We start from the raw sequence: 55,864 nt of genomic DNA, 5'->3' as shown, positions 1-55,864 counted from the left end.
CAAGGAAGCGGTCGATACCCTGCTGGACGACGCGCGCGTGCAGGCGGTGAGCTTTGTCGGCTCCACCCCCATTGCCGAATACATCTACAGCCGCGCCAGTGCCAACGGCAAGCGTTGCCAGGCCCTGGGTGGCGCCAAGAACCACGCCATTGTGATGCCCGATGCCGATATGGACAACGCCGTCAGCGCGCTGACCGGCGCCGCCTTTGGCTCTTCCGGTGAACGCTGTATGGCACTGTCGGTAGCGGTGGCGGTGGGCGATGCAGCCGCCGATGCCCTAATAGAGAAAATGCAGGCACAGATGCAGAGCCTCAAGGTGGGTGCCTTTCACGACAAGCAGAACGACTTTGGTCCGGTGATCACCCAGGCACACATGGAAAAAGTGGTGGGCTATATCAACAGTGCCGAGAAGCAGGGCGCCGAGATCGTGGTCGATGGCCGCAACCCGTCCGTGCCTGGCTACGAGCAGGGCTTCTTCGTGGGCGGCACCCTGATCGATCGGGTCACTCCCGAGATGCTGTGCTACCGGGAAGAGATCTTTGGTCCTGTGTTGCTGGTGGTGCGTGTGGAAACCATGCAGGAAGCCATGGATTTGATTGATGCCCATGAATACGGCAATGGCACCTGCATCTTTACTCGAGACGGCGAAGCGGCCCGTTACTTCAGCGACAACATTCAGGTAGGCATGGTTGGTATCAACGTACCGCTGCCGGTGCCCGTGGCCTATCACTCCTTTGGTGGCTGGAAGCGCTCACTGTTCGGTGATCTTTATGCCTACGGTCCCGATGCGGTGCGTTTTTACACCCGCCGCAAAACCGTCACCCAGCGCTGGCCCTCGGCCGGTGTGCGTGAAGGCGCCCAGTTCGCCTTTCCAAGCTAATTACTCAGAAGGGCCACTCGGGGTGGCCCTTCCCATCAGGCACGATCAGTGATGGACACGATGACGTTCTGCCGAATACACCAACCGGAGACCTTAAAATGGAATTAAGTGTTACCCGTAACAAACTGAAAAACCTGGCCGGCTCTTGCGCGCTGGTGGCCACCTTAAGCGCCCAGGCACTCAATCCGGCCCAGGCCGAAGAGTTCATCCTTGCCCATGCTTACCCATCCGAACATATCTTTCATCATACCTCGACCATTTTCACCGAAGAGTTAGCCCGCCAGAATTCGAACCTGGAGATTGATTACCATCCCGGTGGTGCCCTGGGAGACTGGACGTCCCTGTTTGAGCAGAGCATGGAAGGGGTCATTCCAATGTCCATGGCGTTTGGCGCTTCCGAGTTCGATGGCCGGCTCGATCTGACCTGGCTTGGCTATGTGGTGGATAACTGGGACGATGCGCGCAAGGTGTATGGACCCAATGGAGAAATGCTGGATGTTTACGATGAAATTCTGGCCGATCTGGACCTGAAGGCCCTGGGTACCATTCCCACTGGGTTTGGCTCTGTGGCCATTCGCAAGGGAAACGGCAAGTCTCCGACGGACTTCCCTTTTGACGCCAAGGGGCTGAAGATTCGAGTGCCTCCCATCCCCATTGCCATTGAACGCTTGAACAACTGGGGATTTTCCGCGGTACCAATGCCCTTTGCCGAGCTCTATACCGGCCTGCAATTGGGCACCGTTGACGGCCGAGCCTTTGGACCGGCGGTTGAGATCTGGCAAATGCGGGACGTGCTGGAGTCTTATGTATTGACCAAGGACTATTTTGAGCACGCGTTCTGGCTGGTAAATAAATCCTGGTTTGAGGAGCTGGAAGAAGTAGAGCAACAGAAATTACTGGCCGCTGCCGACGCCACTCTCAACAAGATCTGGGACGAGGCCCAAAGCATCGACAATCAATTTCTTCAGAAAGTACGAGATTCCGGAATCAATGTTGTCGAGCTCACCCCAGAGGAACTGAGCAAGGCGAAAAAAGTGCTTTATGAAAACGAATGGCCCTTCATGGAGCAACAGGTCGGTTCGCATATTATGACCCGACTGCGTGAGATTTCGGGTCAAAGCTGATTCGAGTACTCGGGGAGCTACCGCAATGGTAGCTCCGTGCCTGTTTATACGAGGTATGTCTCATGAAGATGCGAACTGGACAATATCAAACAAACTCCATTGACGATGAGCCCTGTATTCTGGCGAAGGAAGCAATGGAGCGGGAAGGGCCTCAACATGCAAGGGGGACACCCTCATCACATCATCGTGTTATGGCCGGACTGAAGCGGCTGGAAGCGTTATGTGACTGGTGCTTTCGAGCCATGATGATAGTGGCCGGCCTGTCGCTGGCTGGCTTGATGTTTGTTCAAGTGGTGATGCGCTACGGCCTGGACTCTCCCTTTTCCGGTATTGAAGAAGTAGCGACTCTGCTTGGGGTGTGGATTTACTTTCTCGGCATGGGATATGCGACGCGAGAGCGAGAGCATATTCAGGGTGGAATCGTTTCCCTTCTGGTTTCCGACCCATTCAAAATTCGACTAATCCGCTTTTTCAGCTCCTGTGTATGCGTGATTGCGGCCGGTGTGTTCGGCTACTTTGCCATCAAGTATTCCTTGTTTGTTCTTGGCAAGGGGCGGCTCAGCCTTTACCTCCATTGGCCCAAGGGAATATGGAATGCCAGCATGATTGTCGGTTTTGTAATGATGACCGGTTACTTTCTGATACAGGCTATTACCGAGCTGTGTGACATTATGCACCATAGAAAAACATCCTCTTAATTACCAAAGGGTTCAATAATGGTTACATTTCTTTTGGTCATGCTGATCGTGGTGGCGCTGTTGCTTATTGAAATTCCGGTCGCCTTCGCTTTTGGTATTGGCGCCCTGCTTTTTCCCGCCCTCACCGGTAATAATATTTCCTTTTTGGTGCCGCATGGTTTTAATACCGCCAGTGGGTTTGCCCTGCTGGCGTTGCCGTTGTTTGTGCTGGCCGGCACCCTGATGGCCGTAGGAGGCATTTCCGAGCGGTTGCTGGATTTTGTCAGTGCCATTGTCGGTCGCATCAAGGGTGGTCTGGGGGCCGTGACTGTGGTTACCTGTGCCCTGTTTGGAGCCATCTCCGGCAGCTCTTCCGCAGCCATTGCGGCCATTGGCCAGATCATGATTCCTCGTATGGTGAAAGAAGGGTATCCGGAGGGGCATGCCACAGCCCTGGTGGCCTGTTCATCGGTGCTGGCGCTGCTGATCCCTCCCAGCATTCCGATGATTGTCTTTTCCATTACCGGTGGGCTCTCGGTTGGCGCGGCCTTTTTGTCGACCATCATTCCCGGCATTTTACTGGCGGTCGTCTATTGTGGCCTGAATTTCTGGTTTCTGCGTAACAACGATTCCATCACCGTTGCACCCAGGGTCGGCCTTGCCGAGGCCGGCCGGGAAGTGATGCAATCCGGCTACAGGGCGAGTTTTGCATTGTTAATGCCCTTGCTTATTCTAGGGGTTATTTACAGCGGTATTGCAACACCAACCGAGGCGGCTGCCATTGCCGTTATCTATGCCATTCCGGTCGGTTTTTATATTTACAAGGGACTGACGCTCAATTCGTTGGGCTCGGCTACCGTTCGCGCCGTGGTCACCACAGGCTCAATTCTGGCTGTGCTGTTCTTCCTGTTTATTATGAGCCGGGCAATGATTATGGAGCAGATTCCGAAACAGCTCGCCGACTTTCTGCTGCAAGTGTCCGACAACAAATATGTCATTCTGTTACTTATCAACGTTTTGCTGTTGTTCATAGGTATGATTGTGGATGATATATCGGGTAGCGTGTTGGCCGCGGTTATTTTTCTGCCTGTCATTAATCAGCTGGGCATTCATCCGATCCACTTTGCGGCTATTGTCGGCGTCAACCTGGGGCTGGGTAATGTTTCACCACCTTGTGCGCCCATGCTTTATATGGCGGGAGGGGTAAGCAAGCTTTCGCTGGATAAATATATTACGCCCACATTAAAGTTCCTGGTATTCGGGCATCTTCCCATGGTGTTCCTGGTGACCTTTATACCGGAGCTGTCGTTGTTTCTACCTCAGTGGCTGATGGGAATCGAATAGGAGAGTGTAGGAGCTCCATAAATGAATGCTTTTTATTTTAGTCGATGCTAGATGAAAGGCCTATCCTCTGATGCGCCGCAGGGTGATATCAGGTTTGGCTGCAAGTACGGGGCCCAGCCCGGCAAGATGAGCGCCGGGTCGTGGGCTGCTAAACGATCAGAGGCTTTTTGGCAGCACCTGCTCAATGGCCTTGAGGGCACAGCCTTCATCCACGGCGGCGCTGCCGGCACCGGCCACACCAATGGCGCCGATCACCTGATCACCTACCTTCAGCGGCACGCCGCCACCCAATAGCAGCAGTTCGTCCAAGGTGTTGAGGTTTTCGGCTTCCGGGTTGTTGCGGGCCTTTTCAGACAGTTCCCGTGACGGGGTTTTGGTAGACAGTGAGGTAAACGCCTTGCGCTGGGCCGCCAGGGTGTTGTGCGGGCCTACGTTATCGTCCCGCTGCAGCGCCACCAGGTTACCACCCCGATCCACCACTGCCGCCACGGCGGTGCGGCCTTCGGCATGGCAGGCCGCCAGGGTGGCGTCCTGCAGCTGGTTGGCCAGAGGCAGGCTCACATCGGCCCGTTGGGGAATGGTGCCGGCGGCAAAACCGGGGGCGGCGCACAGCGCCAGGGCCAGCAGAGAAAAGCGAGCGTGTTTCATGGTGGTGATTGTCTCCGTCAAACATGGGTTGAAAGCCAATAAGCACCATTTTGTCCGCTTGCCCCCGTCAAACGGATTGCCGAAGCATTACCATTCTGTAATGGGCAGTCACGCCTGCCAGCTCACCTCACACACACTCACCGGCAGGCCCTGGTCCAGCATGGCCCGAATCCACAGCCGCTGGTGATCCTGCAGCCGGTCGCCGGGGCCTTTCACTTCAATCAGCCGGTAGCTGTTGGTTTGTGCATTCAGCTCAATCAAGTCCGGCATGCCCCTGCGGTGATGGCGCAAGTCCAGCAGCAGGTGGCGAAACACCGCTTCAAGGTGCGCGGCGGGAATAATGGCCAGCGCCAGCTCCATCAGCTCTTCAGACAAAGACGGCCAGTGCACAAAGGCACAACTCACGCCCTGCTTTTGCCGAAAACGCTCAAGAATAAGGCCGCGGTAATCGCCACTGGCGAGCCGAGCAAAGCCGGCATCAATCAGCCCTTGGCGCGCTTCGGCAAAACCCGGCCGGTACAAGTCTGCCGGCCCCGCCTGAAACGGATTGAAAAAGGCGCCGCGCACCGGCGCAAACAGCGCGGGCCAGAACAACAGCGAAAACAGGCCGTTGAACAGCCGGTTTTCCACATGAAACAGCCGAGTGTGCGCATTGGAAAAATGCACCATGACCGCTGCTTCCACTCGGTGCTGTTCAGGGTTTGCCAGCGCCAGCCTGGCCGTGGGCACCCGCAGGGCAGGGGCGGCGGGCACCGTTAATCCGGCCTTTTTGGCGCTGCGCTGCAGAATGCGGCCAAGAATGAGGCGGGCTTCCGGCTGTTCAATATCATCAAGGGCCTGTTGCGCCAGCCCGGCCACTTGAGCCGGATTGTCGCACTTTTCCCGCAGGCGCAGGGCGCGAATGCGCGCCTCTCTATGCCGGCTTTGCTCATGCAGCGCCAGGGCGAGGGCGGACTCTCCCTGGCGCTCCGCTTCCCGCCCCAGCTGAAACAGCAGCTTGTGGCGACGGTATTCAATCCATTCGCAGCGCACCGGCTCGGGCAGCTCGGTGGCAAGACCGGTCACCGGCTCGCTGTCCAGCCGCTGCCGCAGCCGGTAAAGGGCCAGCATGGCATTCACCTCATCCCGGTGTTGAAACGGGCGCGACGCCTCGCTCAGCGGCACCGGCTCAAAGCGCTGCAGGCCAAGCTCGGTAAGCACAAATTCCGACCAGTCCTGCTGCAGGTTGCCAAAAAACACCAGCCGCAGCCGGTCGAACAGCTCGCGGCAAGTCAGTTCAATCACCGTAAAAGACGCATGGGGCCACCAGCCGGCCAGCGGCTGTGGGTTTTCTTCAGTTCCGGTTAACAGCGCACTTTCCAGATCCCGCTTGCGGACGGAAGCGGCAATGGCCTGCTCCGGCAACCGGTGCCGGGCCAGCTGCACACATTCCTCACGCCGGGCCAGAGCGCAAACATCACTTAGCGCCAGCGCTGGCTCCAGCGCCACCAGACCGGCCTTGGCCAGCTCATGCAAAGCAGCGGTAACATTCGGAATTTCGGCATACACCAGCTTGTCGGGCCGAAACAGACAGCCCTTGCGCATTACCAGCCGCACCAGCAAGCCTTGAGCCGGCTCGCTCAGGGCCAGCACTTCGGCAAGCTGATCGCGCTCATCGGCCAGCCATAAATCGCCATAGCGGGCCAGACAGAAGTGCACCACCTGCTGCATATTGCGTAGGTAGTAAAAGGGGTCGCTCAGCGAAGTAGGGGTGATGGGCGCTGTGGTCATGCAAGTATTGTACGGCAAAAGGCGAACGGGATAGCAAGGCCGGAGTGTGCAGTGGCTTCGAATGAAAACGAGCACTTGCCGGCAATTTTGATACAGTAACCCGCAATATGTGTTTACCGGCAGGTTTATGACCCTCGACTATTACCAGCAACAGGCTGATGCCTTTTTTGCCGCCACCGTACAGGTCGACATGACTTCTCTTTATGATCGTTTTTTGCCGTTTGTGCCCAAGGGCGGTCATATTGTGGATGCCGGCTGTGGCTCGGGCCGCGACAGCAAACATTTTGCCGGGCTGGGTTACAGGGTAACGGCCTTTGATGCCAGTCCGGCGCTGGTGCAAAAGGCGCAGGACTACACCGGCCTGCCGGTAGCCTGCCACGACTTTCTCTCGCTCTCCTGCCAGCCCCCCGCCGATGCCATCTGGGCCTGTGCATCCTTGTTGCATGTGCCAGAAAGCGAGCTGGCCGGTGTGCTGGCGCACCTGGCCGCACAGCTGAAAACCGGCGGCGTGCTCTATTGCTCCTTTAAATACGGCCGAGGCGAAGTCGAACGTAATGGCCGGCGCTTTACCGATATGAATGGAGCCGGCCTGGCACAGTTACTGGAAGTCTTGCCCCTGACCCTGGCGGAACGCTGGCAAACGACAGATCTGCGCCCCGGTCGTGAGCAAGAAACCTGGCTCAATGCCCTGCTGGTAAAGGAGGCCGACTGATGCTGGAACTGGTCACCGGCGGCGGCGAGCAGGATCCCGCATTTAACCAGCCATTGCTGACTCCGCTGCTTGAAGCCATCAACCAGACCCGCGAGGGCAGTGTCATCACCATGGCGGTGTCCTTTATTCGTCAGAGCGGACTGAAGCTGCTACAGGATGCGCTGAGTGAGGCCCTGGACAGGGGCGTTCACTTGCGCATACTCACTTCCGATTATCTCGATGTGACCGAGCCGGTGGCGCTGAGGGAGCTGATGCTGCTGGCCGAACGTAAAGCAGATGTGCGTATTTACCAAAGCAGCGGCGAGGCCGGCTTTCACCTCAAGTCTTACCTGTTTATTCAGCAACATGGCGAACACCGGCTGCAGGGCAAGGGCTTTGTGGGCTCCAGCAATTTATCGAAAGCGGCGCTGACCCAGTCGCTGGAATGGAGCTGGCAACTGACGGTGAATGATGTTCACAGCCCTGCGGCCGCCAGCCTGCTGGCGCTGCAGGCGCAGATGGAGCGGCTGTTTAACGACAGCAGAGTCATTCCGCTTTCCAGTGAATGGATAGACGATTACCTCAAGCGTTACCGCCAAAGCCCGCTGACGCGCCTTCGGCTGATAACCGGCGACACCAGCAGCAATGACGAAACCTTGCGGGAAACCCCCATGCCCAACAGCGTGCAGGAAGCGGCGCTGGCGGCATTGCAGGCCAGCCGGGCGAAGGGCTATCGTCGTGGTCTGGTGGTCATGGCCACCGGTCTTGGCAAAACCTGGCTGGCAGCCTTTGATGTGCGCCAGATGAAGGCTGCACGCATTTTGTTTGTGGCCCACCGCGACGAGATTATTCGTCAGGCCCAGTCCACCTTTATTCACATGAACCCGGACGCTCACACCGGCCTGTATACCGGAGAGCAAAAACAGCAGGCCGACTGGCTGTTTGCTTCGGTGCAGACCCTGGGGCGGGATGCCCACCTCAGGCAGTTTGACCGGGAGCACTTCGATTACATCATCGTGGACGAATTTCACCATGCCACGGCGTCGTCTTACCGCCGCCTGCTGGATCACTTTAAGCCGAAGTTTTTGCTGGGGCTGACTGCTACCCCCGACCGCACCGATCAGGCGGACATTCTGGCCCTGTGCGACGACAATCTGGTGTTTGAATGTCACCTGCGGGAAGCCATAGAGCGCCGTCATCTGGTGCCGCTGGTCTATCACGGCATTTACGACGAGCACATCAACTACGAGGAAATCCCCTGGCGTAATGGTCGCTTCGATCCCGAGGCCCTGGAACATGCCTTTGCCAGCCAAAAACGGGCCAGGCACGCGCTGGAACAATGGCAACGGCTGGGACGCAGCCGCACCCTGGCGTTTTGTGTGTCGGTGCGCCATGCGGAATTTATGGCACGGACCTTCCAGGAAGCTGGCATTGACGCCGCCGCCGTTTATGCCGGATCCTCACTGCCCCGCAATCAGGCGCTTAGGGATCTGGCCGCCGGCCGGCTCAGCGTAATCTTCTCGGTGGACCTGTTTAACGAGGGCACGGATCTTCCCTCCATCGATACGCTGCTGATGCTTAGGCCTACGGAGTCGCGCATTGTGTTTTTACAGCAACTGGGCCGTGGCCTGCGCCTGCACCCGGGCAAGCAGGATCTCATGGTGATCGATCTGGTGGGCAACCACAGATCCTGCCTGTTCAAACCCTGGCAACTGCACCAGGCTCTGGGCGGCTCCGGCACGCCGGGTAAAACCGATATCACGCTGCCGCCCGGCTGTTTTATCAATCTGGATCCTCAAGTGATCAAACTTGCCGATCAACTGCGCTACGGCAGCCGGGTAAAAGTGGCGGACGATTATGTGCGACTGCGGGATCAGCTGGGATCCCGGCCCACGGCGGTGCAGGCCTTTCAGGCGGGAATTGAGTTCGACAAATTACGCAGGCAGCACGGTAGCTGGTTTGGGCTGGTACGAGAGCAGGGCGATCTGCCGGAGAACGCCGAGCGCGTGCTGGAAAAGCTGCATGACTTTCTGCTGACCGGTATTGAAACCACCCGGCTTGCCAAGTGCTTCAAGCTGATTTTGTTGCAGGCGCTGTTGGAGCTGGACGGCCTGCGTGAACCGCCCCTGCTCACCGAGCTGGCGGCCCAGTCCCGGCTGGTGCTGGAGCGCCACCCGGACCTGTTTGCGCTGGACTTGCCCAGGCCACAGCAGGCCATGGCAGCGGACTCTGCCCAGTGGCTGAGCTACTGGAGCAGAAACCCGATAAAACACAGCACCAGCGGCAGTGGTGATTCGCAGGCCGACTATTGGTTCGAGATCCAGAACGCGCGCTTTTGTCCGCGTTTTAGCCTGCCACTCAACGAGCTGGATACCCTGCACGACATGATGCAGGAGTTGGTGGATCTGCGGCTGGCGGAATACCGCCGGCGCAAGAGCAAGCCCAAAACAGAGCAGATTACGCCAAGCGCCGATGTGGTGGTGCTGCCGTATTATCCGAACCTCAAGATTGCCTGTGGCCATTTCAGAACCGGCAGCAGTGACCATGCCGAAATGATGCCGGTGCCCGAAACAAAAGTGCGCGTGGATCCGCAGCATCACTTTCTGGCCAGAGCCAGCGGCAACTCCATGAACGGTGGCAAGCATCCGGTCAATGACGGCAATCTGCTGTTGCTGGAGTGGATCACCACGGAGTCGGCGGGCAGCATCAGCAACCAGACGGTGGCCATAGAGCAACAGGATCAAACCGGAGACGATCAATACCTGCTGCGGGTGGTGCGCAAAATCGCCGAGGGTGGGTATTCGCTGCACGCCACCAACCCGGACTATGATGACATCATTGTTACTGACGACATGAAGCCCTTTGCCAGGCTGAAGGCGGTGTTGGATCAGTAGTCTGAGAGCGGGGAGCTTCTGCATTTTTCGGATAATTGATTTTTATTTCAAAAAAAATCAATCGCATACGAATCAAGCTGAGCAAGAGAGTTGAGGGTGGCCAATGACAATTCTTAAAAACAAGGAATCGGTTAGCTCTGCGGATCCACGCCGAGTGGCCGGTGACAGGCAGGAGCTGGATGTCGCTTTTTATCTGCGGCGTGCTTTCAAGGACGATGAGAACATTCTGGTGCTGAATGATTACCGGTTTAGCCATCTTGGCGAAACGGCGCAGATTGACCATCTGATTGTTCACCGCGCCGGGTTCATCATCGTGGAATCCAAAAGCATTTACGGCGAAGTTAAGCTGAACTCGCAAGGGGAGTGGTCCCGCAGTAACAAGGGCCGCTGGAGTGGCATGCCATCTCCCATCATTCAGGCCGAATTGCAAAGGGATTTGCTGAAGGCATTTCTGGGAGCCCATGTGGAGCAGTTTTTGGGCACCTTGCTGGGAGTACAAATGCAGGCGCAGAGAGTGGGATGTACTTTGTACGGTATCCAACAGCTGTATTCTGCACCGGGACACCATGTCGGCGGAGATGAATCGAAAAGTTGTCAAAAGTGAGTCGATTGCCGAGCAGGTGAAAGAAATTGGCGGCTTTTCACGTATTGGCTCAGCTTTCTCAAGCAAAGCCTATTTTTCCATGAAAGAGATGCAGCGAATCGGTGAGTTTTTAGTGAAGGCTATTTCAGCGGGCTCTCCTCAGGTATGTGAACAGCCACCGACCAGTTATGGCAGGCTCAGTGAGCAAGAAGGCCATCAAACCGAAGCCGCCCTGCAAACGGCTTCGCTTCAGGAAGACGCCACCGATGAACAGGCAACCATTGGACTGAGTTGCAAGGCATGCGGTAAAACAGATGCTCTCAATGCCTGCTCGGGTAAATTCGGATATTACGTAAAGTGTGGCTACTGCGGCGGCAATACCTCCATGAGGATCAGTTGCCCTTCCTGCGGAGGCAATCAGACCAGGGCCAGCAAGCGCGGTAATGTATATTGGCTGAGCTGCCAGTGTTCCCTGGTAGAAAAGCTGTTCGAACAGCGTTGACGTAGCCAATATGGCCCGGCGCAGGCTGTGGCCACAAAAGCCAAAGGTCAGCTCCGGCTGACCAAACTGTTGCACCAGAGCCAGTGCGTGGGCTGTGTCAATGTTTAAGCAGCGTCAGTGTCAGTTTCCGTAGTTCGCCGAATCACGAATCGTCGGGTAGCCCTCGATGTAGACCCATTCGGTGTCTTTCGCCGGCACGTGGCACCCGAAGCAGTTGTTAAAGCCTTCGCCTTTCCAGTTTTTTGTCAGACTGACTTCGGGGCTGTCTTGTGTGAACAGTGCCCAGCCCCAGCCTTCTCCCCAGGCTGCATTCTCGGGAAAGCGGTTCTTGCGGTCGCGTACCATCACAAACCAAACACCCGGTTCGCCCGCCCATTGGGCAAAGCCGGTTGCTTTCTGACCTTCACGAATACTACTTATTTCTTTGACCAGAGTGGCACCATCGGGCCACTGCCCGTTTTGTTTAAAGCTTTTCACGGCCGAAGGTTCCGCATATACGTCGTGCACACCGGGCCCGCTGGCCTGATCATCTTCACGCACAAACCAGCTGCCTATGTGAACCCATTCATCCCGAAATGCGGTGGGGCGGCTGATTGTGCCTTTGGCATCAACATAGGGCGAGAACTGATCGCTGGTGGTCTCGGCCGAAACCCAGAATGTGCCGCCGGCGAGCAGGGCGGCAAGCGTGATGGTGGATGTTGTTCTGAATCGCATGGCAATAGCCTCCAGTGGGGGGTGACTAAAGTAAAGCCTATCCAGCCATGGATTGCCTGTTGGTCAGTTTCTGGGGCATAAAGAAAAAGGCGTTAACCCTTTCGAGTTAACGCCTTAAAAATTAGTGCTTTAACTGAATATTATCAGTTCATGCCGTATTTCTTGAGCTTCTTGCGCAGGGTGCCGCGGTTAATGCCCATCATGTTGGCGGCGCGGGTCTGGTTGCCGCGGGTGTACTGCATGATCACGTCCAGCATGGGCGCTTCGACTTCGGAGAGAACCAGCTCATACAGCTCGGTGACTTCCTGGCCGTTAAGCTGAGACAGGTAGTTGCGCAGGGCCTGCTCCACGGAGTTGCGCAGCGGGCGCTGGGTCGGCTGCTCGGAAGTCGGAGATTTGGTGGTGGTTACCAGTGCGTCAGAAGTCGTAGTTTGTTCGAACATATTCAGTCGGCTCTTCTATTGTTCGTTAAGCTATTATTCGCGAAAAACTGCTCCAAAGCGTCGAGCTGCTGCCCGGCCTCTTCGAGAGCATTGAAATTACGGCGAAAGTCACGGCCCGCGTCACTTTCCTGCAGGTACCATCCCACATGCTTTCGGGCAATCCTCACACCCATTACCTCGCCATAAAAGTCATGCAGCGCGGTAACGTGTTCCCGAATCATTGCCTGCTCCTGTTCCATCGGGAGCGGTGCTGGGGTGGTGCCATGCTCAAGATAGTGGCGGATTTCTCTGAAAATCCACGGCCGTCCCTGCGCAGCCCGGCCAATCATAATGGCATCGGCGCCGGTGTAATCCAGCACAAACCGCGCCTTTTGCGGGCTGGTGATGTCTCCGTTGGCAACAACGGGCATCGAGACGGCCTGTTTGATTGCCCTGATGGTGTCGTATTCCGCGTTCCCCTTGTACATGCAGGCACGGGTGCGGCCATGCACGGCCAGGGCTCGAATTCCGCTGTCTTCGGCAATGCGGGCAATGTGCACGCCGTTACGGTTATCCGGATCCCAGCCGGTACGAATTTTCAGGGTCACCGGCACCGACACTGCAGTTACCACGGCGCTGACGATGTCCTGCACCAGCTCCGGGAATTGCAGCAGGGCGGAGCCTGCCATCTTCTTGTTTACTTTCTTTGCCGGACAGCCCATGTTGATGTCGATGATCTGCGCACCCTGATCCACATTGTATCGGGCAGCATCGGCCATCAACGCCGGATCGGCTCCGGCAATCTGCACGGAGCGAATACCGCTTTCCCCTTCATGGTCCATACGCCGGCGCGATTTGTCGGAATCCCGCAGCAGGGGATTGGCCGACATCATTTCCGACACGGCCATGCCCGCACCCATGCGCATGCACAGGGTGCGGAAGGGTCGATCGGTTACGCCCGCCATCGGTGCCACCAGCAGGGGGGCGTCCAGTTTGTAAGGACCAATTTCCATGAGGATAAGGCTGTCTCGGCTCAGGGTCGCGTATCTTACGCATTTTTGGCGGTGCTGAAAAGCTCACAAATTGAGCGGCGCATAATTTTTTATAAGTCAAGATGCCGGTGCATTTTTTATGCAATGGTGGCGCGCTTTCAAGGTTAAAAAAGGCTCCGTAGGGAGCCTTTTGTCAGCGTTTGCTGCCGTTCAGGCGAGCCCATTCTTCCCGGAACTCGGGTTCGGCCATGGCGAACCACTGATCGTAGACCTGATTCAGGCCCTCGGCCTGGGTTTCGAGGATGCCAGACAGCGCCAGCGAGCCGCCCGGACGCACCAGGCCACTGATGATGGGGGAGAGCTCTTTCAGCGGGCCGGCCAGAATGTTGGCCACCACCACGTCGGCCTGCAGGCCTTCGGGCTGGTCTTGTGGCAGATACACGCTCAGGCGGTCGGCCACGCCGTTGCGCTCGGCGTTGTCGCGGCTGGCCTGCAACGCCTGGGGGTCAATGTCGATGCCGATTACCTCTTTGGCGCCCAGCTTGAGTGCCGCCAGTGCCAGAATGCCGGAGCCGCAGCCAAAGTCGATCACGGTTTTGCCGGCCAGATCCTGGCCGTCGAGCCATTCCAGGCACAGGGCGGTGGTGGGGTGGGTGCCGGTGCCAAAGGCCAGTCCCGGATCCAGCATCACGTTCACCGCCTCGGGGTCGGGCACGTCACGCCAGCTGGGGCAAATCCACAGCCGCTTGCCAAAGCGCATGGGGTGAAAACTGTCCATCCACTCGCGCACCCAGTCCTTGTCTTCCAGCTGCTCCACCTTATACACCAGATCCTTGCGGTAGAACTTCTTCAGAAAGTCGATGATGGGCGCCGGGTCGGTTTCGGCGTCGAACAGGCCCACCACTACGGTGTCGTCCCACAGCAGGGTTTCACCGGGCAGGGGCTCAAACACCGGCTTGTCTTCGGCGTCCATGTAGGTCACCGCCTGGGCGCCGCGGCCGGAGAGCATGTTGCTGACCTTGTCGGCGGTCTTTTCGGTGGCGTTGATGCGAATTTGTATCCAGGGCATGGCGTTCTTCGTTATGGGCTAAAACCGCAATTCTAACACAGCTGGCCCCGGTGTCCGCTGGCGCGGACACCGGGAACTGGCTCAGCGGCCAAACAGGGTACGCACTTCGGGTGAGGGCGGCGGCGTGAGCAGAGATCCCACCACATAGGCCAGGCCCGAGAGCGCCAGGCTCGGCACGATGGCGTGCAGCCCCAGGGGCTTGATGCCAAAGTGCAGCAGCAGGCTGTAGCTGATGGCACCGGTGAGCATGGAGGCCAGTGCGCCGGTGCTGTTGCCCCGCCACCAGTACAGGCCCAGCACCAGCGGCCAGAAAAAGATAGCCTGCAGGGCGCCAAAGGCCATCAGGTTGAGCCAGATGATCATCTCCGGCGGACTCAGGGCCGCCCACAGCACTATCAGCCCCAGGGTCAGGGTCACCAGCTTGCTGGCGCGCTTGATCACGGCCGGCGCCGGCTGGGTTTTGCACAGGTGGTTAAGGTAAAGATCCTTTACCAGGGTGGCGGCGGCCTGAATAAGCTGGGAGTCGATGGTCGACATAATGGCGGCCATGGGCCCGGCCAGAAACAGCCCGGCCACCAGCGGCGGCAGCACGGTGAGCATCAGGGTGGGCATCACCTTGTCGGGTACGGTCAGCTCAGGCACCAGCACGCGCCCCAGCGCCCCGGCGAAGTGCATGCCAAACATCAGCACGGCCCCAACCAGGGTGCCGATAATAATGCCCCTGTGCATGGCGGCGCTGTCTTTGTAGGCCAGGCAGCGTACCGCCGAATGGGGCAGGCCTATTACCCCAAAGCACACCAGCACCCAGAACGACAGCATAAAGCTCATGGAGAGAAAGCCGTCGGGGCCCTGAGGCTGCACCAGCCCGGGATCGATGGCTTTCAGCTCGGCAAACATGGTGGCGGCGCCGCCGCCGGCCTGCAGCACGCCGGCCAGCAGCACTACAGTGCCCAGCAGCATCAGCATGCCCTGCACGGCGTCGGTTACCACCACGGCGCGAAAGCCGCCCACCAGGGTATAGAGCAGCACGGCGCCGGCAAACAGCATCAGCCCGCTCTGATACGACAGTCCGGTCACGGTTTCCAGTAGCCGGGCACCGCCGATAAACTGCACCACCATGGTGGCCACAAAGGCGGCCAGCAGGCCCAGGCCCGCCAGCAGCACCACCAGCGGGCTTTGGTAGCGGGCCTGCAGCATGTCGTTAATGGTGAGCGCGTTCACCCGCCGGGCGATATGGGCGAACTGCTTGCCCAGCACCCCCAGGGTCAGCCACACCGTGGGCACCTGGATCATCGCCAGCAGCACCCAGCCCAACCCCATGCGGTAGGCCGCGCCGGGGCCGCCAATAAAAGACGAGGCCGAGGCATAGGTGGCCACCATGGTCATGGCCAGCACAAAGCCGCCCATGGAGCGGCTGCCAAGGAAATAGTCCTGCACAAAGCCGCCTTCGCTGCGGCGACGGCCCAGCCACAGTCCCAGGCCAATCATCACCGCCAGATACACCAGCAGGGGAATCATCAGTCCGGCATTCATGACGAGGCTTCCAGGTTAACCGCCCTGAAACACCAGCGCACCATAAGCGCGCACAGCACAATAAACAGCAGCGGATTGAACAGGCAGCTCAGCAAAAACCACAGTGGCCAGCCGGCCAGGGTCAGCGCCGGCGGCACCAGCCAGGCACAGGCAGCCCAGGCCGCAAGATAAAGCAGGGCCAGCAGCACGCTGAGCAAGGCTTCGCGCCGGGCCACGGAAACAATGGAAGTCATTGGAAGGCTCCTTCAGGAAGGGGCGAAGCATACCAGTGGGGGAATAGAGGAACAAACTCGCCCCCGCTTTTGGCGGTAGGTTGTGATGAGCGCAGCGAATATGCGGGTGTTTTCTGGAGCGCTGGCGGCTCGCCCGCGCTCCACTTGTCATGTGCACTCGCTTCCAGGCAGAGCACGGGAACGAGGAAAACCTAGGGGATCCGGGCGGTAGGTTGTGATGAGCGAAGAGAATCCCAACACGAAGGCACCAGTGTAGCGTTGGAATTCGCCGAGGCTCATTTCAACCTACAAGTACTCTTCGCCGGCGGCGGCAACAAAGGCCATCTCCACCAGGTAGTCGGGGTTGGCCAGCTCGGCCTTTACGCAGGCGCGGCTGGGGGCGGTGCCTTCCGGGAACCACTCGTCCCACACCGCATTAAAGGCGGGCAGGTTGGCAAAGTCGGTGAGGTAGATGGTTACCGACAGCAGCCGGCCCTTGTCGCTGCCTATCTTGGCCAGGGCCTGTTCGGCCTGAACCATCACCTGGCGGGTCTGCTCTTCAATGCCGGCGGACAGATCCCCCTCGGGCACCTCCACAAAATGGGCGATGCCGTTGAACACGGTAATGTCGGACCAGCGTTTGCAGGGATTGATGCGATGAATGTTCATGTTGGTGTTTGTCTCAGTGGGCTGAGGGCGTAGTTTACCGGCTGGCCAGTTTGGGAAAAACCGCTGCGGTCGCGTAATGCTAAGCATATCGCACCCGGAAAGCAGAAGGTTGGCGATGAGCGCAGCGAATTCACAACAAGAAGGCGCCTGTGACATGTTGGAATTCGCCGAGGCTCATTCCAACCTACGGTCCTCTGTTGTCGCTCCTTAAACAAAAACGGCGCTCAAGGCGCCGTTTGATTATTCCGCGTGAGCCTTACAGGCCCAGCTTCTTCTCAAGGTAATGGATGTTGGTTCCGCCATTGCGGAAGTTCTCATCGCTCATGATTTCCTTGTGCAGCGGAATATTGGTCTTGATGCCGTCAATCACCAGCTCGTTGAGGGCGTGCTTCATGCGGGCGATGGCGATATCGCGGTTTTCGCCGTAGCAGATCAGCTTGCCGATCATGGAGTCGTAGTAGGGCGGTACTCGATAGCCGGCGTAAATGTGGGAGTCCCAGCGCACACCCAGGCCACCCGGAGAGTGGAAGCGGGTGATCTCGCCCGGGCTCGGCACAAAGCTGCGCGGGTCTTCGGCGTTGATACGGCACTCGATGGCATGGCCACGCACCACTACCTGATCCTGCGTAATGGACAGCGGCAGGCCGGCGGCCACACGCAGCTGTTCCTTGATCAGATCCACACCGGTGATCATCTCGGTAACCGGGTGCTCCACCTGAATGCGGGTGTTCATCTCAATGAAATAGAACTCGCCGTTTTCATAGAGGAATTCAAAGGTACCGGCGCCGCGGTAGCCGATGTCGACACAGGCCTTGCAGCAGCGCTCGCCGATGAACTTGCGCATCTCGGCGGTAATGCCCGGGGCCGGGGCTTCTTCCACTACCTTCTGGTGACGACGCTGCATGGAGCAGTCACGTTCGGCCAGATGAATGGCGTTGCCCTGGCCGTCGGCCAGCACCTGAATTTCGATGTGGCGCGGGTTTTCCAGGAATTTCTCCATATACACCATGTCGTTGCCAAAGGCGGCACCGGCCTCGGCCTTGGTCATGGAGATGGATTTTTCCAGTTCGGCTTCGGAGCGCACCACACGCATGCCGCGACCACCGCCGCCACCGGCGGCCTTGATGATCACTGGATAACCAATGCGCTTGGCAATGGCGGCGTTGCGCTTGGCGTCGCCGCCGATGGGGCCGTCGGAGCCCGGCACACAGGGGACGCCGGCCTTCTTCATGGCCTCGATGGCAGACACCTTGTCACCCATCAGGCGAATGGTGTCGCCGCGCGGGCCAATAAAGATAAAGCCGGACTTTTCTACCTGGTCGGCGAAGTCGGCGTTTTCCGCCAGAAAGCCGTAGCCGGGGTGAATGGCCACGGCGTCGGTCACTTCGGCGGCGGCGATGATGGACGGCACATTCAGGTACGACTGGGTGGACTGATTGCCACCAATACAGATGGACTCGTCGGCCAGCAGCACGTGCTTCAGGGTGCGGTCGGCGGTGGAATGCACCGCGACCGTCTTGATTCCGAGCTCCTTGCAGGCGCGCAGAATGCGAAGGGCGATTTCACCGCGGTTGGCGATGACTACTTTATCCAGCATGGGAATTCCTTATTCGATGATGAACAGGGGCTCGTCGAATTCAACCGGCTGGGCGTTGTCGACCAGAATGGCCTTCACTACGCCGGCCTTGTCGGCCTCGATCTGGTTCATCATCTTCATGGCTTCAACAATGCACAGGGTGTCGCCCACGTTGACGGTCTGGCCGACTTCAGCGAAGTTCTTGGCGCCGGGGCTGGAGGCACGGTAGAAGGTACCGACCATGGGAGAACGCATCACGTGGCCGCTCAGCTCGGGAGCGGCTTCGGCGGCCGGGGCGGCGGCGGCAGGAGCGGCGGCGGGCGCAGCGGCAGGAGCCGGGGCGGCCTGCACCTGATACTGAGGCATCACCGGGGCCGGGGCGGCGGCGCCGTAGCGGCTGATGCGTACCGACTCTTCGCCTTCGGCGATTTCCAGCTCGGCGATACCGGACTCTTCAACCAGTTCGATCAGTTTCTTGATTTTACGAATATCCATGAGCGTTCTCTTAGTTATGTTGGTGCTGATGTGAGTCAGCGACGAGCCAGATAACGGGCCGCCGCCTCAAGGGCAAATTCGTAACCATCGGCACCCAGGCCGCAGATCACGCCCACTGCCTTATCCGCCAGATAGGAATGATGGCGGAAGGGTTCACGGGCGTGCACATTCGACAAATGCACTTCAATGAAGGGAATGTTGACCCCCAGCAAGGCATCACGAAGGGCCACGCTGGTGTGGGTGAAGGCGGCGGGATTGATGATGATAAAATCCTGCCGGCCATCGGCCTGGTGGATGGCGTCGAGCAGAACGTGCTCCGCGTTGGATTGGACGTGACTGAGTTCGATATCGCGCCCGGCGGCCTGCTCGGTGAGGCGCGCCACGATGTCGTTCAGGCTGTTGTTGCCGTAAATGCCCGGTTCGCGTCGGCCCAGCAGGTTAAGGTTTGGCCCGTTGAGCAGCAGAATACGGTATTTGTCGGCCATTGTGCGGCAATCCTCGTCTATCTTGCGGTTTACACGTCGAGTCACAGGGAGCCTAGCGCTTTTTGCCGGTGTGAGGCAAATAAAATGGCGCATTTCGGCCCGGTGCGCCCAATTATAGTGATTTCATGAAAATTGGCAGCAATTTACTGGTCTAATGACTAATAAATTTTTGAGTGTGCCCGTGGGTGACCGGGGTTGAGGCTCGATGTGTGAGCGAAAATAACGTCAGAAAGTTCCGCAAACTGTTGTTGCTGCGACAAAAAGCGGCATTCACCGAGCCCCGACCATAAAAAAACGCCGCTCAAGGCGGCGTTTTGACATGGGTGAAGGGGCATCAGGCCACTCGGTTGCGTTCCTCGATCAGGCGGTCGACCACACCCGGATCCGCCAGGGTGGAGGTATCGCCCAGGGCATCGGTGTCGCCGGTGGCGATCTTGCGCAGAATGCGGCGCATGATCTTGCCGGAGCGGGTCTTGGGCAGGCCCTCGGCCCAGTGGATGACGTCGGGGGTGGCGATGGGACCAATTTCCTTGCGCACCCAGTCTTTAACTTCCTTGTGCAGCTCGGCAGACGGTACTTCGCCGGCATTGAGCGTGACATAGGCGTAAATGCCCTGGCCCTTGATGTCGTGGGGCACGCCCACCACGGCGGCCTCGGCAATCTTCGGGTGTGCCACCAGCGCCGACTCGATTTCGGCGGTGCCCATGCGGTGACCGGAGACGTTGAGCACGTCGTCCACCCGTCCGGTGATCCAGTAGTAGCCGTCTTCGTCGCGACGGGCGCCGTCACCACTGAAGTAGGTGCCGGGGAAGGTGGAGAAGTAGGTCTGCTCGAAACGGTCGTGATCGCCGAATACGGTGCGCATCTGGCCGGGCCAGGAGTCCAGGATCACCAGGTTGCCGTCGGTGGCGCCTTCCAGCACCTTGCCTTCGCCGTCCACCAGCGCCGGCTGCACGCCAAAGAAGGGGCGGGTGGCCGAGCCGGGCTTGAGATCGGTGACGCCGGGCAGCGGGGTGATCAGAATGCCGCCGGTTTCGGTCTGCCACCAGGTGTCCACGATGGGGCAGCGCTCGTCGCCGATCACGCGGAAATACCATTCCCAGGCTTCCGGGTTGATGGGCTCGCCCACCGAGCCCAGCACGCGCAGACTGGCGCGGCTGGTGCCTTCCACCGCCTCGTCACCCTTGGCCATAAAGGCACGAATGGCGGTGGGGGCGGTATACAGAATATTGACCTGGTGTTTGTCCACCACCTGGGCCATGCGGTTGGTTTTGGGGTAGTTGGGCACGCCCTCAAACAGCAGGGTGGTGGCGCCGTTGGCCAGCGGACCGTAGAGCAGGTAGCTGTGGCCGGTGATCCAGCCCACGTCGGCGGTGCACCAGTACACGTCACCCGGGTGGTAGTCAAAAATGTACTTGAAGGTCATGGCGGCATACACCAGGTAGCCGCCGGTGGTGTGCAGCACGCCCTTGGGGGTGCCGGTGGAGCCGGAGGTATAAAGAATGAACAGCGGATCCTCGGCGTTCATTTCTTCCGGCGGGCAGTCGGCGCTGACCTGGGCGGTGGCTTCGTGCCACCACACATCGCGCTGTTCGTTCCAGGCAATGTCACCGCCGGTGCGGCGATAGACGATCACGCTGTCGATGGAGGTCACTTTGGGGTTGGCCAGGGCCGCGTCCACGTTGGCCTTGAGTGCCACGGTGCGGCCGCCACGCAGGCCTTCGTCGGCGGTGATCACCGCCTTGGCCTGGGAGTCGATAATGCGGCTGGCCAGTGCATCGGGAGAGAAGCCGCCAAACACCACGGAATGCACGGCACCGATGCGGGTACAGGCCAGCATGGCCACCGCCGCTTCCACCACCATGGGCATATAGATGCTGACCACGTCGCCCTTTTTCACGCCCTGTGCCTTGAGCACGTTGGCAAAGCGGCATACCTGCTCGTGCAGCTCGCGGTAGGTGACCTTTTTGTCTTCGTCGGGGCTGTCGCCTTCCCAGATGATGGCAACTTCGTCGGCCCGGGTGGCCAGGTGACGGTCGATACAGTTGGCGGACAGGTTCAGGGTGCCGTCTTCAAACCACTTGATGCTGATGTGGCCCGGATCGTAGGAGGTGTTTTTCACCCTGGTGTAGGGTTTGATCCAGTCAACGATTTTGCCCTGCTCACCCCAGAAGGCTTCGGGGTTGTCGATGGACTGCTGATACATGGCCTGATAGCCGGCATCGTCCAGCAGTGCGGTCTTTGCGATATGGGGCATGACCGGATGAACCTTAACTTCACTCATTATTCCGCTCCTTGGTTGTAACCATTGGTTAACAAGGTGACCCAGATGGTCGTTACGCTCAATTAGACTTTCGGCTAGCCGAAAGAACTGGCGGCCCTGGTAGCACTGCCTTGTGTTGCCCAGTATACGGTCTTGTCGGGCTCATGCCAGTCCTTGCATTCGGAATGCCCCGTCGGGATCAGGACAGTAACAAGGTATCGGCAAACCACAGCACCACGGCGTAGCGCAGCGCCTTGCCGATGAACACCAGCAGGGTGAACAGCGCCAGCGGCACTCGCATAATGCCGGCGATAAAGGTGAGGGCATCACCGCCTACCGGTGCCCAGGACAGCAGCAGCGACCACACGCCAAAGCGCTGAAACCAGCGCTGAGCGCGCTCCAGCTGTTTGTCGTTGACCGGAAACCAGCGCTTGTGGCGGAAGTGCAGCAGGTACTTGCCCAGCCACCAGTTGATCATGGCCCCCAGGGTATTGCCGGTGCTGGCCAGCAGCCACAGCAGCAGGGCGGCATCGGGCTGGCGGGTCAGTACCGCCGCCAGCACCACTTCCGAATAAAAGGGCGCTATGGTGGCGGCGAGCAGGCTGCTGCCAAACACCAGCAAATAGTCAGTCATAAAGTGCCTCGGGCCGGCTGTGTTCGGCCGCCGTGACCAGATCCCGAAACAGCCGTCGCTGGCAGGGCAGGTAGGGAAGGTATTCCGGGTGCCACTGCACCCCCATCAGATAGTGATCCGTGGTGCTTTCAATGGCCTGCACAAAGCCGTCCAGATCCCGGGCCACCACCGCCAGGCCGCCGCCCAGCCTGTCCACCGCCTGGTGATGCAGGCTGTTGATGCGCCAGCGCGGCCGCTGCATGATGCGACTGAGCCGGCCGCCGCCACAGCCAATGGCGGTTTTGCGTGGTAGTGGTGTGCGCCGGTTGGAAGTGTTCTGGCGTAGCGGGCGAATGTCGGCGTGCAGCGAGCCGCCCAGCACCACGTTAATCAACTGGGCACCCCGGCAGATGCCGAGCAGCGGCAGGCTGGTGTCGAGGGCGTGTTCAATCAGTTCTATCTCAAAAGCGTCCCGGTCCGGATCCGCCGGGGCCCGGCCGGTATCGTGGCCGTAGAGGGCGGCGTCGATATCGTCACCGCCGCCGATGATGAGGCCCTGCAGCTGATCTCGTTTGTGCCTATGCATGTTGGCCGGGGTCAGGTGCTGGCCCCGGCCACCGGCCAGACCCAATGCCAGGCGGCTGGCCCACCAGGCCAGGGGCAGGCGGCTGTCGGGGCCGGTCACGCCAATCAACGCAGCCATGGGCGCACCTTGAGGCTCCAGGGATCCATAAAATCCGGGGTCAGCTGATCCAGGTGCTCACCATAGGCCCGGCAGGCGTCCGTCAGTCGTTGCGGATCCGCCGCCAGCCATTCCACCTGCAGCCAGCCGGCCCAGGCGTGGGCCAGGGACCACAGCGGATTGTCGATATCGGAATTGGGCAGCCGGTAGTGCAGGGTGGGACGAGGGTTGATCTTGTCGTCGTGGGCCACCGCCTGCACTCGGGACTCATCGTGCCAGGCCAGCAGGGGCAGCAGATCCATGGCCCGGTTGCGGGTCGGGTTCCAGGCCAGGTAGTCGGCAGTAAAGCGGGTCAGATCGGGGTGGTAGTCCGGCTTCAGCACCAGCCTGACATAGTCCCGGGGAAAGGCGCGAATATAGGGCGAGATCTTGCGGGCGGTAACGATGTCTTCGTGGGCTTCCAGCCAGTCGTGCAGGCACAGGTAGGCGCGAAAGTAGCGCAGCAGGGTGTGAATATCGGTGGCCGGCAGCTCGGGGTTGAGGTGCAGGCCAAAGGCATAGTGCAGGGCGTGGCGAGTGCCCCGGGCGCCCTGCTGGCGCAGTCGTTCAAACAGCCGGCTGAGCCGGTCGAGCCGTGACAGCGGCAGCGGCGGGCACACCAGCTCCAGCGGCGCCAGGTGCTGCGCTAGACTGCCCAGCAGGTCGGTGGCGGTCTGCTCCAGTTCGCCGGGCGGGTGTCGGCGCTGCTCCCGGGCCAGGCGTTTGAGGTAGTCAAAATCGAGTTCGGCGCGAAAGGTGCCAAGCGGGGTGTCGATGTCGAATTCATATTCCGACAGCGCGCGGGTTTCGCCTCGCAGGGCGTCGGTGACCAGGCTGACCAGCCGGGGCAGGGGCAGGCCACTCAGCTCCAGCTCCACGCCCAGCCGGCGCTCGGCGCCGTGTTCGGTATAGAGTTCCGGGGGCAGTGGCAATGGCATGGTGTCTCCCTGTTTCAGCCGTGGCGGGTGAGCCACAAGTATAGAAGGAAGCCGACCCAGCTCAGCCCCAGCAACAGCCAGGGCAGCGGGGAAGAACGCCCGGCAGGGGCGAGATCCGGTTCGGCCTCATTTTCCTCGTTTACTTCTGCACCCTGCTGGCGCTGTTGCTGCCGGCGGGCCTTGTCGGCGGCGCGGGCCCTGGCCTTTTGCTGCTTTTTATATTCCTCTATGCCCTTCTGAATTCCCTGGGCGATAAGCCGGGTCTGCTCCTTGGTCTGACCCGGACGCTGGGTGGCCTTGGCCACCCGCTCGGCCTCGGCCTGGGTTTCGGGTGAGGCCTCAGCCTTTTTGTGCTTGCTGTAACGCATGGGCCTGATTATTCCGCTACGTTGTTGAGGTAGTGCAGATCCATCACAAACACCGACAACAGCAGGCTGGCGGCGGCGGCGTAAAAGCCGCCCGCATCCCGCTTCCGGCACAGCTCCACAAACACCGGCAGCCAGCCGATCAGCTGGCTGTTGGCCAGCTCTCGCTGCTGATCCAGCAGTTGCAACCGTTGCTCCTCGATGGTGCTGTCGGCGGCGGCCAGCGCCAGGGTACCCATCATCTCCAGCTGATTGCACACATGCAGCGGATCGTCGTCGGCCAGCTCGGTGCCGTGCTGCTTGAGCAGCACCGTCATCAGCAGCAGGGCATCCTGGCTGGCCTCGTTCAGGCTGGCGGTGTCGAGCAGCGAGGGCGCCTCGAGCAGCGCCTGATAATGACCGCTCAGGCGCGTGTGCGGCGCCGTGTGTTGCAGCGCCTTTTCCGCTTCGCCGCGAAAGGCCTCGGCGGCCTCGGTGAGCGGGTCCAGGGTGGCCAGGCTGTCGAGGAAACGGTGCATGTCGTAGCCGCCGAATTCACCGAGATCGTCCTCGCTCAGGGGGGTGGCAAAAAGGGCGGTAAACCAGTGATACAGTTCGGCCCGGCGCTGGGAAGTCACTCTGAACGCTTGCATAATCCTCTTCAACGGCTTGTTCGGTCTGGGGATAGCCCCATTCTATCGGGTTTGCCGGTCGGATTCCTACCCGTGCGGAACAGGGAGTGTGTTAATGGGTCTTCAACTTTTTGTGAACTTTTCAACATAAAGGTAAAAAAATAGTGTAAACCCGGCTCGCGGGACTAGGCCGGACTGCCGCTTGGGGGTACACTCTGACTTTCAGTGACAATCCCCCATGAGTCAGGAGAGACGGATGTTAAAGCGTGAGATGAATATCGCCGACTATGATCCCCAGCTGTGGCAGGCCATCAGCAATGAGACCGTGCGTCAGGAAGAGCACATTGAGCTGATCGCTTCCGAGAACTACACCAGCCCGCGCGTGATGCAGGCTCAGGGTTCCCAGCTGACCAACAAGTACGCCGAAGGCTATCCGGCCAAGCGCTTCTACGGCGGCTGTGAATATGTTGACGTGGTGGAAGACCTGGCTATCGATCGTGTCAAGCAGCTGTTCGGCGCCACCTGGGCCAACGTGCAGCCGCACTCCGGCTCCCAGGCCAACTCCGCCGTCTTCCTGGCCCTGGTCAAGCCCGGCGATACCGTCATGGGCATGAACCTGGCCCACGGTGGTCACCTGACTCACGGTTCTCCCGCCAACTTCTCCGGCCGTCTGTACAACATCGTGCCTTACGGCATCAACGAGCAGGGTGTGATCGACTACGAAGAAATGGAGCGTCTGGCCGTTGAGCACAAGCCGAAGATGATCATCGGTGGCTTCTCCGCCTTCTCCGGCATCGTAGACTGGGCCCGCATGCGCGAAATCGCCGACAAGGTAGGCGCCTGGTTTATGGTGGACATGGCGCACGTGGCCGGCCTGATCGCCGCCGGTGTGTACCCCAACCCGCTGCCCCATGCCCACGTGGTGACCTCCACCACCCACAAGACCCTGGCCGGTCCCCGTGGCGGCATCATCCTGTCTGCCGCCAACAACGAAGAGCTGGAGAAGAAGCTGAACTCCGCCGTCTTTCCTGGTGGTCAGGGTGGCCCGCTGATGCACGTGATCGCCGCCAAGGCCGTGGCCTTCAAGGAAGCCCTGGAGCCCGAGTTCAAGGAATACCAGGCTCAGGTGGTGAAAAACGCTCAGGCCATGGCCGACGAGTTCCAGAAGCGTGGCTTTAAAGTGGTTTCCGGTGGCACCCACAACCACCTGTTCCTGCTGGATCTGATCGACAAGGACATCACCGGTAAGGAAGCCGACGCCGCCCTGGGCCGCGCCTTCATCACCGTGAACAAGAACGCCGTGCCTAACGATCCGCGCTCTCCGTTCGTGACCTCCGGTATTCGTATCGGTACTCCGGCGGTTACCCGTCGTGGTTTCAAGGAAGCCGAAGTGCGCCAGCTGGCCGGCTGGATCTGTGATGTGCTGAGCAACATCAACGACGACGCCACCATCGCCAGCGTGAAAGAGCAGGTGCTGGACATCTGCCGTCGCCACCCGGTTTACGCGTAAGGCGCACCGGTAACGGCAGCAGAAACGGGGTCTTCGGACCCCGTTTTTATTTTCTCTTACTTTCATTCCCCAGCCCGCTTCTTTACACTAACAGCCGATTAACAGGCCCCGCGGAGGCACCATGCACTGCCCCTTTTGCAACGCAACCGAAACCAAGGTAATCGACTCCCGTCTGGTGGGCGATGGCCTGCAGGTGCGCCGGCGGCGTGAGTGCAATGCCTGCCGGGAGCGTTTCACCACCTTTGAAACCGCCGAGCTGGTGATGCCGCGCATCATCAAAACCAGCGGCATTCGCGAGCCCTTTAACGAAGACAAGCTGGAAGCCGGCATGCAGCGGGCGCTGGAAAAGCGTCCGGTCAGCACCGAGGCCATCGAGCAGTCCATCAGCCGCATCAAGTCGCGGCTGCGGGCCACCGGCGAGCGGGAAGTCAAATCCGAGCTGGTGGGCAACCTGGTGATGGACGAGCTCAAGCAGCTCGACAAGGTCGCCTATATTCGCTTTGCCTCGGTGTACCGCTGTTTTGAGGATCTGCGTCAGTTTGGCGAAGAGATAGCCCGCCTGGAGCAATAAGTGTTCACAACCCAAGATGCGCGCTGGATGGCCAGGGCGCTTGAGCTGGCCCGCCGTGGCCGTTTTACCACCAGCCCCAACCCGGCGGTGGGTTGCGTGATCGTGAAAGACGGTCAACTGGTGGGCGAGGGCTTTCACCGGCGTGCCGGCGGCCCTCATGCCGAAGTCTTTGCCCTGCGTGCCGCCGGTGAGGCCGCTCAGGGTGCCACCGCCTATGTCACCCTGGAGCCCTGTTCCCATTATGGTCGCACCCCGCCCTGTGCCCAGGGTCTGATTGACGCCGGCGTGTCCAGAGTGGTGGCCGCCATGGTGGATCCCAACCCTCAGGTTGCCGGTCGCGGCCTGGCCATGCTGCAGGACGCGGGCATTCGGGCCGAGGCCGGGCTGATGACCGACGAGGCCGAGGCGGTCAACGTGGGCTTTTTGCACCGCATGCGCACCGGCCGTCCCTTTGTGACCCTGAAGCTGGCCGCCAGCCTGGATGGCCGCACCGCGCTCGCCAACGGCGAAAGCCAGTGGATTACCGGCCCGGCGGCCCGGCGTGATGTGCAGCGCCACCGGGCGCAAAGCTGCGCCATTCTTTCCGGCGCCGATACCGTGCTGATGGACAACGCCGCCCTCAACGTGCGCTGGCAAGAGTTGCCGGCGTCGCTGCGCCAGGACTATGCCGAAGCCGAACTGCGCCAGCCTCTGCGCATTGTGATCGACACCCAAAACCGGCTGCACGCCGGGCTGCGGCTGTTTGCGCAGCCCGGCCCTGTGCTGCTGCTGCGCGGCGAGGTGACCGGCGGTTTTGGCGACCAGGTGGAAGAATGCGTGCTGCCGCTGGCTGATAACGGCAAGCTGGATCTGGCGCTGCTGCTGGAAGAATTGGGCCGGCGTCAGCTGAATCACCTCTGGGTAGAGGCGGGGGCCACTTTGGGTGGCGCCCTGTTCAGCGCCGGCCTGGTGAATGAGCTGATTCTGTATCAGGCGCCCATGCTGATGGGCAACCCGGCCCGGGGCCTGCTGGCGCTGCCGGAATTTACCGCCATGAGTCAGCCGCCAAGGCTGGCCTGGCAGGATTGCCGCCTGGTGGGCGGCGATCTCAAACTGACTGCAAGGGTAACCGACTGATGTTTACCGGTATTGTTGAAGCCACCGGCACCCTGGCCGCCATCGAGCGAAAGGGTGCCTCCTCGGTGATCCGCATTCACTGCCCGGGGCTGGACCTGTCCGATGTCGCCCTGGGCGACTCCATCGCCACCAACGGCGTCTGTCTCACCGTGACCGAACTGGGCAAGGATTACTACTGCGCCGACGTGTCGATTGAAACCCTTAATCGCACCGGCTTTGCCGACTACCAGTCGGGCCAGGCGGTAAACCTGGAAAAGGCGCTGCTGCCCACCACCCGCCTCGGCGGTCACCTGGTGTCCGGCCATGTGGACGGCGTGGGCCGCATCAGCAAAAAGAGCAAGGTGGGCTTTGCCATTGAGCTGTGGGTCGACGCCCCGGCCGAACTTTCCCGCTATATTGCCGAAAAGGGCTCCATTACCGTGGACGGCATCAGCCTGACCGTGAACGCGGTATCGGGCGCGGCCTTTAAATTGACGCTGGTGCCCCATACATTAAATAACACCACACTGAACGACTGGCAGGTTGGCCGCAGCGTCAACCTGGAGGTAGACATTATCGCCCGCTACCTGGAACGCCTGCTGGCCGGTGGCCAGACTCAGGCGTCGAGCGGACTCACTCTGGCGACCCTGGCCGCCAGCGGTTTTGTGAAATAGCGGCTAACCGAATCAACCAAGGGGAACATCATGGCCTTAAGCAGTACCCAGGAAATCATCGACGACATTCGTCAGGGCAAAATGGTCATTCTGATGGATGACGAAGACCGGGAAAACGAAGGCGATCTGATCATGGCCGCCGAACACGTGCGTCCGGAAGACATCAACTTTATGGCCAAATACGGCCGGGGCCTGATCTGCCTGACCCTGACCGAGGCCCGCTGCCGCCAGCTCGACATTCCCCAGATGGTGAGCCGCAACACCGAGCAGTTCTCCACCGCCTTTACCGTCTCTATCGAGGCCGCCGAAGGAGTGACCACCGGTATCTCCGCCGCCGACCGGGCCCGCACCGTGCAGGCCGCCGTGGCCAAGGACGCCAAGCCCGCCGACCTGGTACAGCCAGGCCATATCTTTCCGCTCAAGGCCCAGAACGGCGGCGTGCTGACCCGCGCCGGCCACACCGAGGCGGGTTGCGATCTGGCCCGGCTGGCGGGGGTGGAGCCGGCGGCGGTGATCGTGGAAATTCTCAACGAAGACGGCACCATGGCGCGCCGCCCGGACCTGGAGAAGTTTGCCGAGGAGCACGGCATCAAGCTGGGCACCATTGCCGATCTCATCGAGTACCGCAACGAGAACGAAACCACCATCGAGCAGGTGGCCCGCTGCAAGCTGCCCACCGAGCACGGCGAGTTCGAGCTGGTGACCTTCCGCGACACCATCGATAACCAGGTGCACTTTGCGATGCGCAAGGGCGAGATCAAGGCGGACCAGCCGGCGCTGGTGCGAGTGCATATTCACGACATGCTGAGCGACGTGCTGATGACCGATCGCCACGCCAGCCGCAGCTGGCCGCTGGACAAGTCGATGGCGCGCATTGCCGATGAAGGCGGCGTGCTGGTGATCCTCGGCAAGGAAGAAACCCCGGATCACCTGTTGTCGGTAGTTCGCATGTTTGAAGCCGCCGACAAGGGCGAGCGCCCGGAGGCGGCCAAGCGCCAGGGCACGTCCCGCCGAGTGGGTGTGGGCTCGCAGATTTTGCGCGCCATGGGTGTGGGCAAGATGCGCCTGCTGAGCTCCCCCAAGCGCTACCACGCGCTGTCGGGCTTTGGCCTGGAAGTGGTGGAATACGTCACCGAATAAGGCCGGACCAACGGCACACCGTTCCGGCCGGCATGATGCCGGCCGGACTTTTTGTGGGAGCCTTTCAATGAGCAAGTTGCTGACCAGTGCCGATTTTACCGACATGCCCTGGAAAAACGGCGGCGGCACCACCCGCGAGCTGTTCCGGCTGCCCGCCGAGGGCGAGTTTGATCTGCGCCTGTCCATGGCCCGGGTAGGGCAAAGCGGGCCCTTTTCGTATTTTCCCGGGGTGGACCGGGTACTGATGCTGCTGAGCGGCGACGGCTTTGCGCTCGATCTGGCCGGTGAGCCGCACCGTTTGGACACCCCCTTTGCGCCACTGCACTTTGCCGGTGAGCAAGCGGTGCACTGCCGGCTGTTGGGCGGGGAATGCCTCGACTTCAACCTGATGGTCCGCCGCGACTGGGGCAGGGCCAGCCTGCGAGTGCACCGGCGCCGGGCCGGCGAGGGCTTTATCAGCGAAGGGGCGCAGGCCCGGCTGTGCTATGAGCACGGCGACGCGCCCAGGTTGTGGCTGCTGGAACCGGGCGAGGCCCTGACCCTGGCACCTGCCGATGCCTCTTGGCCGCTGATTGAAATTGAGCTGTATCCCCATTCGCTGGACGCCCATTTACTTTCGGAGAGCCGCCATGCTTGAGTATCTGTGTCACGACACCGCCGCCAACCCCGATGCCTGCGTGATTTGGCTGCACGGCCTGGGCGCCGACGGCCACGATTTTGCCCCCATCGTGCCCGAGCTGGGGTTGCCTGCTACTGCGGCGGTGCGCTTTGTGTTTCCCCATGCGCCGGCCATGCCGGTGACCATTAACGGCGGCATGGCCATGCCCGCCTGGTATGACATTCTGGCCATGGATATCGACCGCAAGGTGGATGAAACCCAGTTGCGCGCCTCGGCGGCGGCGGTGGTGGAGCTGATTGAACAGCAGTTGGCCGCCGGCATCGACAGCCGGCGTATCGTGCTGGCGGGCTTTTCTCAGGGGGGCGCCGTGGCCTATGAGGCGGCATTGGGCTATGACCAGCCCCTGGGCGGGCTGATTGCCATGTCGACCTATTTCGCCACCGCCGACAGCATAGTGCCGAGCGAGGCCAACCGTGCGCTGCCCATTCAGGTGCTGCACGGCACGCAGGATCCGGTGGTGAGCGAGCAGCTGGGGCTGCGTGCCTGCCGTGCCCTGGAAGCCCTCGGCCATGTGCCCGAATATCACAGTTATCCCATGCCGCACGCCGTGTGTGCCGAGGAGATTGCCGATATTTCCCGTTTTCTGTGCCGCTGCCTGGCACTCAAATAAGCAAAAGGAACCTTCATGAATATTCAGGAATTGCAGAGCAAGCTGGCCGACGCGCCGGAAACCATTGAGTTCGCCGAGGTGATGGCGCTGATTGACGGTCTTTACGAGTTCCATCCGGTGGCCTTTACCAATGGCGAACAGCGTAATGACGCCGGCCAGAACAACGGCTCTTGCAAGCTGTTTGCCTTTGCCCGGTTGCAGGGCTTTGACGAGCAGGAAACCCTGGCCTGCTTTGGCGCCTTCTACCGTGACGACGTGCTGGGCAACCCGGACGGCGACGATCACCAGAACATTCGCAACTTTATGAAAACCGGCTGGATGGGCATCGAGTTTCAGGGTGATGCACTGACCGCGAAGTAATCCCCCTCCGGGGAGCCGAAAGCACGTTCTGGCGTAGGTTGGGATGAGCGCAGCGAATCCCGACCTTTCACTGGCGCCTTTGTGTTGGAATTCGCTTTGCTTATTGCCAACCGACTACACGTCTCACGTCTCACGTCTCACCTTCATGGCCCGGCGATTGCGATACCACTCGTATAGCGCCCGGCTGCGAAAGCTGAGCAGCGCCAGCAAAATCAGCACACACCCCATGATCTTCTGGACCGGCATCGGCTCGTGATACCAGAACACGCTGATCAGCACCGTCCATATCGGCTCCAGCATCATGATCAGGGCGGCGTTGGCGACGTTACTGAATTTTTGCCCGGCGCTCTGGCAGAAAAAGCGCAGCGAGGTGGCCAGCAAAACGCTGGCGGCAAACCAGCCCCAGATATCGGGTGCCACCTGCTCGGGCCAGCGTTCAAACAGGGCGGAATAGCCCAGATGCATGACGCCGGTGACCGCCAGCTGCACAAAGGTAAGCGCCATGGGATCCACCCGTCGGGCAAAACGGCTGTTCAGGCTAAAATACAGCGCCAGTGACACCGAGGCCAGCAGAAACAGCAGCTGACCGAGGGAGAGGGAAAGGCCGTTGCCCGAGGTCAGCAAAAACAGTCCGGTTACGGCAATGGGCAGCGCCAGCCAGAACTGACGGCCGGGTCGCTCGCGAAACAACAACCAGGCCAGGGGCGGTACCATCAGCATGGCCAGGCTCATGATAAAGGCGCCTTCGCCAATGCCATCGCTGTGCATTACCGCCTGAATCCAGAAAATCAGATTCAGGGTCATCACCAGGCCGATGCCGGCGGTTTTGAGCAGGTTGGCGAACGAGGTGGCCCGCAGCTGACGATAACAGAAGGGCAGCAGAATCAGTGCCGCCAGTACAAAGCGCCAGCCCACGAAGCCTGCCGGGGGCAGGGCGGAGATCGCCTCCTTGGAAAACAGCCAGCCCGCCGAGGCCAGCAGGGTGGCGGTGAGTATAAGCAGATCGCCGCGCCGTTCCGGCAGCATAAATACCCCTTGAATTGCTTGATATGAAGATGGGCCGCGCAGTGAACGCGCCGAGGAGCCGAACAACCGGCCGTTGTCCGCCGTCTGTCTACTCTAAGGTATTTGTACGGACTTGCACACTCGCACGAAAGGTTCTTTGTGAGTCCTGTCTTCCTCGTCGCCCCTGGGGTGGCCATGGCCTACGCTTGTAGGGGGTGCGAGCGGCAGCGCACCGGCAGGAGGACATCATGTCACAGCACGACACTCAGCCCGGCGGCGAACAGGATCAATACCAGCAAATCGACATGGATCCCGGTGTCATCATGGAGCGGCTGGACAGCTGGCTCGATGGCGCCGTACGGCTGGTGCCCAATATAGTGGTGGCCCTGGTGGTGTTGGCGCTGTTTTATGGCCTGGCGGTGATGGTGCGGCGCATGGTGCTGGCCCACGCTCGCCGGCGAGAGCGGGAAAACCTGGGGGAGGTGCTGGGAGGCTTTGTCAAATGGGCCATGGTGCTGCTGGGGTTTCTGCTGGCGGCGACCATTGTCATTCCCAGCCTGAAACCGGGGGATCTGATCGCCGGGCTGGGGGTGAGTTCGGTGGCCATTGGCTTTGCCTTCAAGGACATACTGCAAAACTGGCTGGCCGGGCTGCTGATCCTGCTGCGCCAGCCCTTTAACATTCGCGATCAGATTGAAGTGAATGGCCATGAGGGCACGGTGGAGCGCATTGAAACCCGCGCCACCATCATCAAGACCCATGACGGCCGGCGTATCGTCATTCCCAACAGCGATATCTACACCAATGCCGTGCTGGTCAAAACCGCCTACGAGCAGCGGCGCAGCCAGTATGATGTGGGCATTGGCTATGAGGACGACATCGACCAGGCCTGCGAGTTGCTGGTGCGAGCGGTGGCCAAGGTGGAAGGGGTCAGCCAGGAGCAGGGCGTGCAGGCGCTGCCCTGGGATCTGGCCGCCAGCTGGGTCACCATTCGCGTGCGCTGGTGGACCGACAGTCAGCAGGGCTCGGTCACGCAAACCCATGCCCGGGTGGTGAAAACCATCAAGCAGACCCTGGAGCAGGCTAATGTCGACATGCCCGGTGAAACCCGTCTGTGTCTGCTGCAACGCCAGGATGATGCCGGCGAGGCGAGCACGAACGCCGGCGACTGAGCCCCGCACCGGGGGCTGCGCCACTTGTCGCCGACGCCCTCGTCAAGGGCGCCCCAAGGCTTTTGTCAATCGCCGATTGTGCTAGAATGTGCGCACTTTTCTGCAAACAAGGATTCCCATGAAGGTAATCGAAGGGCTGATGGCCGCACCCGAGGCCAAAGTGGCCATCGTGGTCGCCCGTTTCAACAGCTTCATCAACGACAGCCTGGTGGCCGGCGCCCTCGACGTGCTCAAGCGTCAGGGTCAGGTCAAGGACGATAACATTACCCTGGTACGGGTACCCGGCGCGGTAGAAATCGCCCTGGCCTGTAAAAAACTGGCCAAAACCGGTAAGTATGACGCCATCGTGGCCCTGGGCTGCGTGATCCGCGGCGGCACCTACCACTTTGATCTGGTCGCCAACGAAAACAGCAAGGGCATGGCCGGCGTGATGATGGAGTATGAAGTGCCCATCGCCTTTGGCGTGCTGACCACCGAAAACATTGAACAAGCCATCGAGCGCGCCGGCACCAAGGCGGGTAACAAGGGCGCGGAAGCGGCCTCGAGCGCGCTGGAAATGATTAACGTCCTGCAGCAGCTGGACTGAGAGGAGTACTGCATTGAAACCGTCTGAACGCCGCAAGGCCCGCCGACTCGCCACCCAGGCCATTTACCAGTGGCAAATGACCAAAGACAACGTGGCCGACATTGCCCAGCAGTTTGCCCTGGAGCAGGAAACCAAGGGTGTGGACATGGACTATTTCCGTGATCTGCTGTTTGGTGTGTCGGTTCACGCTGCCGATCTGGATGGCGTCTTTTCTTCCTACCTGTCCCGTCCGCTCGCCGAGCTGGACATGGTGGACAAGGCGGTGCTGCGGTTGGCCTGCTACGAGCTGACCCGGCGTGAAGATGTGCCTTATCGGGTCGTGATCAACGAAGCCATTGAACTGGCCAAGGCGTTCGCCGCCGAAGACAGTCACAAGTTCGTGAATGGTGTGCTCGACAAGGTCGTCAAGCAGTTGAAAAAATAACAAAATGCACGGGAAAAAAGCCAGCTGACGCTGGCTTTTCATTTTCTATGAACGAGTTTGAAATAATAAAACAATATTTTACCACCGACAGCGGTCGCAAGGACGTGATCATGGGCCCGGGCGATGACTGCGCCCTGCTGCAAATGCAGCCCAATACCCTGCTGGCGGTCAGCACCGACACCCTGGTGGCCGGTGTGCATTTCTTTGCCGACATGGATCCGGTGGCCCTGGGGCACCGGGCGCTGGCGGTCAATCTGTCGGATCTGGCGGCCATGGGCGCCGACCCATGCTGGGTGTCGCTGGCGCTGACCTTGCCCGAGGTAAACGAGGCCTGGCTGCGCGGATTCTGCGAAGGTTTCTTTGAACTGGCGGAATATTACAACGTGGCCCTGGTGGGCGGCGACATGACCCGCGGCCCGCTGTCGATCACCGTGACCGTGCACGGCTCCCTGCCCAGAGACCGGGGTCTGCGTCGTAACGGCGCCAAGGCCGGCGACGGCATCTATGTGACCGGCACTTTGGGGGACGCGGCCCTGGGCCTGCAGCAGCAGCTGGGCAAGGTCACAGTGGACGAACAGCACTGCGAGTTTGTGCGCACCAAGTTTGAACACCCGCATCCCCGCATTCTTGCCGGCCAGGCCCTGCGCAACATCGCCTCCAGCGCGCTGGATCTGTCCGACGGCCTGCTCGGGGATCTGGGTCATATCACTGCCGCTTCCAGCCTGCGTGCCCAGCTGGAGCTGGAGCACCTGCCCCTGAGCCAGGCGATGATTGATACCGTCGGGCTGGAGCAGGGCTGGCAGCTGGCGCTGACCGGCGGCGACGATTATGAACTGTGCTTTACCGTACCCGAAATGCACCGGGGCCAGCTGGAAACTGCCCTGGCCCATTGCGGGGTCAAGTTCACCCGCATCGGCCGCATGGTGGCCGGCGAGCCGGGAGTGGAACTGCTGGCGGAAGGGAAGCCCTATAAGCTGACGGCCCGAAGCTGGGATCACTTTCGGAGCGGCGAATGAGAAAGCCCGAACTGGCGGCGCTGAAGCTGTCCAACCCGTTGCACCTGCTGGCCCTCGGCTTTGGCTCCGGCCTTAGCCCCATCATGCCCGGCACCATGGGTACCCTGGCGGCCATTCCGCTGTATCTGCTGATACAGGGCCTGCCGCTGTGGCTCTATGTGGCCTTGCTGGTGGTGGGCTTTGTGGCCGGCATCAAAATTTGCAATGCCGCCACCAGTGCCATTGGCCGGCACGATCACGGCGCCATCGTATGGGACGAATTTATCGGTTTTGGCGTGACCATGCTGGCGGCCCCGGCGGGCTGGCAGTGGATTGCCATTGGCTTTGTGCTGTTCCGTTTCTTTGACATGGTAAAGCCCTGGCCGATCAGCTGGTTCGACCGCCGCGTGCACGGCGGTTTTGGCATTATGCTCGACGATCTGATTGCCGGCCTGTTTGCCCTGGCCTGCCTGCAGGGGCTGGCGCTTTACCTCTGAGCGGAAGCCAATTACCGCCCACCTCGGCCTGCAGATACCCGGTTGTGTCTGCAGGCTTGTTTCAACATAGGGGCACCTCTCTTCCTTGCCCGGCGATATGCAGGTGGCCTGCTCTAGTCGGAAACGGGCCACTCCGGCTCACTCAGAATGCCCTGTTTGATTAAGCGTTCTCTGCGTTGATTGATGGTCAGTTTTAATTCATCACGAATCAATCGAATGGCCGGGGAGAACATCTGGCGACTGGGGGTAACAAGCCACAACTCGGTCAGGGGAATCCTGTAGTCGACCATGACCCTTTGTAGCCGTCCGGCCAGTAAATCCTCGGCAACATCAATGGCCGATTTTTTGGCAATGCCCGCACCATCAACACACCAACGGCGAACAATATCGCCATCGTTAACACAGCGATTGCTGGTCATTTTCACTTTATATCTGGTCTCGCCGTTATACAGCTCCCAGTCATCATGCATGACCTCGTAAAGCTTATACAGTAACGCATTGTGTTCAGGCAGCTCTTCAGGCGTGGTGGGGGAGCCGTGCTCTACCAGGTACTGGGGTGACGCACAGAGCAGATGCGGAATATTGCATATTTTAAATCCGTACAGGTTCAAGTCCTGCAGGGCGGTTCGGGTCATCGCCCGCAAGGCTACATCGACCCCATCTCTGTAAAAGTCCACACGACTGTCGCTGACATGCAAACGGACCCTTACCTCCCGGTGTTGACTCATCACCCGGTTGAGCAAGTCACGCATCAGGTTGCGCCCCATCTCCGATGACATCGCCATTTTGACCTCACCACGAACAAAGGGCTGCCTCTCGTTGATGGTCATCTGGCCCTGATGCAGTAATTCAAGGGCTTGTTGGCACAGTGGCAGGTAACGTTCCCCTTCTGGGGATAACCGTAGCTGACGCGTTGTGCGCACAAAGAGCTGGGCACCCAATGCATTCTCTATACGCTTTAATGCGGTACTGGCTTTGGCGGTACTCATATCCAGCTGATTGGCTGCGGCGGTAATCGATTGAAGCTCTGCTATTTTGGTGAACACTTGTAAATCTTTAATATTCATAATGTGACTCTCCATTCACCAAGGTGAGCACCCGAGTAAGAGCATCCTGGAGGCAGGCAACCCAGGCTCCTGGCATCAGCGGTTTGAGATCAGTTGGTATCTGCCATTGGTACGAAAGTAAAGAATGGCATCCTGGTCGGATACACTGATATTGTGATCGAACTGGCCGGTTGAACCAAAATAACTGCCGGCTGCGAGTTCTTTTTCATCCCGGGTTTCCGCAGACCGGTAGGTAACGTCTCCCTTGATGACAATGCCACGAAACTCTTCGGCATCGACGTGGATCTGGCCGGTATAACCGGCGGGAAGTTTTACCAGGGTTCCGCCCAGCTCTCCGGCCTGGTTGCTGCCCCATAGGGCGGTAACCTCTGCATCCTCGCCTTTAATCAATTTCATGTCTGACTGGTTCAGCCACACCATATTGGAGGCATGCAGGTTGATTGGCTTTTCACCGTTTTCGAAGTGCTCGTCTGAAGGTTGAACAAGGTAAGGACCACTGTCAATTTCCAGGTAGATGAGGTTTTCCTCTCCATTTGCTGCAGTAATGTGGTTCTCGCCGGCGGGCTGAGTCCAGAATGAGCCGGTGGGCATCCACATGGACTCGGCCTTGGGATCGTCGTTGTGCATCAGCCCTTCGATGACCACGCCACGATAGGTGATATTGTGAATATGGGGGGGAGATGAGAACCCTTTGTTGAATTTAACCAGCATGCCCGCGGCGGTATTCTTGGTGCGATCCCCCCAAAGATCCGCGGCACCTGGACTTCTAATACCACGAAGGGGATTCAGGTAACCCCACTGTACTTCCTCTGCAGTGACAACTTCGGACTGCATGTTTACATCTTCGGCGAATGACAACGGCGAAACGAAAGTTCCTGCCAATACCAGACTCAATGTTGCCTTGTTAACGCGCATCGTTGGCTCCTCTTTAAGTTACAGCGACAAGGTATTCCATATGATAGAGACCGAGCTTATTTCGCAAAAAGAGGGCTGAACCGAAAAGACTATTAAGAATTTTTTGATAATACAGAACCACAGGCAGCACCTGCCCATCCGGGAAGACGCCGGCCGCAGGCTCGGGCGTGTTTGAATTGCCGTTCGTCAACGCGGGCGCGGCGCCGAGGAGGTCAGCCAAGTCATATTAACCATGATCTGTCTGTGGATAATATTCTAGTCATAAAGTCTGGATTGTTTTTCAAGTGTAAAAATATATGCTGAAAATTTGCTGCTTAACTGCGTAATCAGTCTTTGTCTTTGGTTTGCAACCGGATTAGAATGCGCCCTGATGTTAACGTTTTGTTGCGGATTGGTGAGCCGGGTTGTGGCCAAACGAGGCTATAGTAAGGTCACTTCAGCCACCGGCCGCCCCGGCGCAGCAACGGGCGCCAGTCCCGTTTAAGGATGAGCATGTCGTTACTGGAAGTTAAAAACCTGCGGATTGAATACCCGTCCCGCCACGGCGTCATGGCCGCCGTGGAAGATCTTTCCTTTACCATCGAAAAGGGCGAAATTCTGGGCGTGGTCGGTGAGTCCGGCGCCGGCAAGTCGACCATCGGCAACGCCGTCATCGATCTGCTGAGTCCGCCCGGGCGCATTGCCAGCGGCGATGTCTACCTGGACGGCGAGAAGATCTCCGCGCTGTCGGCCAGCGCCATGCGCACGGTACGGGGCAAGCGCATCGGCTTTATTTTTCAGGATCCCATGACCTCCCTGAATCCGCTGTTTACCGTGGAGTATCAGATGGTCGAGACCCTGCTGGCCAACACCGGCCTCACCCGCGAGCAAGCCCGTAAAAAGGCCATTTCCCTGCTCGATGCCGTGGGCATTCCCCAACCGGAGCTGCGCATTCAGCAATATCCGCATCAGTTTTCCGGCGGCATGCGCCAGCGGGTGGTGATCGCCATTGCGCTGTCCTGCGATCCGGAGCTGATCATTGCCGACGAGCCTACCACGGCGCTGGACGTGTCGATTCAGGATCAGATCCTCACCCTCATTCGCGGCCTGTGCAAGGAACGCAATGTGGGCTGCATGCTGGTGACCCACGACATGGGCGTGGTGTCGAACGTCACCGACCGGGTGGCGGTCATGTACCGGGGCAAGCTGATGGAAATCGGTGCCACCGAGCGAGTGCTGGGCACGCCCGAGCACGCCTATACCCGCAGCCTTATCTCCGCCGTGCCCCGCTCCGACATCAAGCTGCGGCGATTTCCGCTGGTGTCCTACATTGAAGACGCCAAGGAAAAGGCCAGTCTGGATCTGAAAAGCCACTGGCTGGGCCAAAGCCAGGATCAGCGCGACTATGAGGGCGCCCTGCTTCGAGTGGAGCACTGCAACCTGCGCTTTGTCACCAAAGACTCGATTTTTCCGTCCCGGCGGGAATACCTGCAGGCCACCAATGATGTCAGCTTTGAGATCTTTGAGGGCGAGACCTTTGGTCTGGTGGGGGAGTCGGGCTCCGGCAAGTCCACCATAGCCCGGGCCATTACCGGGCTGTATCCGCCCGATACCGGCAAAATCTGGTTTGAGGGCATCGAACTTACCGCCATCAAGACCGAGCAGGAACGCCGCCCGCTGCGCCGGCAGATGCAAATGGTGTTTCAGAACCCTTATTCGTCGCTCAATCCGCGCATGCGGGTGGAAGACATTATCGCCGAACCCATTCGTTTTCACGGCCTGGCCGGCAATGACGCTCAGGCTCGCGGCATCGTCGCCGATCTGCTCGACTACGTGGGCTTGGGCCGCGCCGCCGGGGTCAAATACCCCCACGAATTTTCCGGCGGCCAGCGCCAGCGCATTTCCATTGCCCGGGCCCTGGCCACTCGACCGAGGCTGCTGATCTGCGATGAGCCCACCTCGGCGCTGGATGTGTCGGTGCAGGCGCAGATCCTCAACCTGCTCAAGGATCTGCAGGACGAGCTCAAGCTGACCATGCTGTTTATCAGCCACGATCTGCCGGTGATTCGGCAGATGTGCGACCGCATCGGGGTGATGAAAAAAGGCACCCTGGTGGAGGTGGCGCCCACCGAACAACTCTTTACCCATGCCGCGGATCCCTACAGTCGCTCGCTGATCTCCCTGATGCCGGAGTTCAAGGGCATGTCCCGGGAAGGGCTGGATATTTCACAACAGGCCTGAGGGCCAACGTTAACCCAGTAAATGGAGTGCGAAATGAAAAAAGGACTCAACAGAATAGCTGCTGCCCTGGTGGCCGCCGGTGTTGCCTTCAGTGCCCAGGCCGCCGACATCACCATTGCCTACGACGCCGATCCGGTGTCCATGGATCCGCACGAGCAGCTGTCGGGGGCCACCCTGGAGCTGTCGCACCTGGTGTTTGACCCCCTGGTGCGCTGGACCAAGGATTTTAAATTTGAAGCGCGGCTGGCGGAGAAGTGGGAGCGGGTGGACGACAACACCATGCGCTTTCATCTGCGCCAGGGCGTGACCTTTCACAGTGGCAACCCCTTTACCGCCGACGACGTGATCTGGACCTTTAACCGCCTGAAAACCTCTCCCGACTTCAAGGCGTTGTTCGAGCCTTTCTCCGAGGCCAAAAAGGTGGATGAGCACACCGTGGATCTGGTGACCAAGGGCCCGTTCCCGTTGGTGCTGAACACCGTTACCTATCTGTTCCCGATGGACTCCAAGTTCTATACCGGCACCACCGCAGACGGCAAGGACAAGGGCGAGGTGATCAAGCACGGCAGCTCCTTTGCCTCCACCAACCCGTCCGGCACCGGCCCCTTCAAGCTGAAGTTCCGCCAGCAGGGGGTCAAGGTGGAATATGAGCGCAACGCCGATTACTGGGACACATCTTCTCCCGGCAACGTGAACAACATGACCCTGGTGCCGATCAAGGAAGACGCCACTCGAGTGGCCGCCCTGCTGGCCGGTGACGTGGACTTTATCAAGCCGGTATCGCCCAACGATCACAAGCGGGTGGAATCCGCCAGCGGCGTCAAGCTGGTGACCGAGCCGGGCACCCGCATCATTACCTTCCAGATGAACCAGGATCGCTTTGAACCGTTCCGCGACGTGCGTGTGCGTCAGGCGGTGAACTACGCCATCAACCAGGAAGGCATCGTCAAGCGCATCATGCGTGGCTTTGCCACCACCGCCGGTCAGCAGGCGCCGGCGGGTTATGTGGGTCACAACCCGGAGCTGGTGCCCCTTTATGATCTGGACAAGGCCAAGGCGCTGATGGCGGAAGCCGGCTACGCCGATGGCTTCAAGATCAGCATGATCGCCCCCAACAACCGCTATGTGAACGACTACCGCATTGCCGAGGCGGTCAAGGCCATGCTGGCGCGCATCAACATTGACGTGGAGCTCAAGACCATGCCGGTGGCCCAGTACTGGCCCGAGTTCGACAAGTGCTCCGCCGACATGCTGATGATTGGCTGGCACTCCGACACCGAAGACACCGCCAACTTCTCGGAATTCCTCACCATGACCCGCAACGAGGAAACCGGCCGGGGTCAGTACAACTGCGGCCATTACGCCAACCCGGCGCTGGACAAGCTGATTGAAGACGCCAACGTCGAAACCGACGGCGCCAAGCGGGAAAGCATGCTGCAGCAGGCGGAGAAAATGCTCTATGACGACGCCGCCTTCGTGCCCCTGCACTGGCAGAACCTGGCCTGGGGCGCCCGTGACAATGTGAATGCCGAGCCCATTGTCAACGCCATGGACTTCCCCTATCTGGGCGATCTGGTCGTTAAGGAATAACGAGTGGTGGGATCGGGGACGCGGCACCGGGCTCATCCGGTATCGGTTCCCGATCCCCATTCCCCGGTCCTGCAGTTGGAACTTAAAGCATGTTTACTTTTCTGCTTAAACGCGTGTTTCAGGCCCTGGTGGTGATGTTTGTCATCAGCCTGGTGGCCTTCTCGATACAGGACAACCTGGGTGACCCCCTGCGTGAGCTGGTGGGGCAGTCGGTGTCGGAAGAAGTGCGTCAGCAGATGCGCGACGAAATGGGCCTGAACGATCCCTTTATGGTCAAATACGGCCGCTTTGTGGGCAATGTGCTGCAGGGCGATTTCGGCACTTCCTATTTCTTCAAGCAGCCCACCATCGAAGTGATCTTTGAAAAGCTGCCCGCCACCCTGGAGCTGGTGTTCTGTGCCAGCGTGCTGATCATCGCCCTGAGCATTCCGCTGGGGGTGTATTCGGCCATCAAGCCCAGGGCCGTGCTCTCCAAAATCATTATGGGGGTCAGCATAGTGGGCATTTCGGTGCCGGTGTTCCTCACCGCCATTCTGCTGATGTATGTGTTTTCCATTGAACTGGGCTGGCTGCCCGCCTACGGCCGGGGCGAACTCACCAGCCCGCTGGGCTGGGAGTCGGGGCTGTTTAACTGGCAGGGCTTTCGCAACCTGATCCTGCCGAGCATTGCACTGTCGTCCATCATGCTGCCGCTGTTTATTCGCCTGGTGCGCTCGGAAATGCTGGAGCAGCTCAGCTCCGAATACGTCAAGTTCGCCTGGGCCAAGGGCCTGGACAAATATCGCATCTGGTTTGTGCATGCACTGAAAAACACCCTGCTGCCGCTGATCACCGTGGGCGGGGTGCAAATCGGCACCATGGTGGCCTACACCATTCTCACCGAAACCGTGTTTCAGTGGCCGGGCATTGGCCTGTTGTTCCTTGAGGCCATTACTCGGGTGGATACGCCGCTGATCACCACCTATGTGATTTTTGTGGGCTTTATCTTTGTGGTCACCAATACCATCGTCGATTTGATTTACGGCCTGGTGAACCCCACCGTCAACCTGGCAGCAAAGGGATAAGCGCATGAGCACCGAACTTCAATTGAGTCGCTGGGCCCGCTTTCGCCGCTCCGACTTTCTCTATCATTTTCTGCGCGACAAGGTCGCCATGGTCAGCTTTGCGGTGTTTGTGGCGTTGGTGGCGGCGGCCTTTCTGTCGCCGCTGATCGCCCCTCACAACCCCTATGATCTGGCCTCCATCGACATTCTCGACTCCGAGCTGCCGCCGAGCTGGCAGGACATGGGTGACGAGCGGTTTGTGCTGGGCACAGACGTGCAGGGCCGGGATATTCTCAGCACCATTCTCTATGGCTCCCGAGTGTCGCTGATCATTGGCCTGGGGGCGGTGGCGCTGCAGCTGGCCATTGGCATAGTGGTGGGCCTGAGCGCCGGTTACTTTGGCGGGCGCATTGACAACTTTCTGATGCGCATTGCCGACGTGCAGCTGTCGTTCTCCACCATGATGGTGGCCATTATCGTATCGGCGGTGTTTCAGGCCACCCTGGGCAGCGATTTTTACGCCCAGTATGCGGTACTGATGCTGGTGGTGATCATCGGCCTCGCCGAATGGCCGCAATACGCCCGCACCATTCGCGCCACCGTGCTCGCCGAAAAGAAAAAGGAATACGTGGAAGCGGCGCGAGTGATGGGATTCAAGTCGATGCGCATCATGTTTCGCCACATTCTGCCCAACTGTTTGTCGCCCATTCTGGTGATTTCCACGGTGCAGGTGGCCAACGCCATCATGAGTGAAGCGGCGTTGTCGTTCCTCGGCCTGGGCATGCCGGTCGACAAGCCCTCGCTGGGCTCGCTGATCAGCATGGGCTTCAGCTACATCTTCTCCGGATCCTGGTGGATCACCGCCTTTCCCGGCATTTATCTGGTGGTGCTGGTGCTGGTGATCAACCTGCTCGGTGACTGGCTGCGGGACGTGTTTAACCCCAAGATCTACAAGGGGTAAAACATGGCTGTAAGCCATCAGCTTTAAGCTATCAGTGTGTGCGTCATGGCCTGCAGGCACAGTGTTGTGTCTGCAGGTTTTTTTATGCATTCCCACGCAGAGCGTGGGAATGCGGTGAAAAGACGTCGCCCCCGCGAAGGCTCCAAAAGACGTCGCCCCCGCGAAGGCGGGGGGCCATATGTGGCCCGGCACGGGATGCAGACCGACGCCGGATTCGTGGATTTCCGCCTTCGCGGAAATGACGGCATGTCACTGGCGCCTGCATTGTTGGGATTCGCTTCGCTCATCACAACCTGCTGCTCTTGTTTACCCCGCTCCACCGGTTATGATCCTTCCCCTTGTTTAACGTTACTCCCGGAGCTCATTGTGCTCGCCACCCTGTGTTCGCTGTTTCCCCTGTCTTTGCGCCGGCAATTGGCCGGCAGCCTGGTGCTGGCGGCCATGGTGATGATTGCCGCCGGCCTGCTGGGGCTGCCGCTGGCAACCCACTGGGCGGGGCTGGCGTACTGGTGTGCGGCGGTGCTGCTGTGGCCGGGGCTGGCCACCCGCAACCGCACCCAGGCGCTGATCCTGCTGCTGGTAGGGGGCGGCTGCCTGGCCTGGAGCGCGGGGCAGGGGGCCGAGGTGAATGTGCAGCGGCTGGTGGCGGGCAACAGCGGCCTGCTCTCCATGCTGGTGGCGGTGAGCTTTTTAAGCCTGGTGAGCCGGCCCCAGGCCGAGGACGACGAGCGTGCGCCCAAGGGGCGGCGGGCGCTGGCATCAACCCTGGCGGCGGTGCACCTGTTTGGCTCGGTGATCAATCTGTCGTCGGTATTTATTATCGGAGACCGTCTGGCCCGGCGCGGCAGCGTGACCCGGGAGCAGGCGCTGGTGCTGATCCGTGGCTTTACCGCCGCGGCCTTTTGGTCTCCTTTTTTTGCCGCCATGGCGGTGGCCCTGAGCCTGGCCCCCGAGGCACGGCTGGCCACCCTGTGGCTGGTAAGCATGCCCCTGGCGTTGCTGGCCCTGCTGCTGACGGGCTGGCAACTGAGCCGGCCCAATGGCAACAACGCCCCGGTGGCGGCCTTTACCGGCTATCCACTGCATGCCGGCGGCCTGGCCTTGCCGGGCCTGCTGGCGGCGGCGGTGCTGGCGCTGCATGAGCTGCAGCCGGCGTTGTCCATTCTGGCGGTGATCACCCTGATGGCGCCGGCGCTGACCCTGACCATTCTGGCGGTGAAGCGGCAACAGCCGCTGGCGGCCGTTGCCGGACTAACCACAGGCCGGTTGCCGCAAATGGGCAACGAGCTGGCACTGTTTCTGGCCGCCGGGGTGCTGGGCTATGGCCTGGAGACCCTGTTCTCCACCCTGGGCGGCAGCCTGCCGCTGACGCACTTTGGCCCGGTGGAGGCCAGCGCAACCTATCTGGCCACGGTGGCGTTGTCGCTGCTGGGCATTCATCCCATTATCTGCATCTCGCTGGCGGGAGCGGTGCTGGCGCCGCTTGAACCCAACCACACCCTGCTGGCGCTGGTATTTTTGTCGTCCTGGGCGGTGGGCACTCCCGCCGGGCCGCTGTCGGGTATCAACCTGGCGTTTCAGGGCCGCTATGGAATGGACTCGTTTCGCATCATGCGCTGGAACCTGGGCTATGCGGCGGCCATGTCGGTGCTGGTGGTGGCGGCCATTTTTGTGCTGGCGGGGCTGCTCGGGCTGGCGTAACCTTTTGGACGGTGCCACAATCGCGCTTTGAAAATGGGGCTGGATTGCACCCACAGGAGACAAAAGTGAAATTTATCTGGCTCAAGGTGTTGCTGACCGTGTTGATCTTCGCCGGCCTGTTTGGCTGGGTGTATTACAAGGTGGCCCTCGGCGGCATTTGAGCGGACCGGGCCGGCCGCAAGCCGTGGCCACAGGCGGCGGTGAGGCTGGCAAGGCGGCGAAAAAAACGGGGCCGGAGCGTTGAGCCGGGTCTGCACAAAAAGTACACTCGAACCCGCTCGGGCCATTTGCGCGCGGCTGGGTTCTACTGCATAATGTGCGCCTCGAAATCTGAGGTGCGGTGTGCTGGTACTCTTCGCATGCTCCGTCTACTTCTTTAATCAACCATATAAAGTTGCATCATGTCTGATTTATCACATTACAGAAACATCGGTATTTTTGCTCACGTTGACGCGGGCAAGACCACCACTACCGAACGTATCCTCAAGCTGACCGGTAAAATTCACAAGTCTGGCGAGACCCACGACGGTGAGTCCACCACCGACTTCATGGAGCAGGAAGCCGAACGTGGTATCACCATCCAGTCTGCGGCCGTAAGCTGCTTCTGGAAAGGCCACCGTTTCAACGTAATCGACACTCCCGGACACGTTGACTTCACCGTTGAAGTATACCGTTCCCTGAAAGTACTGGACGGCGGTATCGGCGTATTCTGTGGTTCCGGCGGCGTTGAGCCCCAGTCCGAAACCAACTGGCGCTATGCCAACGAATCCGGCGTTGCCCGTATCATCTTCGTAAACAAGCTGGACCGTCTGGGTGCCGACTTCCTGCGCGTGGTTCAGCAGACCCGCGACGTACTGGCCGCCAACCCGGTTGTGATGGTACTGCCCATCGGCCGTGAAGACGAGTTCAAGGGTGTGGTTGACCTGCTGACCCGTAAGGCCTACATCTGGGACGAGTCCGGCGAAGCCGAAAACTACACCATTGAAGACGTACCGGCCGACATGGTGGATCAGGTTGAAGAATACCGCGAAATGCTGGTAGAAAGCGCCGTTGAACAAGACGACGACCTGATGGAAGCCTACATGGAAGGTGAAGAGCCTTCTATCGAAGACATCAAGCGTTGTATCCGCAAGGGTACCCGCACCATGGCCCTGTTCCCGGCCTACTGTGGTTCTGCGTTCAAGAACAAGGGCATGCAGCTGGTGCTGGACGCCGTTAACGACTTCCTGCCGAGCCCGACCGAAGTTGATCCGCAGCCGCTGACCGACGAAGAAGGCAACGAGACCGGTGAATTCGCCATCGTTGAAGCCGATGCCCCGCTGAAGGCCCTGGCGTTCAAGATCATGGACGACCGTTTCGGCGCCCTGACCTTCGTACGTATCTACTCCGGCCGCATCAAGAAGGGTGACACCATCCTGAACAGCGCCACCGGCAAGACCGAGCGTGTAGGCCGCATGGTAGAGATGCAGGCCGATGAGCGTACCGAACTGGACTCTGCCCAGGCCGGTGACATCATCGCCATCATCGGTATGAAGAACGTGCAGACCGGTCACACCCTGTGTGATCCGAAAGCCCCCTGCACCCTGGAAGCCATGGTGTTCCCCGAGCCGGTAATCTCCATTGCCGTTGCGCCGAAGGACAAGGGCGGTTCCGAGAAGATGGGCGTGGCCATCGGTAAAATGGTTGCCGAAGATCCGTCTTTCCGCGTTGAAACCGACGAAGACTCCGGTGAAACCATCCTGAAAGGCATGGGCGAACTGCACCTGGACATCAAGGTAGACATTCTGAAGCGTACCTATGGCGTTGAGCTGATCGTGGGTGAGCCGCAGGTAGCCTACCGCGAAACCATCACCGCTCAGGTTGAAGACAGCTACACCCACAAGAAGCAGTCTGGTGGTTCCGGTCAGTACGGTAAGATCGACTACGTTATCCGTCCGGGCGAAGCCAACACCGGTCTGGTGTTCAAGTCTTCCGTAGTGGGTGGTAACGTACCGAAGGAATTCTGGCCCGCCATCGAAAAGGGTGTTGCCAGCATGATGAAGACCGGCCCGATCGCTGGCTTCCCGGTACTGGACATCGAGTTCGAACTGACCGACGGTGCCTACCACGCCGTTGACTCCTCGGCCATCGCGTTCGAAATCGCCGCCAAGGGTGCCTTCCGTCAGTCTCTGCCGAAGGCCAAGCCGCAGCTGCTGGAGCCGATCATGAAGGTTGACGTGTTCACTCCGGAAGATCACGTGGGTGACGTAATCGGTGACCTGAACCGTCGTCGCGGCATGATCAAGGATCAGAACGCCGGCGTGACCGGTGTGCGTATCAAGGCCGACGTACCCCTGTCCGAAATGTTCGGCTACATCGGTTCTCTGCGTACCATGACTTCTGGCCGTGGCCAGTTCTCCATGGAGTTCTCTCACTACGCTGCTTGCCCGGCCAACGTGTCCGAGAAAGTGGTTGCCCAGGTGAAAGAGCGCAAGGCTGCCGAAGCCAAGAAGTAAGTTCGGCTAACCCCGATTACTTCGATAAAAACCGCTGCTTCGGCAGCGGTTTTTTTTTGCCTCGACACAGGGCTTTGCACCCTTTTGGCTGCTTCGCCGGCATTGCTCGGCACGTCCTTTATATTCCCCCCTGTTGACTTCATTTCAAGCGCACGCGATCCCACTCTTAAAGAAGCAAGTGGAAATCAGGCTGGCCTGCAGTTAATGTGGCTCACCGGTTAATGTTTCAGTCATCGCAAGACGCGGCAATGGCGTGGCGATGCAAGGCGTATGGAAACCATTAAATGAACAAAGTAGCCATTCTGGATGGAGGCATGGGCCGAGAGCTAAAACGCATTGGTGCCCCCTTCTCACAGCCGCTGTGGAGCGCTCAGGCGCTGATTGAATCACCTGAACATGTGCGCAAGGCCCATCAGAACTTTATTGATGCCGGTGCCGATATCATCACGGTGAACAGCTATGCCTGCGTGCCCTTTCACCTGGGCGACGCCCTCTACCAGGCGGAAGGGGCACAACTGGCGCGCAGTGCGGCCGCTCTCGCCCAGTCCGTGGCCAAACAGGCCGCGGCGTCTTCTGGCAAGCCCGTGCGCGTGGCCGGCTCGATTCCTCCTGCGCTGGGCAGCTACCGCCCCGATTTGTTTGAGGCCGGGGCGGCGCAAGCGATTTCGAGCACACTGTTCGATGCCCAGGATCCCCATGTTGATCTCTGGATTGCCGAAACCATTGCCAGCCTGGCGGAGTTTGACGTGATTCATGCGGTGTTGCAGCACACTCAAAAGGACTGTTATTACGCCTTTACCCTGAATGATGACGTGATGGAAACATCGCTGTTGCGATCCGGTGAAAGCGTAAGAAGTGCCGCCGAGCGAGTGTGTGCGGCGGATGCTCAGGGCATTTTCTTTAACTGCTCAACCCCGGAAGTGATGGACCTGGCCATTCGAGAGGCGAGGGCGGTAATGGACGCCTGTGGTGCCAATATTGAGCTGGGGGTTTATGCCAATAACTTTACGCCCATCAAGGCCAATCATCAGGCCAATGGTGCCCTGCAAGCCATGCGCGAGCTGACGCCACAGGACTACCTGAATTTTGCCAAACGCTGGCACGAGCTGGGTGCCACGGTGATCGGCGGTTGCTGTGGCATCTATCCCGAGCATATTCGAGCCCTGAACGAATGGCGGAATGAGCGTTAATTGTCGTCACTCCCGCGAAGGCGGGAGTCCATTCCCACGGCGTTCGCCATTGCTGAATCTTTGCCATTAGCGCGGTAAAACCTTAAAAACGTTGCGGCCACAATTGAAACCCTTCACCACAACGTCCAGAATAGATGCATTCAACTCGGTAGTGGCAGGGTTCGGCGGCTCAAACGCTCGGCGGTAGCGTGCCTTACGCTGATGTTTTATACAGTGAATTGGCTGTTTTTCGGGTTTATTGCGTACTATCTTCAGCCCATGCTCGTGTACAGCAAACCGGACTGAAAAAACGCCATGCTCAGAAAAGGTTACGGCTGGCGATTGTTGATAACGCGCAAACGGCCGTTGATAGTGCGCATGCGCGTTTTTGCTCACTGCTGCATACGGCAGTTGAGTGATATTTTATTTATTATCAATGGTTTAATGGTGACAAGTGCTCTAGTGTGCAGGAAGAGATATGAGCATGCTTACTATTAAAATGTTAGGCATTCAGGTTAGTCAATCACCAATAATATAATTAGAGAGTTTATGGACATCAGATTACAAGCAGTATTTATCTCATCAGGCGTTGCAATTTCGTTATTCTTCCTCAGAGATTATTTGCTTCCAAAAATTAAAGCCAAAAAAGAGGATAAGAAGCAAAAGATCGAGGTGTACAAAAAATATGCTGAACCTTTGGCTAAATCAGCTGAAAGCATGTTTTGGCGATTGAATGAGATATTTACAAATGAGACTAAAGCAAAATTTTTGAAGCGTGGGAGTGTAATAACCGACTTTGATAACTACAAGTACGTTAGCACGTTGTATAGATTGGGGAGTTTGCTCGGTTGGATAGCTGCTATACGTAAAGAGCAGTCTTATATACGAGCTAGTAACGATAGCCATAGTAGAGATTTGCTGCAAGCTCTAAACGATTTAGAAAAGTCCCTAGCTGATGGTCCACATACAGAAAAGATGCGAGCTAAACACTTAACTGATATTTGGAAAATTCAGGCAAGAGATGAGCTGCTAATGGGATTAGGCTCTGAAATTTCTCGAATAGTAAAACATGAGCTAAAGGTAAGTAATGTACTTTTAATGAGCGATTTATCGGCTGAGCGTAATCTAGAGGTGGCTAAAAAATGTGCGGATTATTTGTGCGTGGAGCTCGAACAAGAAAGAATCGATGAAGAAACTCTAATTAGTACTCAGTTTGAAGTGGCAAAAAAATTGGCAATAAGGGAAGCGTGGATATATCGAGATTGGCAGTCCGGTATTGGCGAGTTGATGTTAGTTAAATCAGAGTCCAAAAATAGAACCTTCGACGTCATTGGTTATAAAGAGTTTGAGATGATGTTTGAAAGTGACGACGTTGAGAATCAAAAGTGGGTTTCTAGGTTGGGTAAACTCTTTGATGGGGTCGTAATAAAAGACGCAAATGCAAATGATATGCGTATTAAGCAGCTAGAAAACACCTATAAATCAATAGCTAAATTGATTTTGACCATAAAGAACTCTGAGATAGAGACAGGGCTGCTGAGTGAAGCAACTATTAGTAGTGCAGCCGTCGTAGAAAAAAATGCCTAACAAAGCATTTAAGAGTGATTCGCAACGCTTGGCGTTTTCGCTTCGCTCAAGTATAGCCAAGCGTCGCTCACACCTTAATGCGGCGTTATAAGCTTTAAGGAAATCCATGCAGATCGAATGTCCATCTTGCGCTACAGACAACCAAGTTGAGTTTGGTGAGAATATTGTTTGTAGCGAATGCAAAAAGTCATTTGCAGGCCACTCTTATAAGAAATTTAAGAAGCCGTTTTTATCGGCTACAACTGCTCTATTTATTGGCGCGTTCGGAACTCATAAAGCAGACCAAATATTCTTTGAGGATCAGCGATACCCGCTTAATGTTGAATATGAAATTATAGATAGTTGTGTAAACTCGTCGCGCATGCTAATGAACACTTACCGACAAGCTGAAAAAACTCAGGTTTGTGTATGTGCATTGGAAAAAACGATGGAAGTGATCAGTTACAAAGAGCTGAAGAAAAGCGAGTCAGAGTTTCTGACTCGCTTTAGAGGCAGCCTGACTAGCTGCAATTAGTTATTTTCTCTTTGGTGGGTTATTGCCTCGCCCACCTCCAGAAGGATTACCGGTTGTGCTTGGACCGTTGGGTGGGCGAGTTGAACCAGATTGGCTTGCTGCAGATTGCCCTCTCGCAGCAAAAGAACCTTTCGGTACGACTCCACCGTTTGATTTAGCTGTCGCTGACTGAATTCGAGCAGCAGCGGCTTTTGACATTGATTTAGACATAGAAGTCTCCATAGTTGAATAAAAATTGTCCCCGCAGGGACATTGACAATGCTAGGGGGTAGGAAAAGACAAATGGGGACAAAACAGGAATCTCATGAGCTTTTGTTGCAAATAAAAGGCCTAATAGCTGAGCTAGGATGGACTCAGAACAGGCTTGCTCGCATTTTGTATAGCGAATTGAATGAGTGGGATGACGAAGACGAAATCTGTAGGTTTCAAGAGAAGCTTAAAAAGGAGCTTCAACGGCCGACAACAAAAGCTGATAGGCTGAAGGTATATCTTGATGTGATGGTTAGGCATCCTGAAGCGCAAAAGCTGGATGTGGTTATGAATAGGTATATACCTCAAGGATCAATTAGTTCTAGCCTAAGTAAGGGCATGAAAGATATATCTACCGAAATCGACAACGCTTATAACAAAGCGTTGCGCCGGACGAGCCGGTGAACGCGGCGTTAAATTAGGAATAGGTATGGATACATCTACTTGGAAGGAAAAAAATGTTGATGAGCTGAGCATTTTTGAGCTGGCATATGCGCATCTAGGGGGCGCTGGTTCTTATCGGCTAAAGGATGGTTGGCTGAAGTCAATCTTGCCAATTACATTGCAAGAGATTAATCATGCAAGGCATATGGAGTATTCTAAGAACTTTGTTCCTATTGTAGGTGCTTTCGGTGTGATTGAGCAGATAGGATTTACATACAAGAGAAATGACAAAGTAGAATATTTGAACCCAAATGCCAGTAGCATAAATAAAGCGTTGTATTACTTTGCTGACTACGAAGAAGGTAGCGACGATGTGAAAGCCCTCTACGCTTTAAGGAATTCTTTCTTACACAATGCAAGCTTAATGGCGAAGGCACTTCATGCTAATAAACCAAGTTATTATTTTCAGTTTGACCGGGAAATAGATGTACTCGTTCAATATCCAGAAACACCATGGGATGGGAATATATTAACTTTCAAACCTGAACATACAACTCTAATCAATCCAGAAAGGGTTATTGATTTAGCTAGGATTATCGTAGATTCAGCCCTAGAGTGTTTGGAGAGTAATGTTCTTGAAGTCGATTTGGAGTGCGGTGAGAGAGAACTTTTTTATCGCTTTCTTAAGCATTTTCTAGATTAAAATTTAACAAAGCATTGCAGCGGACAAACCGCTGAATGAGGCGTTACAACAGACAAATGAGGTCATTCAGTTGTTGGAAGTAAAAACCATCGGCTTGTTCTTTATTACGGCAATCGCAGAGATTCTGGGGTGTTATTTACCGTATTTGTGGTTAAAAGAAGACAGGTCGGTCTGGCTGCTGGTGCCGGCTGTGTTCTTTCTTGCGGTGTTTGCCTGGCTGTTGTCGCTGCACCCAACGGCGGCGGGCAGGGTCTATGCCGCTTATGGTGGTGTCTATATTTTTGTGGCGATACTTTGGTTGTGGGCAGTGGACGGCATTCGCCCCACTTTATGGGATCTGGTGGGGGTATCAGTCGCCTTGCTGGGAATGGCGATCATCATGTTCGCTCCCAGAAGCGTATAGTTAATGCAGCGTCAGGCACTCAGGGGTCCTCGTATGAGCAAAAAAGTGAAGTTCACAGCCGGCTGTAATATCGCAATCAAGATACCGCCTCACTTGTATGATGAAACGGTGCGCTTTTATCGTGATGTTCTCGGTTTTCCGGAAATAACGGAGCAGGCACCTGCCGTGGGCTTTCAGTTTGGCGCCAACAACCTCTGGCTCGATTCGGTTCCGGGCCTGAGTCAGGCCGAGACCTGGCTTGAAGTGGTCACCGATGATATCGACGGTGCCGCAAGGCAGCTTAACGTGGCGGGAGTGGTTCGCTGTGACGAAATTGAGCCTTTGCCAGACGGCATGCAGGCGTTCTGGATATCGAGCCCGGCATCCATCATCCACCTGGTCTGCCAGGATTCAGCGTCCTGGTCGTAGCCGTTATCAAGCCCATGCACTACTTCGCTTACGGCTCCAATATGTCCCTTGCCCGAATGCGCGCTCGGGTGCCTTCCGCTCGAGTGATCGCGGTGGCCCGGCTCGGCGGGCACCGGCTGATGTTTCACAAGGTCGGCAAGGATGGCTCGGGCAAGTGCGATATTTTAAAGACCGGAGATCAGAATGACCTTGTCTACGGTGTGGTGTATAACATTGCGCCGGCCGAAAAGCCCTGGCTGGACCGGGTGGAAGGCCTGGGTGCCGGTTATGATGAAAAACCGGTGCGGGTGATGACGCAGGCAGGAGTAGAGCTGATTGCGGTGAGTTATGTCGCCACCCATATCGATGCCCGCCTGACGCCGTATTCATGGTACAAGGACCACGTGCTTCACGGCGCCGGGGAGCATGGCCTGCCGGCTGACTACATCAGAGTGCTGGAGCTGGTGAGGGCGAACGAGGATCCCGATCGGGATCGCCATAAGCGGGAAATCAGCCTTTACCGCTGAAAGGGGCTAGAGCATAAGTTAGCTTCGTTAGCGCGAATGCGAGGCCACAGACAGCGACGGTCGTTGGCTGTATTATGCCGGCGACCATAACAAGCAAATATGTCCGAAATTTATGTCCACCTTTCTCTCCGGCTTTGCCCTTAGCTTTTCCTTGATCCTGGCCATTGGCTCTCAGAACGCCTTTGTGCTGAAACAGGGCATCAAGAGCCACCATGTGTTTGTGGTGTGTGCGGTCTGTGCCCTGTCCGATGCGGTATTGATCTCCCTCGGGGTGGCAGGCTTTGGCGCCATCGTGAAGCAGTTTCCGGCCATTGAGACCATTGCCCGTTACGGCGGGGCCACCTTTCTGGCGGTATATGCCTTTCTGAGTTTCAAGTCGGCCTTTGCCACCAGTCACGCCATGACGGCGGCGGGCGACACCCGGCAGTCGCTGCCAAAAACCGTGGCCATCTGCCTGGCGTTTACCTGGCTGAACCCTCATGTCTATCTGGATACGGTGGTGCTGCTGGGCTCCATCTCCACCCAATATCAGCCGGCCCAGGGGCTGTTTGCCCTGGGGGCCATCTGTGCCTCGCTGGTGTTCTTTTTCAGCCTGGGGTATGGCGCCCGGGTGCTGGCCCCGGTATTTCAGCGGCCGCAGGCCTGGAAGGTGCTGGAGTTTGTGGTGGGGGTAATGATGACCACCATTGCCGCCACCCTGGTGATGGGGGCGTAAGGGGACGTCATTCCCACGAAGGTGGGAATCCAGAGCATGGAGCAGAATACTGATGACAAGGTAGCGTCTGCAGAGACAAACCAAAAAGCGAAGCCGGGTGGTTTCGCTTTTTTTATGTTGCCAGCAGAGCCGGAGCCGTTTGCTATGGACCCCCGCCTTCGCGGGGGTGACGTATTCTGAGAGCTATCGCCTTTTTCTCGTTCCCACGCTCAGCGTGGGAACGCATAGTGAGTCTTAAAGCCCGTGATACACATCCACGCTGGAGCGAAGGATGGAGTGCCCCACGAAAGTGGGGCCGGTGTCAGCGGGCCTGATAGTCCTGCACGGCTTTGGTGATGCCGTCGGCGTCCAGGCCCAGTTTGGCCAGGATCTGCTGCTGGCTGCCCTGCTCGATAAAGATGTCGGGAAGCCCCAGGTTCAGCACCGGCACCGGTTTTTTATGGCGCATCAGGCACTCGTTCACCGCCGAGCCGGCGCCGCCCATGATGGTGTTTTCCTCAATGGTCACCAGCAGCTCGTGGTCGGCGAGCAGATCCAGCAACAGGGTCTCGTCGAGGGGTTTGACAAAGCGCATGTCCACCAGGGTGGCATCAAGCGCTCTGGCGGCCGCTTCGGCTTCGGGCAGCAGGGTGCCGAAGTTCAGCAGTGCCACGCCCTTGCCCTTGAGCATGCGCCGGCCCTTGCCGATATCCAGGGCGGTCATGGTGTCGTCAATTTCGGCACCGCAGCCGCTGCCGCGAGGGTAGCGCACCGCCGCCGGACCGGTGTGCATATAACCGGTGTAGAGCATTTGCCGGCATTCGTTTTCGTTGGCCGGGGTCATGATCACCATGTTGGGCACGGTACGCAAAAAGCTGAGATCAAAGGCGCCCTGATGGGTGGGACCGTCGGCACCCACGATGCCGGCGCGATCGATGGCAAAGAGCACGTCCAGGTTTTGCAGCGCCACGTCGTGGATCAGCTGATCGTAGGCACGCTGCAAAAAGGTGGAGTAAATGGCCACGACCGGCTTTTTGCCTTCAATGGCCAGGCCCGCCGCCAGGGTGACGGCGTGCTGTTCGGCGATGGCCACGTCAAAATAGCGCTTGGGGTATTCCCGTGAAAAACGCACCAGGCCAGAGCCTT

At 58.5% G+C, this 55,864-nt stretch carries 58 protein-coding genes (2 of these 58 cut by a window edge); 36 read left to right on the top strand and 22 right to left on the bottom strand.

Annotation, left to right across the window (positions count from 1 at the left end; genetic code table 11):
- The 4 genes from OJHNALOF_RS16725 to OJHNALOF_RS16710 all read left to right on the top strand — a co-directional run.
- Positions 1-880: the 3' portion of a CoA-acylating methylmalonate-semialdehyde dehydrogenase gene (locus OJHNALOF_RS16725; RefSeq protein ID WP_165662751.1), read on the top strand. 611 nt of this gene lie to the left of the window's left edge; 880 of the gene's 1,491 nt are visible here — the last part of the coding sequence; its start codon lies off the left edge, out of view; it ends in the stop codon at positions 878-880.
- 98 nt (positions 881-978) lie between these two features.
- The gene (gene dctP / locus OJHNALOF_RS16720) at positions 979-2,004 is read left to right on the top strand and encodes a TRAP transporter substrate-binding protein DctP (RefSeq protein WP_165662750.1); all 1,026 of its coding nucleotides are present in this window, start codon (positions 979-981) and stop codon (positions 2,002-2,004) included.
- A 62-nt stretch (positions 2,005-2,066) separates the two neighbouring features.
- On the top strand, positions 2,067-2,702 hold the full coding sequence (locus OJHNALOF_RS16715) for a TRAP transporter small permease (RefSeq protein ID WP_206063776.1): 636 nt from the start codon (positions 2,067-2,069) through the stop codon (positions 2,700-2,702).
- Positions 2,703-2,720: 18 nt separating this feature from the next.
- A complete protein-coding gene (locus OJHNALOF_RS16710; protein ID WP_165662749.1) occupies positions 2,721-4,025 on the top strand; it encodes a TRAP transporter large permease in 1,305 nt (434 codons plus the stop codon).
- 156 nt (positions 4,026-4,181) lie between these two features.
- Here OJHNALOF_RS16710 and OJHNALOF_RS16705 read toward each other — a convergent pair whose 3' ends face one another.
- Complete coding sequence (locus OJHNALOF_RS16705; RefSeq protein WP_165662748.1) at positions 4,182-4,673, bottom strand: heme-binding protein; 492 nt, start codon at positions 4,671-4,673, stop codon at positions 4,182-4,184.
- Positions 4,674-4,781: 108 nt separating this feature from the next.
- Entirely contained in the window at positions 4,782-6,443 is a 1,662-nt protein-coding gene (locus tag OJHNALOF_RS16700; protein WP_165662747.1) for a VRR-NUC domain-containing protein, read from the bottom strand.
- Between the two features lie 127 nt (positions 6,444-6,570).
- Between OJHNALOF_RS16700 and OJHNALOF_RS16695 the strand changes: the two genes are divergently transcribed.
- The 4 genes from OJHNALOF_RS16695 (at position 6,571) to OJHNALOF_RS16965 (ending at position 11,113) form a co-directional block, all read left to right on the top strand.
- Positions 6,571-7,155 (top strand): bifunctional 2-polyprenyl-6-hydroxyphenol methylase/3-demethylubiquinol 3-O-methyltransferase UbiG, encoded by a 585-nt coding sequence (locus OJHNALOF_RS16695; RefSeq protein WP_165662746.1) that lies wholly within the window; start codon positions 6,571-6,573, stop codon positions 7,153-7,155.
- A complete protein-coding gene (locus OJHNALOF_RS16690; protein WP_165662745.1) occupies positions 7,155-10,028 on the top strand; it encodes a DEAD/DEAH box helicase family protein in 2,874 nt (957 codons plus the stop codon). The genes OJHNALOF_RS16695 and OJHNALOF_RS16690 overlap by 1 nt, the downstream gene beginning before the upstream one ends.
- 103 nt (positions 10,029-10,131) lie before the next feature.
- Entirely contained in the window at positions 10,132-10,632 is a 501-nt protein-coding gene (locus OJHNALOF_RS16970) for a nuclease-related domain-containing protein (RefSeq protein ID WP_206063775.1), read from the top strand.
- Positions 10,607-11,113, top strand: a complete 507-nt coding sequence (locus OJHNALOF_RS16965) for a hypothetical protein (RefSeq protein ID WP_206063774.1) — start codon at positions 10,607-10,609, stop codon at positions 11,111-11,113. Before OJHNALOF_RS16970 ends, OJHNALOF_RS16965 begins: the two co-directional genes overlap by 26 nt.
- 120 nt (positions 11,114-11,233) lie before the next feature.
- Here OJHNALOF_RS16965 and OJHNALOF_RS16680 read toward each other — a convergent pair whose 3' ends face one another.
- The 16 genes from OJHNALOF_RS16680 to OJHNALOF_RS16605 all read right to left on the bottom strand — a co-directional run bounded on the left by OJHNALOF_RS16680 (position 11,234) and on the right by OJHNALOF_RS16605 (position 24,812).
- Positions 11,234-11,827 (bottom strand): cytochrome P460 family protein, encoded by a 594-nt coding sequence (locus tag OJHNALOF_RS16680; protein WP_165662744.1) that lies wholly within the window; start codon positions 11,825-11,827, stop codon positions 11,234-11,236.
- Positions 11,828-11,970: 143 nt separating this feature from the next.
- Positions 11,971-12,270 (bottom strand): DNA-binding transcriptional regulator Fis, encoded by a 300-nt coding sequence (gene fis, locus OJHNALOF_RS16675; RefSeq protein WP_014291613.1) that lies wholly within the window; start codon positions 12,268-12,270, stop codon positions 11,971-11,973.
- 2 nt (positions 12,271-12,272) lie between these two features.
- On the bottom strand, positions 12,273-13,262 hold the full coding sequence (gene dusB / locus OJHNALOF_RS16670) for a tRNA dihydrouridine synthase DusB (protein WP_094201739.1): 990 nt from the start codon (positions 13,260-13,262) through the stop codon (positions 12,273-12,275).
- Positions 13,263-13,434: 172 nt separating this feature from the next.
- Positions 13,435-14,310, bottom strand: a complete 876-nt coding sequence (gene prmA, locus OJHNALOF_RS16665) for a 50S ribosomal protein L11 methyltransferase (RefSeq protein ID WP_165662743.1) — start codon at positions 14,308-14,310, stop codon at positions 13,435-13,437.
- A gap of 81 nt (positions 14,311-14,391) precedes the next feature.
- The gene (gene panF, locus OJHNALOF_RS16660; RefSeq protein WP_165662742.1) at positions 14,392-15,843 is read right to left on the bottom strand and encodes a sodium/pantothenate symporter; all 1,452 of its coding nucleotides are present in this window, start codon (positions 15,841-15,843) and stop codon (positions 14,392-14,394) included.
- A complete protein-coding gene (locus tag OJHNALOF_RS16655) occupies positions 15,840-16,076 on the bottom strand; it encodes a DUF997 family protein (RefSeq protein WP_094201736.1) in 237 nt (78 codons plus the stop codon). The genes panF and OJHNALOF_RS16655 overlap by 4 nt, the downstream gene beginning before the upstream one ends.
- Before the next feature lie 285 nt (positions 16,077-16,361).
- Complete coding sequence (locus OJHNALOF_RS16650; protein ID WP_094201735.1) at positions 16,362-16,724, bottom strand: RidA family protein; 363 nt, start codon at positions 16,722-16,724, stop codon at positions 16,362-16,364.
- 256 nt (positions 16,725-16,980) lie between these two features.
- Positions 16,981-18,321: an acetyl-CoA carboxylase biotin carboxylase subunit gene (gene accC, locus OJHNALOF_RS16645; protein WP_094201734.1), complete on the bottom strand. Its 1,341-nt coding sequence runs from the start codon at positions 18,319-18,321 to the stop codon at positions 16,981-16,983.
- Between the two features lie 9 nt (positions 18,322-18,330).
- On the bottom strand, positions 18,331-18,795 hold the full coding sequence (gene accB, locus OJHNALOF_RS16640; protein WP_094201733.1) for an acetyl-CoA carboxylase biotin carboxyl carrier protein: 465 nt from the start codon (positions 18,793-18,795) through the stop codon (positions 18,331-18,333).
- A 35-nt stretch (positions 18,796-18,830) separates the two neighbouring features.
- Positions 18,831-19,280 carry a type II 3-dehydroquinate dehydratase gene (gene aroQ / locus OJHNALOF_RS16635; RefSeq protein ID WP_094201732.1) on the bottom strand — a complete coding sequence of 150 codons (450 nt, stop codon included), beginning with the start codon at positions 19,278-19,280 and terminating at the stop codon, positions 18,831-18,833.
- A gap of 334 nt (positions 19,281-19,614) precedes the next feature.
- On the bottom strand, positions 19,615-21,564 hold the full coding sequence (acs, locus tag OJHNALOF_RS16630; RefSeq protein WP_094201731.1) for an acetate--CoA ligase: 1,950 nt from the start codon (positions 21,562-21,564) through the stop codon (positions 19,615-19,617).
- A gap of 178 nt (positions 21,565-21,742) precedes the next feature.
- Positions 21,743-22,177 carry a YqaA family protein gene (locus OJHNALOF_RS16625; protein WP_094201730.1) on the bottom strand — a complete coding sequence of 145 codons (435 nt, stop codon included), beginning with the start codon at positions 22,175-22,177 and terminating at the stop codon, positions 21,743-21,745.
- The gene (locus tag OJHNALOF_RS16620; protein ID WP_165662741.1) at positions 22,170-22,859 is read right to left on the bottom strand and encodes a gamma-glutamyl-gamma-aminobutyrate hydrolase family protein; all 690 of its coding nucleotides are present in this window, start codon (positions 22,857-22,859) and stop codon (positions 22,170-22,172) included. Before OJHNALOF_RS16620 ends, OJHNALOF_RS16625 begins: the two co-directional genes overlap by 8 nt.
- A complete protein-coding gene (locus OJHNALOF_RS16615; protein WP_094201728.1) occupies positions 22,847-23,815 on the bottom strand; it encodes an amidoligase family protein in 969 nt (322 codons plus the stop codon). Before OJHNALOF_RS16615 ends, OJHNALOF_RS16620 begins: the two co-directional genes overlap by 13 nt.
- A gap of 14 nt (positions 23,816-23,829) precedes the next feature.
- Positions 23,830-24,183 (bottom strand): DUF2956 domain-containing protein, encoded by a 354-nt coding sequence (locus tag OJHNALOF_RS16610; RefSeq protein WP_094201727.1) that lies wholly within the window; start codon positions 24,181-24,183, stop codon positions 23,830-23,832.
- Positions 24,184-24,191: 8 nt separating this feature from the next.
- Positions 24,192-24,812, bottom strand: coding sequence for a molecular chaperone TorD family protein (locus OJHNALOF_RS16605; protein ID WP_165662740.1), 621 nt, complete (start codon positions 24,810-24,812; stop codon positions 24,192-24,194).
- Positions 24,813-25,047: 235 nt separating this feature from the next.
- Between OJHNALOF_RS16605 and glyA the strand changes: the two genes are divergently transcribed.
- From glyA to OJHNALOF_RS16565, 8 genes are all read left to right on the top strand, one after another.
- A complete protein-coding gene (gene glyA / locus OJHNALOF_RS16600) occupies positions 25,048-26,301 on the top strand; it encodes a serine hydroxymethyltransferase (protein WP_094201725.1) in 1,254 nt (417 codons plus the stop codon).
- Between the two features lie 121 nt (positions 26,302-26,422).
- Positions 26,423-26,872 (top strand): transcriptional regulator NrdR, encoded by a 450-nt coding sequence (gene nrdR / locus OJHNALOF_RS16595; RefSeq protein WP_094201724.1) that lies wholly within the window; start codon positions 26,423-26,425, stop codon positions 26,870-26,872.
- Positions 26,873-27,988 carry a bifunctional diaminohydroxyphosphoribosylaminopyrimidine deaminase/5-amino-6-(5-phosphoribosylamino)uracil reductase RibD gene (ribD, locus tag OJHNALOF_RS16590; protein WP_165662739.1) on the top strand — a complete coding sequence of 372 codons (1,116 nt, stop codon included), beginning with the start codon at positions 26,873-26,875 and terminating at the stop codon, positions 27,986-27,988.
- Entirely contained in the window at positions 27,988-28,641 is a 654-nt protein-coding gene (locus OJHNALOF_RS16585) for a riboflavin synthase (RefSeq protein ID WP_165662738.1), read from the top strand. The genes ribD and OJHNALOF_RS16585 overlap by 1 nt, the downstream gene beginning before the upstream one ends.
- Positions 28,642-28,671: 30 nt before the next feature.
- Positions 28,672-29,781 (top strand): bifunctional 3,4-dihydroxy-2-butanone-4-phosphate synthase/GTP cyclohydrolase II, encoded by a 1,110-nt coding sequence (gene ribBA / locus OJHNALOF_RS16580; RefSeq protein ID WP_094201721.1) that lies wholly within the window; start codon positions 28,672-28,674, stop codon positions 29,779-29,781.
- 67 nt (positions 29,782-29,848) lie between these two features.
- Positions 29,849-30,418: a HutD family protein gene (locus tag OJHNALOF_RS16575; protein ID WP_165662737.1), complete on the top strand. Its 570-nt coding sequence runs from the start codon at positions 29,849-29,851 to the stop codon at positions 30,416-30,418.
- Entirely contained in the window at positions 30,411-31,070 is a 660-nt protein-coding gene (locus tag OJHNALOF_RS16570) for an alpha/beta hydrolase (protein ID WP_094201719.1), read from the top strand. Before OJHNALOF_RS16575 ends, OJHNALOF_RS16570 begins: the two co-directional genes overlap by 8 nt.
- A gap of 15 nt (positions 31,071-31,085) precedes the next feature.
- Positions 31,086-31,430 carry a HopJ type III effector protein gene (locus OJHNALOF_RS16565; RefSeq protein ID WP_094201718.1) on the top strand — a complete coding sequence of 115 codons (345 nt, stop codon included), beginning with the start codon at positions 31,086-31,088 and terminating at the stop codon, positions 31,428-31,430.
- A 123-nt stretch (positions 31,431-31,553) separates the two neighbouring features.
- Here OJHNALOF_RS16565 and OJHNALOF_RS16560 read toward each other — a convergent pair whose 3' ends face one another.
- The gene (locus OJHNALOF_RS16560; RefSeq protein ID WP_165662736.1) at positions 31,554-32,456 is read right to left on the bottom strand and encodes a DMT family transporter; all 903 of its coding nucleotides are present in this window, start codon (positions 32,454-32,456) and stop codon (positions 31,554-31,556) included.
- Positions 32,457-32,683: 227 nt separating this feature from the next.
- Between OJHNALOF_RS16560 and OJHNALOF_RS16555 the strand changes: the two genes are divergently transcribed.
- The 5 genes from OJHNALOF_RS16555 (at position 32,684) to OJHNALOF_RS16535 (ending at position 36,109) form a co-directional block, all read left to right on the top strand.
- Positions 32,684-33,607, top strand: a complete 924-nt coding sequence (locus OJHNALOF_RS16555; protein WP_165662735.1) for a mechanosensitive ion channel family protein — start codon at positions 32,684-32,686, stop codon at positions 33,605-33,607.
- A gap of 118 nt (positions 33,608-33,725) precedes the next feature.
- A complete protein-coding gene (ribE, locus tag OJHNALOF_RS16550) occupies positions 33,726-34,193 on the top strand; it encodes a 6,7-dimethyl-8-ribityllumazine synthase (protein ID WP_094201715.1) in 468 nt (155 codons plus the stop codon).
- Positions 34,194-34,206: 13 nt separating this feature from the next.
- Positions 34,207-34,617: a transcription antitermination factor NusB gene (gene nusB, locus OJHNALOF_RS16545; RefSeq protein WP_094201714.1), complete on the top strand. Its 411-nt coding sequence runs from the start codon at positions 34,207-34,209 to the stop codon at positions 34,615-34,617.
- Between the two features lie 47 nt (positions 34,618-34,664).
- Positions 34,665-35,633, top strand: coding sequence for a thiamine-phosphate kinase (thiL, locus tag OJHNALOF_RS16540; RefSeq protein WP_094201713.1), 969 nt, complete (start codon positions 34,665-34,667; stop codon positions 35,631-35,633).
- Entirely contained in the window at positions 35,630-36,109 is a 480-nt protein-coding gene (locus OJHNALOF_RS16535) for a phosphatidylglycerophosphatase A (RefSeq protein ID WP_165662734.1), read from the top strand. The genes thiL and OJHNALOF_RS16535 overlap by 4 nt, the downstream gene beginning before the upstream one ends.
- 113 nt (positions 36,110-36,222) lie before the next feature.
- Here the strand turns inward: OJHNALOF_RS16535 and OJHNALOF_RS16530 are convergent, their stop codons facing one another.
- Together OJHNALOF_RS16530 and OJHNALOF_RS16525 are read right to left on the bottom strand one after the other, a co-directional pair.
- Positions 36,223-37,176: a LysR family transcriptional regulator gene (locus OJHNALOF_RS16530; protein ID WP_165662733.1), complete on the bottom strand. Its 954-nt coding sequence runs from the start codon at positions 37,174-37,176 to the stop codon at positions 36,223-36,225.
- Between the two features lie 75 nt (positions 37,177-37,251).
- Positions 37,252-38,091, bottom strand: coding sequence for a DUF4437 domain-containing protein (locus OJHNALOF_RS16525; RefSeq protein WP_165662732.1), 840 nt, complete (start codon positions 38,089-38,091; stop codon positions 37,252-37,254).
- Between the two features lie 492 nt (positions 38,092-38,583).
- On the opposite strand from OJHNALOF_RS16525, the gene OJHNALOF_RS16520 reads away from it, so the two are divergent.
- The 15 genes from OJHNALOF_RS16520 to OJHNALOF_RS16445 all read left to right on the top strand — a co-directional run bounded on the left by OJHNALOF_RS16520 (position 38,584) and on the right by OJHNALOF_RS16445 (position 54,739).
- Complete coding sequence (locus OJHNALOF_RS16520; protein ID WP_165662731.1) at positions 38,584-40,311, top strand: ABC transporter ATP-binding protein; 1,728 nt, start codon at positions 38,584-38,586, stop codon at positions 40,309-40,311.
- Between the two features lie 33 nt (positions 40,312-40,344).
- The gene (locus tag OJHNALOF_RS16515) at positions 40,345-41,901 is read left to right on the top strand and encodes an ABC transporter substrate-binding protein (protein ID WP_094201707.1); all 1,557 of its coding nucleotides are present in this window, start codon (positions 40,345-40,347) and stop codon (positions 41,899-41,901) included.
- Between the two features lie 89 nt (positions 41,902-41,990).
- The gene (locus tag OJHNALOF_RS16510; protein ID WP_094201706.1) at positions 41,991-42,965 is read left to right on the top strand and encodes an ABC transporter permease; all 975 of its coding nucleotides are present in this window, start codon (positions 41,991-41,993) and stop codon (positions 42,963-42,965) included.
- Between the two features lie 4 nt (positions 42,966-42,969).
- Positions 42,970-43,905 carry an ABC transporter permease gene (locus OJHNALOF_RS16505; RefSeq protein ID WP_094201705.1) on the top strand — a complete coding sequence of 312 codons (936 nt, stop codon included), beginning with the start codon at positions 42,970-42,972 and terminating at the stop codon, positions 43,903-43,905.
- A 366-nt stretch (positions 43,906-44,271) separates the two neighbouring features.
- Positions 44,272-45,606, top strand: a complete 1,335-nt coding sequence (locus OJHNALOF_RS16500) for a hypothetical protein (protein ID WP_165662730.1) — start codon at positions 44,272-44,274, stop codon at positions 45,604-45,606.
- Positions 45,607-46,007: 401 nt separating this feature from the next.
- Positions 46,008-48,101 carry an elongation factor G gene (fusA, locus tag OJHNALOF_RS16495; RefSeq protein ID WP_094201702.1) on the top strand — a complete coding sequence of 698 codons (2,094 nt, stop codon included), beginning with the start codon at positions 46,008-46,010 and terminating at the stop codon, positions 48,099-48,101.
- Between the two features lie 284 nt (positions 48,102-48,385).
- Positions 48,386-49,291, top strand: a complete 906-nt coding sequence (locus OJHNALOF_RS16490; protein WP_165662729.1) for a homocysteine S-methyltransferase family protein — start codon at positions 48,386-48,388, stop codon at positions 49,289-49,291.
- A 528-nt stretch (positions 49,292-49,819) separates the two neighbouring features.
- Positions 49,820-50,857, top strand: a complete 1,038-nt coding sequence (locus tag OJHNALOF_RS16485) for a hypothetical protein (protein ID WP_165662728.1) — start codon at positions 49,820-49,822, stop codon at positions 50,855-50,857.
- A gap of 106 nt (positions 50,858-50,963) precedes the next feature.
- Positions 50,964-51,371, top strand: a complete 408-nt coding sequence (locus OJHNALOF_RS16480; protein WP_165662727.1) for a hypothetical protein — start codon at positions 50,964-50,966, stop codon at positions 51,369-51,371.
- A gap of 282 nt (positions 51,372-51,653) precedes the next feature.
- Positions 51,654-52,025 (top strand): hypothetical protein, encoded by a 372-nt coding sequence (locus OJHNALOF_RS16470; RefSeq protein ID WP_165662725.1) that lies wholly within the window; start codon positions 51,654-51,656, stop codon positions 52,023-52,025.
- 25 nt (positions 52,026-52,050) lie between these two features.
- A complete protein-coding gene (locus OJHNALOF_RS16465; protein ID WP_165662724.1) occupies positions 52,051-52,707 on the top strand; it encodes a hypothetical protein in 657 nt (218 codons plus the stop codon).
- 70 nt (positions 52,708-52,777) lie between these two features.
- Complete coding sequence (locus OJHNALOF_RS16460) at positions 52,778-53,110, top strand: YnfA family protein (protein WP_094201699.1); 333 nt, start codon at positions 52,778-52,780, stop codon at positions 53,108-53,110.
- 33 nt (positions 53,111-53,143) lie between these two features.
- A complete protein-coding gene (locus OJHNALOF_RS16455) occupies positions 53,144-53,518 on the top strand; it encodes a hypothetical protein (protein ID WP_165662723.1) in 375 nt (124 codons plus the stop codon).
- A gap of 14 nt (positions 53,519-53,532) precedes the next feature.
- Positions 53,533-54,024 carry a gamma-glutamylcyclotransferase family protein gene (locus OJHNALOF_RS16450; protein WP_165662722.1) on the top strand — a complete coding sequence of 164 codons (492 nt, stop codon included), beginning with the start codon at positions 53,533-53,535 and terminating at the stop codon, positions 54,022-54,024.
- Positions 54,025-54,136: 112 nt separating this feature from the next.
- Positions 54,137-54,739, top strand: coding sequence for a LysE/ArgO family amino acid transporter (locus OJHNALOF_RS16445; protein WP_165662721.1), 603 nt, complete (start codon positions 54,137-54,139; stop codon positions 54,737-54,739).
- Positions 54,740-55,040: 301 nt separating this feature from the next.
- On the opposite strand, the gene dxs is transcribed toward OJHNALOF_RS16445, so the two are convergent.
- A protein-coding gene (gene dxs, locus OJHNALOF_RS16440; protein ID WP_165662720.1) for a 1-deoxy-D-xylulose-5-phosphate synthase crosses the window boundary here: on the bottom strand, positions 55,041-55,864 show its final stretch. It continues 1,042 nt past the right edge of the window; only the last 824 of its 1,866 coding nucleotides appear in the window; its start codon lies off the right edge, out of view; its stop codon occupies positions 55,041-55,043.

Origin of the sequence: Oceanimonas sp. MB9 (assembly GCF_011319775.1) — a bacterium.
Lineage (GTDB): Bacteria > Pseudomonadota > Gammaproteobacteria > Enterobacterales > Aeromonadaceae > Oceanimonas > Oceanimonas doudoroffii.
The sequence above is the reverse complement of the archived record's forward strand: the minus strand, read 5'-3'. Positions and strand labels throughout refer to the sequence as shown.

Bases quoted from the DNA above. Each gene is read 5' to 3' on its own strand.
- OJHNALOF_RS16530 (WP_165662733.1), bottom strand. From the start codon at position 37,176: ATGAATATTAAAGATTTACAAGTGTTCACCAAAATAGCAGAGCTTCAA.
- glyA (WP_094201725.1), top strand. From the start codon at position 25,048: ATGTTAAAGCGTGAGATGAATATCGCCGACTATGATCCCCAGCTGTGG.
- OJHNALOF_RS16470 (WP_165662725.1), top strand. From the start codon at position 51,654: ATGGGGACAAAACAGGAATCTCATGAGCTTTTGTTGCAAATAAAAGGC.
- OJHNALOF_RS16480 (WP_165662727.1), top strand. From the start codon at position 50,964: ATGCAGATCGAATGTCCATCTTGCGCTACAGACAACCAAGTTGAGTTT.
- OJHNALOF_RS16680 (WP_165662744.1), bottom strand. From the start codon at position 11,827: ATGCGATTCAGAACAACATCCACCATCACGCTTGCCGCCCTGCTCGCC.
- OJHNALOF_RS16555 (WP_165662735.1), top strand. From the start codon at position 32,684: ATGTCACAGCACGACACTCAGCCCGGCGGCGAACAGGATCAATACCAG.
- OJHNALOF_RS16450 (WP_165662722.1), top strand. From the start codon at position 53,533: ATGCACTACTTCGCTTACGGCTCCAATATGTCCCTTGCCCGAATGCGC.
- OJHNALOF_RS16610 (WP_094201727.1), bottom strand. From the start codon at position 24,183: ATGCGTTACAGCAAGCACAAAAAGGCTGAGGCCTCACCCGAAACCCAG.
- OJHNALOF_RS16655 (WP_094201736.1), bottom strand. From the start codon at position 16,076: ATGACTTCCATTGTTTCCGTGGCCCGGCGCGAAGCCTTGCTCAGCGTG.
- OJHNALOF_RS16605 (WP_165662740.1), bottom strand. From the start codon at position 24,812: ATGCAAGCGTTCAGAGTGACTTCCCAGCGCCGGGCCGAACTGTATCAC.
- OJHNALOF_RS16485 (WP_165662728.1), top strand. From the start codon at position 49,820: ATGGACATCAGATTACAAGCAGTATTTATCTCATCAGGCGTTGCAATT.
- OJHNALOF_RS16690 (WP_165662745.1), top strand. From the start codon at position 7,155: ATGCTGGAACTGGTCACCGGCGGCGGCGAGCAGGATCCCGCATTTAAC.
- aroQ (WP_094201732.1), bottom strand. From the start codon at position 19,280: ATGGCCGACAAATACCGTATTCTGCTGCTCAACGGGCCAAACCTTAAC.
- dusB (WP_094201739.1), bottom strand. From the start codon at position 13,262: ATGGAAATTGGTCCTTACAAACTGGACGCCCCCCTGCTGGTGGCACCG.
- OJHNALOF_RS16535 (WP_165662734.1), top strand. From the start codon at position 35,630: ATGAGAAAGCCCGAACTGGCGGCGCTGAAGCTGTCCAACCCGTTGCAC.
- OJHNALOF_RS16615 (WP_094201728.1), bottom strand. From the start codon at position 23,815: ATGCCATTGCCACTGCCCCCGGAACTCTATACCGAACACGGCGCCGAG.
- OJHNALOF_RS16570 (WP_094201719.1), top strand. From the start codon at position 30,411: ATGCTTGAGTATCTGTGTCACGACACCGCCGCCAACCCCGATGCCTGC.
- OJHNALOF_RS16620 (WP_165662741.1), bottom strand. From the start codon at position 22,859: ATGGCTGCGTTGATTGGCGTGACCGGCCCCGACAGCCGCCTGCCCCTG.
- fis (WP_014291613.1), bottom strand. From the start codon at position 12,270: ATGTTCGAACAAACTACGACTTCTGACGCACTGGTAACCACCACCAAA.
- OJHNALOF_RS16965 (WP_206063774.1), top strand. From the start codon at position 10,607: ATGAATCGAAAAGTTGTCAAAAGTGAGTCGATTGCCGAGCAGGTGAAA.
- OJHNALOF_RS16705 (WP_165662748.1), bottom strand. From the start codon at position 4,673: ATGAAACACGCTCGCTTTTCTCTGCTGGCCCTGGCGCTGTGCGCCGCC.
- nrdR (WP_094201724.1), top strand. From the start codon at position 26,423: ATGCACTGCCCCTTTTGCAACGCAACCGAAACCAAGGTAATCGACTCC.
- OJHNALOF_RS16525 (WP_165662732.1), bottom strand. From the start codon at position 38,091: ATGCGCGTTAACAAGGCAACATTGAGTCTGGTATTGGCAGGAACTTTC.
- OJHNALOF_RS16575 (WP_165662737.1), top strand. From the start codon at position 29,849: ATGAGCAAGTTGCTGACCAGTGCCGATTTTACCGACATGCCCTGGAAA.
- thiL (WP_094201713.1), top strand. From the start codon at position 34,665: ATGAACGAGTTTGAAATAATAAAACAATATTTTACCACCGACAGCGGT.
- prmA (WP_165662743.1), bottom strand. From the start codon at position 14,310: ATGCCCTGGATACAAATTCGCATCAACGCCACCGAAAAGACCGCCGAC.
- acs (WP_094201731.1), bottom strand. From the start codon at position 21,564: ATGAGTGAAGTTAAGGTTCATCCGGTCATGCCCCATATCGCAAAGACC.
- OJHNALOF_RS16465 (WP_165662724.1), top strand. From the start codon at position 52,051: ATGGATACATCTACTTGGAAGGAAAAAAATGTTGATGAGCTGAGCATT.
- OJHNALOF_RS16515 (WP_094201707.1), top strand. From the start codon at position 40,345: ATGAAAAAAGGACTCAACAGAATAGCTGCTGCCCTGGTGGCCGCCGGT.
- OJHNALOF_RS16970 (WP_206063775.1), top strand. From the start codon at position 10,132: ATGACAATTCTTAAAAACAAGGAATCGGTTAGCTCTGCGGATCCACGC.
- OJHNALOF_RS16700 (WP_165662747.1), bottom strand. From the start codon at position 6,443: ATGACCACAGCGCCCATCACCCCTACTTCGCTGAGCGACCCCTTTTAC.
- OJHNALOF_RS16585 (WP_165662738.1), top strand. From the start codon at position 27,988: ATGTTTACCGGTATTGTTGAAGCCACCGGCACCCTGGCCGCCATCGAG.
- dctP (WP_165662750.1), top strand. From the start codon at position 979: ATGGAATTAAGTGTTACCCGTAACAAACTGAAAAACCTGGCCGGCTCT.
- fusA (WP_094201702.1), top strand. From the start codon at position 46,008: ATGTCTGATTTATCACATTACAGAAACATCGGTATTTTTGCTCACGTT.
- OJHNALOF_RS16510 (WP_094201706.1), top strand. From the start codon at position 41,991: ATGTTTACTTTTCTGCTTAAACGCGTGTTTCAGGCCCTGGTGGTGATG.
- OJHNALOF_RS16505 (WP_094201705.1), top strand. From the start codon at position 42,970: ATGAGCACCGAACTTCAATTGAGTCGCTGGGCCCGCTTTCGCCGCTCC.
- accB (WP_094201733.1), bottom strand. From the start codon at position 18,795: ATGGATATTCGTAAAATCAAGAAACTGATCGAACTGGTTGAAGAGTCC.
- OJHNALOF_RS16650 (WP_094201735.1), bottom strand. From the start codon at position 16,724: ATGAACATTCATCGCATCAATCCCTGCAAACGCTGGTCCGACATTACC.
- OJHNALOF_RS16715 (WP_206063776.1), top strand. From the start codon at position 2,067: ATGAAGATGCGAACTGGACAATATCAAACAAACTCCATTGACGATGAG.
- OJHNALOF_RS16560 (WP_165662736.1), bottom strand. From the start codon at position 32,456: ATGCTGCCGGAACGGCGCGGCGATCTGCTTATACTCACCGCCACCCTG.
- ribE (WP_094201715.1), top strand. From the start codon at position 33,726: ATGAAGGTAATCGAAGGGCTGATGGCCGCACCCGAGGCCAAAGTGGCC.
- OJHNALOF_RS16565 (WP_094201718.1), top strand. From the start codon at position 31,086: ATGAATATTCAGGAATTGCAGAGCAAGCTGGCCGACGCGCCGGAAACC.
- OJHNALOF_RS16445 (WP_165662721.1), top strand. From the start codon at position 54,137: ATGTCCACCTTTCTCTCCGGCTTTGCCCTTAGCTTTTCCTTGATCCTG.
- OJHNALOF_RS16695 (WP_165662746.1), top strand. From the start codon at position 6,571: ATGACCCTCGACTATTACCAGCAACAGGCTGATGCCTTTTTTGCCGCC.
- OJHNALOF_RS16625 (WP_094201730.1), bottom strand. From the start codon at position 22,177: ATGACTGACTATTTGCTGGTGTTTGGCAGCAGCCTGCTCGCCGCCACC.
- ribBA (WP_094201721.1), top strand. From the start codon at position 28,672: ATGGCCTTAAGCAGTACCCAGGAAATCATCGACGACATTCGTCAGGGC.
- OJHNALOF_RS16455 (WP_165662723.1), top strand. From the start codon at position 53,144: ATGAGCAAAAAAGTGAAGTTCACAGCCGGCTGTAATATCGCAATCAAG.
- accC (WP_094201734.1), bottom strand. From the start codon at position 18,321: ATGCTGGATAAAGTAGTCATCGCCAACCGCGGTGAAATCGCCCTTCGC.
- OJHNALOF_RS16490 (WP_165662729.1), top strand. From the start codon at position 48,386: ATGAACAAAGTAGCCATTCTGGATGGAGGCATGGGCCGAGAGCTAAAA.
- panF (WP_165662742.1), bottom strand. From the start codon at position 15,843: ATGAATGCCGGACTGATGATTCCCCTGCTGGTGTATCTGGCGGTGATG.
- OJHNALOF_RS16710 (WP_165662749.1), top strand. From the start codon at position 2,721: ATGGTTACATTTCTTTTGGTCATGCTGATCGTGGTGGCGCTGTTGCTT.
- OJHNALOF_RS16520 (WP_165662731.1), top strand. From the start codon at position 38,584: ATGTCGTTACTGGAAGTTAAAAACCTGCGGATTGAATACCCGTCCCGC.